Source organism: Pseudomonas sp. Q12-87, assembly GCF_001269755.1.
Lineage (GTDB): Bacteria > Pseudomonadota > Gammaproteobacteria > Pseudomonadales > Pseudomonadaceae > Aquipseudomonas > Aquipseudomonas fluorescens_S.
Genome location: NZ_LHVI01000022.1, coordinates 229,549 through 282,297 on the forward strand (window position 1 = coordinate 229,549; position 52,749 = coordinate 282,297).

Genomic DNA, 52,749 nt, shown 5'->3' on the forward strand with positions numbered 1-52,749 from the left:
ACTCCTCGCAGGCTTGCCGGCAGTTTACGCCAATCATCGCGCCGGACAAAGTCCTAGTATTTTTGTCGGGAAAGCAGCCGACGGCGGCGCAGGGTCGCCGCCGGACTTTCCGATCAGAGGTTCTGATAACGATTCATATCCAGCACACCGGCTTCCAGCGGCTCTGTCTCCCGGATGTACTGGCTCAGATCATGAAAGTACTGCCAGAACTGCGGATGGCTGCGACGAATCCCCCAACGCTCGACAATCCGCTCGAACGCCGGCGCATCCTGAGCGCTCTCCATGGCATCGACGAACGCCGGCACTTGCCCCGCCGCAATATTGAAAATGAAATTGGGGTAGCTGCTGAGCACGCCCGGGTAGACCGTCAGAGTGTCCAGCCCCGGCTGGTAGCGCATTTCCTCGCCCAGCAGGAACGCCACGTTGCTGTGGGCACGGTTGCGCAGCAGGCTATAGATTTCACGGTGGCCGCCGGCAGTCTCGACGCGCAGCAGGGTCGCTTCCGGCAGTTGGTCGATCACCTTGAGCCCCGCCGCCGGACGCGACACCAGGCGACTGAGGGCCTGCTCGGCGTTTTGCAGCATCGGATCGATGTTGGGCCGCGAACAATAAGCACCGTCGCAGCGGTTGATCGGATCCGGGCGCGCATTCAAGTCGCCATAACGGGCCAGCAATTGCTGGGCGAAATCACGCTTGGGGTCGTGTTCGTCAAGCTTGAGCGCGGTCGGCTTGTCATCGTCGATGGCCTCGTAGTCGAGCCACATTTTCACTTTGCCGCCGGCCTGGTACCAGTCGTCGAGGTAGCCTTCCCGGGAGTCGGCGGGCATCAGGCGCAGGAAGTTCTGCTCGGCACCGTTGCGGATCAAATCGAAATACAACCGGGTCTGCGCTTGGTGGGACACGTTGCCGAACACATCGAAGTTCACCGCCAATTGATAATAAGTACGCTCCAACAGTGGAAAATCGAACAACCACATCGTTTGCGGCACCTCTCCGATCAGGCCTTTGGTCACCGAGGCGCTATCGAAATGCCGGAAGATGCTCAGCAGCGCATTGTCGTTACCAGCCCATAGCGTCGACCAACTGGGGGCCGGCGCATCGGCATAGCTGTCGCGGCGCAAGGCTTCGTATGCGTTGCGCTTGTCCCGATAATCGAGCCACAGGCTGACAACGCTGCCCACATCATCGTTCTGCCCCGGCATCGCCAGCAGCGGCGTGGCCTGGCCTCGGTAGTTCGGGTCGGTGATGTACAGATCGTGTTCCGGGGCCTGGAACAGCGCCCAGAAGTTGTCGCGGATCACGTCCGTGGCGATCTGGCCCCGGCACACCGGCCCTCGGATGAAGGTGCGCACGAAATACTCGGCATTGTCGAGCATGAACTGGTAGCGGGCCTGGGCCGGGATCGCTTCGAAGGTGGAGAACGGGTTCGCTCGCCGCTCCGGCCCGTAGCCTGGCAATGCATCGACCTGCCAGTTGCCGCTGTAGAACAGGCTCTTGATCCGCGCCATCTTGGCCGCGCTCAAGCCGTAAGTGATGTGGGTCTTGTGCACAATCACTCCTTGTACCGGCCACAGCCGATAATAGATGCGCGTGCCAGGGTCGTCGTTGGGGCGGCGGGTATTGATCAGGTCGATGGGCTGGCCAGTGGGCGTGCGCGAACGCACCCACTGGAAAAAATGTCCTGGCTCGCCGTCCTTGAAATAGATATGGGCCAGGAACCAATGCTCGAATAACCAGCGGCCCACCAGGCTCTGCCGGGCACCCGGCGCATTAAGCAGGTTTTCCCATTGCACCACTTGCAAGGCTTCGGCGGCGCTCGGGGCCAGGGCTTGCTGATCGATGGGGGCGCCTGCAGCCAGCCAGCGCTGGAGGGTCTGATATTGCTGATCGGTTAGGCCCGTGACAGCCAGGGGCATGCCTTCTTTCGGGTGCACCACAGCGTACTCATCGAATTGCCCTGGCATTGGGCAACTGTTGTCACGGTTGAGCCCAAGCATGATGTCTTCCGGCAACTTGGCGTTGGGCTGCAGCGGCGCACGGTGTCCGAGTTCCAACATCCGCGCCATCAATGCCGCCTGGCTGCCTTGGGCGTCGAGCACCGAATAGAAGCCCTTCTGTTGCCAGGCGCGCTGACCGGTGGCGTCGTAGAACAAGCGGGTCGGAGCGGCCGCCTCGCGCCGCTCGCCGTCATACACCGAGAGCTTGCTCGCGCCCCGCGCCACACCTTCACCGCTGCCCAGGTTCAGTTGGCAGGCAGAGTCGTAGCAGGCATGGCACGCCACGCATTTTTCCGTGAAGATCGGCTGAATGTCGCGGGTATAGGAAATCGCCGGAGTGGAATTCCCGGCGGCTGCGCTAAAAGACAACGACAGCAGGAGACTGCCGAATAAGACGCGGTACGGCATGTCTCGGGTTCCAGAGCGATAATCCGGCGATTCTACCGGGCCAGCATCGCCTTGCAAACATGAGCGATATTCATGCAAAAGGCAGTCATGATCAAATCCCGCACAGGTTTGTTATCATCCCGGCTTTCGTAACAGTCTTTTTTCCAGGTAGTCCTATGTCCGATCGCAGCGCTCGCCTTTATCTCCTGCAGCAAGCCCTCAAGGAACGCATCCTGATTCTCGACGGCGGCATGGGCACGATGATCCAGAGCTACAAGCTGGAGGAACAGGACTATCGCGGCAAGCGTTTTGCCGACTGGCCGAGCGACGTCAAGGGCAACAACGACTTGCTGGTGCTCAGCCGCCCCGACGTGATCGGCGCCATCGAAAAAGCCTACCTGGATGCCGGCGCGGACATCCTGGAAACCAACACTTTCAACGCCACCCAAGTGTCCCAGGCCGACTACGGTATGCAGGGCCTGGCCTACGAGCTGAACCTGGAAGGCGCGCGCCTGGCCCGCAAGGTGGCCGACGCCAAGACCCTGGAAACTCCGGACAAGCCACGTTTCGTCGCCGGCGTGCTCGGCCCGACCAGCCGTACCTGCTCGCTGTCGCCCGACGTGAACAACCCTGGCTACCGCAACGTGACCTTCGATGAACTGGTGGAGAACTACACCGAGGCCACCCAGGGCCTGATCGAAGGGGGCGCCGACCTGATCCTGATCGAAACCATTTTCGACACTTTGAACGCCAAGGCAGCGATCTTCGCCGTGCAAGGTGTCTACGAAGAGCTGGGCGTCGAGCTGCCGATCATGATCTCCGGGACCATCACCGATGCCTCCGGCCGCACCCTCTCCGGCCAGACCACCGAAGCCTTCTGGAACTCCGTGGCCCACGCCAAGCCCATCTCCGTGGGCCTGAACTGTGCCCTCGGCGCCAGCGAGTTGCGCCCGTACCTGGAAGAACTGTCGAACAAGGCCAGCACCCATGTCTCGGCGCACCCGAACGCGGGCCTGCCCAATGAATTCGGCGAATATGACGAATTGCCGGCCGATACCGCGAAAGTCATCGAGGAATTCGCCCAGAGCGGTTTCCTGAACATCGTGGGCGGTTGCTGCGGCACCACCCCGGCGCACATCGAAGCCATCGCCAAGGCCGTGGCCGGCTACGCACCGCGCCAGATCCCGGAAATCCCCCGGGCTTGCCGCCTGTCGGGCCTGGAGCCGTTCACCATCGACCGCAGTTCGTTGTTCGTCAACGTCGGCGAGCGGACCAACATCACCGGCTCCGCCAAATTCGCCCGACTGATCCGCGAAGACAACTACACCGAAGCCCTGGAAGTGGCCCTGCAACAGGTCGAGGCCGGCGCCCAGGTGATCGACATCAACATGGACGAAGGCATGCTCGATTCGAAGAAGGCCATGGTGACCTTCCTCAATCTGATCGCCGGCGAACCGGACATCTCCCGCGTGCCGATCATGATCGACTCCTCGAAATGGGAAGTGATCGAAGCCGGTCTCAAGTGCATCCAGGGCAAGGGCATCGTCAACTCCATCAGCATGAAGGAGGGCGTCGAGCAGTTCATCCATCACGCCAAGTTGTGCAAACGCTACGGCGCCGCCGTGGTGGTGATGGCCTTCGATGAAGCCGGCCAGGCCGACACCGAAGCGCGCAAGAAAGAAATCTGCAAGCGCTCCTACGACATTCTGGTCAACGAAGTCGGCTTCCCGCCGGAAGACATTATCTTCGACCCGAACATCTTCGCCGTCGCCACCGGCATCGAAGAGCACAACAACTACGCGGTGGACTTCATCAACGCCTGCGCCTATATCCGCGACGAGCTGCCCTATGCGTTGACGTCGGGCGGCGTGTCCAACGTGTCCTTCTCGTTCCGTGGCAACAACCCAGTGCGCGAGGCGATTCACTCGGTATTCCTGCTGTATGCGATTCGCGCGGGCCTGACCATGGGCATCGTCAACGCCGGCCAGCTGGAGATCTACGACCAGATCCCGGCGGAACTGCGCGACGCCGTGGAAGACGTGATCCTCAATCGCACCCCCGAAGGCACCGACGCCCTCCTCGCCATCGCCGACAAGTACAAGGGCGATGGCAGCGTCAAGGAAGCGGAAACCGAGGAATGGCGCGGCTGGGAAGTCAACAAGCGCCTGGAACATGCGCTGGTCAAGGGCATCACCACCCACATCGTCGAAGACACCGAGGAGTCGCGCCAGTCCTTCGCTCGCCCGATCGAAGTCATCGAAGGCCCGCTGATGGCCGGCATGAACATCGTTGGCGACCTGTTCGGCGCCGGCAAGATGTTCCTGCCCCAGGTGGTGAAATCCGCGCGGGTGATGAAGCAGGCCGTGGCCCACCTGATCCCGTTCATCGAGGCGGAAAAAGGCGACAAGCCGGAGGCCAAGGGCAAGATCCTGATGGCCACGGTCAAGGGCGATGTCCATGACATCGGCAAGAATATCGTTGGCGTGGTGTTGGGTTGCAACGGCTACGACATCGTCGACCTGGGCGTGATGGTGCCGGCGGAGAAGATCCTGCAGGTGGCCAAGGAGCAGAAGTGCGACATCATCGGCCTGTCCGGCCTGATCACCCCGTCCCTGGATGAGATGGTGCACGTGGCGCGCGAAATGCAGCGTCAGGATTTCCACCTGCCGTTGATGATCGGTGGCGCGACGACCTCCAAGGCCCACACGGCGGTAAAAATCGAACCCAAGTACAGCAATGACGCCGTCATCTATGTCACCGACGCCTCCCGCGCCGTGGGCGTGGCCACGCAATTGCTGTCCAAGGAGCTCAAGCCGGCGTTCGTCGAGAAAACCCGCCTGGACTACATCGACGTGCGCGAGCGCACCTCCAATCGCAGCGCCCGCACCGAACGCCTGAGCTACGCCGCCGCCGTCGCCAAGAAACCGCAGTTCGACTGGAGCAGCTACCAGCCGGTCAAACCAACCTTCACCGGCGCACGGGTGCTGGACGACATCGACCTCAACGTCCTGGCCGAATACATCGACTGGACGCCGTTCTTCATTTCCTGGGACCTGGCCGGCAAATACCCGCGCATCCTCACCGACGAAGTGGTCGGCGAAGCCGCCACCGCGCTGTACGCCGATGCCCGGGCCATGCTGCGCAAGCTGATCGACGAAAAACTCATCAGCGCCCGCGCCGTGTTCGGCTTCTGGCCGGCCAACCAGGTGCATGACGACGACCTGGAAGTCTACGGCGAAGACGGCAAACCGCTGGCGCGCCTGCATCACCTGCGCCAGCAGATCATCAAGACCGACGGCAAGCCGAACTTCTCCCTGGCCGACTTCGTCGCACCCAAGGACAGCGGCGTGACCGACTACGTCGGTGGTTTCATCACCACCGCCGGCATTGGCGCCGAAGAAGTGGCCAAGGCCTACCAGGAAGCCGGCGACGACTACAACTCGATCATGGTCAAGGCCTTGGCCGACCGCCTCGCCGAGGCTTGCGCCGAATGGCTGCACCAGCAGGTGCGCAAGAACTATTGGGGCTACGCCCAGGACGAGAGCCTCGACAACGAAGCGCTGATCAAGGAGCAATACACCGGCATCCGCCCCGCTCCCGGCTACCCGGCCTGCCCGGACCACACCGAGAAAGCCACCCTGTTCCGCCTGCTCGACCCCGAGGCCAGCGAACTGAAGGCCGGACGCAGCGGCGTGTTCCTCACCGAACACTACGCCATGTTCCCGGCGGCAGCGGTCAGCGGCTGGTACTTCGCCCATCCCCAGGCGCAGTACTTCGCCGTGGGCAAGATCGACAAGGATCAGGTCCAGAGCTATACGGCGCGTAAAGGCCAGGAGTTGAGTGTGACGGAGCGTTGGTTGTCGCCGAATTTGGGGTATGACAACTAAGAACTAAGTCGGTGGCGATTGATGATGCTCTTCATATATATAGCGGTGTACATGAAGAGCGTCGTGAAAGCGGCGACAGGGCACAAGCCACCGACATTTGGCTGACTTCGCGAGGGCGTTAGTAATTATCCGCCACGTCTAACACAAAGTTACTTCTTAACAGAAATGGCGATATTGATAGGCACCTTCCAATCGGAGTTGGGCCTTCGAGCTTCAAGCTGGAGAAAGCCATTATAATAGCCCGCCGGCAGCGCCTCATTTCCACCATAGGGATAGTATTCCAGCCGAAGGTTCAAGGGATATATCGTGCATCCCGAAATGGCATTCATTCGCGAGACGCATTTATCCCCCCTCACGCGCCTTGCCCATAATTCGACACTGACATCATCCCCTCTGGCATTGCGCAGTTTCACATTAATTTTAGTGCCAGCATCGCTCCCTGAAGATGGATTAACTCAGTCGGCCCCACCGCTGGGGAGAAGGTTACAAAGGCGCCCTCACGGCCTGATGAACCAGGCACGGCCAATTCAGCGTAGGCTTCAGATTGTTCTCCAGGAGAGCTGACAAGCATCATACGCAGGCCTGGTAGTTCCGGTCTGTAACCCGTCAATCGCGCCGTACTCTCACGCCAGACGCGGGCCATGTCGGCCGTCCTTGCACTTCCTATCGGCAAGCCGTAAGCATCATTGACGGCAGGTGTCGAATAGTAGAGGGATCGACTACCGGTACACATATTGGTTTTGGTTCTACCGTTGTTATAGCCATAGTTGTAGTCCGAACCGTTTGCCTCTTCGCAATGCTCCCCTCCGGCGTTATGCCCTATCTCATGGGCAAAAGTGGTGGTTGCATACCAGGCGCTAACGCTTGTGTATCCACGAAAATATGCTCTTCCCTGCTCTTGGCTGGTGCCCGCCGAAATGGCCGCGTTCACATCAGTTTTGTACCGATCCCGATAGGAGCTGAGAAGATTTTGCCAATTGGTCAATCCCTCGTCACTGGTATTGTGAGGCACATCAAAAACGCTAACGGCACCGAGTCGCAACGAAACTTCCCCGACACGCGAGTTTCGTAAGCTGAGATTGACCATTTCAACTTGCGCAAGCGCATAGGCAATGGGATCAACTCCCAGCTGATTCAGCGCATTGGCAGAATAAGCGAAGAGCATATCAATATAAGAGGGCCCGTCACTGGCCGTCTCCGGACGACCAATGTCTTCCTGTGATTTGACCGTATCGTTTTCCAACAAATCTTCAGCTGGCTCGGCGATGAATGTAAGGCGCCCCTGGGGGTCAACTTTTAACAAACCGTGCTTATCGGGCTCGTTGACGATTCCAACGACCGCCCCATCTGGAGACCGAACCACCACCAGCGAGCCTGCCTCCCCATCACGGGCATACAGATTGCCACTCTCAATCGTATAGCCCTGCTCAACGTGTATCGCCGAACGCTCAAAGCGGGCATCGCCAATCGCATTGGCATATACACTCGCCGACGTCGGTTGAGGTGTGTTCTCTTGGCTTTCGGTTGCCGCATTGCTTACCGGAAAACCCAAGAGAAAAAACAGCGTAGCCGTAGCGCAACGGTAAAAAACCGCGGACGTGGACGAGCTTCGGACGTTCATGGCTGATATCTTCGCAGGTGACAGGAGTCATCAGCGTGATCCAATCCCACCGGAGCGGATACTGACAGAAGTACCAGTAGCGACACGGGTCAGGAAGGCTTAGGTTTACTGATTTTCTGTCCGCGAAGGCGTTGGGGGAAGACCGGGAGCCAGGGATCCATGACCGAGGCCACCGCAGACTGCGATCTTTTGTCTATGCTTGTCCCACACACATGGCAGACGAGGGATTTATGGACGATCCAGTCGACAACAAGCCGCCAACCCTGTGGCAGATGATGCACAGCGTGCTGGCTGCCGCTTTCGGCGTGCAGAGCGGCAAGAACCGCGCCCGTGACTTCACCCACGGCAAGCCCAGTCACTTCGTGATATTGGGCATCGCGTTCACGGTGATATTCGCCCTGACGCTGTTTGGCATCGTCAAGCTGGTGGTGCATCTGGCGGGGTTATAAAACTCGCGGACACTACTTAACCCTGTGGGAGCGGGCTTGCTCGCGAAGGCGGTGTATCAGTCAGAATCATTTTTGACTGATGCACCGCCTTCGCGAGCAAGCCCGCTCCCACATTGGGTATTGAGTGTGATGAAAGACTATTGGTGACTGACCCAGAACACGGCGGTGCCCACCACCAGGATAATCAGGAACAAAATGGCCCAGGCATCAACGGTACTGTCGCTTTTCCTTGCTTTGGTCGGATTGCTCATTGCATCGCCTCTTGTCGGTTTTGTAGGTGATTGCATAGGGACTCGACCACAGTTAAGACGATGATTGCCCGTACGACAAATGTGGGTTAGGCAATAATCAATCTCATTAGTCGATTTGGTTCTTTGCATATACTCAAACATCACTTTTGCGCATAACTCAAAACAGGTATCTTGCATCGGCTCCTTTAGGAGTGCGCGGCCGTGCGCGCAGAATTGCCGAGGCAGAACCCGATTTCAGCGAGCCACCATGCAGCTGTTTCTGATCGGCCCAAGCCTGAGACCGAGACTTATATGTACGTATATGACGAGTACGATCAGCGAATCATCGAGGACCGCGTCAAGCAGTTCCGTGATCAGACCCGACGCTATCTGGCAGGCGAGCTGAGCGAAGAAGAATTCCGCCCCCTGCGCTTGCAGAATGGCCTGTATATCCAGCGTTTCGCTCCGATGCTGCGCGTGGCGGTGCCTTACGGCCAACTGACTTCGCGCCAGGTGCGCAAGCTGGCCCAGATCGCCCGTGACTACGACAAGGGCTACGCCCACATCAGTACCCGGCAGAACGTCCAGTACAACTGGCCGGCCCTGGAAGATGTGCCGCAGATCCTGGCCGAACTGGCTACCGTGCAGATGCACGCGATCCAGACCAGTGGCAACTGCCTGCGCAACGTCACCACCGACCAGTTCGCCGGCGTCGCGGCCGATGAATTGATCGACCCGCGTCCATGGTGCGAAATCGTCCGCCAGTGGACGACGTTCCACCCGGAGTTCGCCTACCTGCCACGCAAGTTCAAGATCGCCATCAATGGCTCGAGCTCGGACCGTGCGGCCATCGAAGTCCATGACATCGGCCTGGAGACGGTCTACAACGCCGCCGGCGAGCTGGGCTTCCGTGTGCTGGTGGGCGGTGGCCTCGGGCGTACGCCGGTGGTCGGCGCGTTCATCAATGAATTCCTGCCGTGGCAGGACCTGCTGAGCTACCTCGACGCCATCCTGCGGGTGTACAACCGCTACGGCCGTCGCGACAACAAATACAAGGCGCGGATCAAGATCCTGGTCAAGGCCTTGACGCCTGAAGTCTTCGCCCAGAAGGTCGAAGACGAAATGGCTCACCTGCGTGGCGGCCAGACCACCCTGACCGAAGCCGAAGTCCATCGCGTGGCCAAGCACTTCGTCGACCCAGACTACAAAGTCTTGAGCAATCAGGACGCCGAGCTGGCTGGCCTCGACAAAGAACATCCGGGCTTTGCCCGTTGGCGTACCCGCAATACCCTGGCCCACAAGAAGCCGGGCTACGTCGCGGTGACCTTGTCCCTGAAGCCGACCGGCGTTGCGCCGGGCGACATCACCGACAAGCAGCTGGACGCCGTTGCCGACCTGGCCGAGCGCTACAGCTTCGGCCAACTGCGCACTTCCCACGAGCAGAACATCATTCTGGCGGATGTTGAACAGAGCCAGTTGTTCACCCTGTGGGGCGAGTTGCGCGAGCAAGGTTTCGCCACCCCGAACATCGGCCTGCTGACCGACATCATCTGCTGCCCTGGCGGTGATTTCTGCTCCCTGGCCAACGCCAAGTCGATTCCCATCGCCGAATCGATCCAGCGTCGTTTCGACGACCTGGATTACCTGTTCGACATCGGTGAGCTGGACCTGAACATTTCCGGTTGCATGAACGCCTGTGGTCACCACCATGTCGGCCATATCGGCATCCTGGGCGTGGACAAGAAAGGCGAAGAGTTCTACCAGGTCTCCCTGGGCGGCAGCGGTAACCGTGACGCCAGCCTGGGCAAGATCCTCGGCCCGTCGTTTGCCCAGGATGACATGCCTGACGTGATCGAAAAGCTGATCGACGTGTACATTGAACAACGTACCGAAGACGAGCGCTTCATCGACACTTACCAACGTATTGGCATCGACCTCTTCAAGGAACGCGTCTATGCAGCGAATCATTAAGAACAACGAGGTCATCGACGAAACCTGGCACTTGTTGCCCAAGGATGCGTCCTTCGATGGTATCTCCAACTGCGATGACCTGATCGTGCCCCTGGCCCTGTGGCGTGATCATGGTCACGCCCTCAAGGCCCGCGATGGTGGCCTGGGCGTGTGGCTGGATGCCGACGAGGAAGCGGAAGAAATTGGTGATGACGCCAGCCAATTCCAGGTCATTGCCCTGAACTTCCCAGCCTTTACCGATGGTCGCAGCTACTCCAACGCCCGCCTGTTGCGTGATCGCTATGGCTTCAAGGGTGAGCTGCGGGCGATTGGCGATGTGCTGCGCGACCAGCTGTTCTATATGCGCCGCTGCGGTTTCGATGCGTTTGCCTTGCGCGCCGATAAAGACCCCTATGAGGCGCTCGAAAGCCTCAAGGACTTCTCGGTGACCTACCAGGCTGCCACTGACGAACCGCTGCCACTGTTTCGCCGCCGCTCAAGCTAAACAGTTCCATGAAAAAGCCCTGGTCCGGGTTTCCGGTCCAGGGCTTTTTTGTGGGCGCTGATTACTGTGGGAGCGGAGCTTGCTCGCGAAGGCGGCGCATCTGAACAGATGATGTTGGATTTGCCGCCGCTTTCGCGAGCAAGCCCGCTCCCACAATGGGATTGTCAGTGACTCAACTCTGGAAACCCAGTTACCAGAAACGCTGCTGGGTAAGACGGCTCCACCAGCTCAGCAAGACCCGATCCACCGAACCGCTGGCCGCCATGCCGACGCGCTCTTGCAGGCTTTTACGCTCGGCGTAGTGCAGGTGATACAGCTCGGCGCCCTTGGCTCGTTCGGCCAGGTATTCATCGCTGGTCTTCAGCTCATCCACCAGGCCCTTGCCCAGCGCCGCGACACCCAGCCAGACTTCACCGGTCGCCACTTCATCGATGGCCAGCTGTGGGCGGTAGTTGGACACGAAGTTCTTGAACAGCTCATGGGTAATGTCCAGGTCTTCCTGGAATTTCTCCCGGCCCTTCTCGGTGTTTTCGCCGAACACGGTCAAGGTGCGCTTGTACTCACCCGCCGTCAGCACTTCGAAGTCGATGTCGTGCTTTTTCAGCAGCCGGTTGACGTTGGGCAGCTGCGCGACGACACCGATGGAGCCCAGGATGGCAAACGGGGCACTGATGATCTTCTCGCCAATGCACGCCATCATGTAGCCGCCGCTGGCTGCGACCTTGTCGATGCAGACCGTCAACGGCACGCCGGCCTGGCGGATACGCACCAGCTGCGACGAGGCCAGGCCGTAGCTGTGGACCATGCCGCCGCCGCTTTCCAGGCGCAGTACCACTTCATCCTTCGGGGTGGCGAGGGTCAGCAGCGCGGTGATTTCATGGCGCAGGCTCTCGGTGGCCGAAGCCTTGATGTCGCCGTCGAAATCCAGGACGAAGACCCGAGGCTTGACGGCCGGTTTGTCCTTGCGTTTCTTTTCGGCTTTTTCAACCTTGCCCTGTGTCTTGCGCAAGGCCTTGAGCTGATCCTTGTCCAGCAACGTCTGCTCCAGGCGCTCACGCAGGCCCTTGTAGAAATCGTTGAGCTTGCTCACCTGCAACTGGCCGGCCGATTTGCGCCGCCCTTTACTGCGCAACGCAGCGAAACTGGCCAGCACCACGAGGATGGCGATCACCAGTGTCACAGTCTTGGCCAGGAAACTGGCGTATTCGATGAAAAACTCCACAATGGCTCCTAATAATTCAATACGCCGCTCAAGCGCGGTGTTGCTGGTGCCCAGCATACCCATGCGCCCGCCTCGCGGCCAGCCATGAAACCTGCGGTAACCTTGCTGCGCGGCAGGCACTACGCCCTCCGCAAACGCCCTGCCCAGGGGCTGTAACAGGCATTTCAAACAAGCGTATGTTTTTTCATTGACAGCTCACCGCCATCCTCATAACCTCGCCAAACCTTCAACGTACCGGGATGACGCGGACGTGGGCAGCATCTATCTGATTCGACATGGCCAGGCCTCATTCGGTGCGGACGACTACGATGTCCTTTCGCCTAACGGTGTACGCCAGGCGCAAGTGCTCGGTAGCCACCTGGCAGAGCTGGGTGTCGTATTCGATCGTTGCCTCTCGGGCGACCTGCGTCGCCAGCAAGACACCGCCACGGGCGCGCTGGGCCAGATGTCCGCCGCCGGGTTGCCGGTTCCTGAGTTGGAAATCGATGCCGCGTTCAACGAGTTCGACGCCGACGCGGTGATTCGCGCCCTGTTGCCGGACATGCTCGCGCAGGAACCGGAGGCCTTGGATATCCTGCGCAATGCCGCGCAGAACCGCGCCGAATTCCAGCGCATCTTCGCGTTGATCGTCGAGCGCTGGCTCAGCGGCCGTTACGATCCGCCCGGGCTGGAAAGCTGGCTCGGATTCGTCGAGCGGGTCCAGGCCGGCCTGCTGCGCATCCTGGCGCAAGCCGACAACAGCCACAAGATCGCCGTGTTCACTTCCGGCGGCACCATTACCGCCCTGCTCCACCTGATCATCCAGATACCGGCCCGACAGGCCTTCGAATTGAATTGGCAAATCGTCAACACCTCGCTCAACCACCTGAAATTCAGGGGCAGCGAGGTGGCCCTGGCTTCCTTCAACAGCCATGCCCATCTGCAACTGTTGAAGACCCCGGACCTCATCACCTTTCGCTGAGTCCGGATTACTGTAGACCCTTGCTGTACCACCCAAATAAGGATTGAACCATGACCTCCGTAGCCGACGCCGTACAAGCCATGAAAGCCAAGTTCAACCCAGCCGCCGCTGCCGGCCTGGACCTGGTCTTCGGTTTCCGCATCGATGACACCAAGAATTTCTCGCTGATCGTCAAGGACAGCACCTGCGAACTGCAGGAAGGTGAAAACCCGGACGCCCAGGTGACCCTGGTGATGGACGGCGAAACCCTGGAAGGCATCGTCAGCGGCGAAACCGACGGCATGCAAGCCTTCATGGGCGGCAAACTGCGCGCCGAAGGCGACATGATGCTGGCGATGAAACTGTCCGAGCTGTTCCCAAGCTGAGACAGCGCCCGCGTGCATCGCGGGCCTTGCGTTGCAGCTGAATCCCGCCCCGTGGCGGGATTTGTGTTTCTAGCGCTCCCCGATTCACATCCCATCCACAACCTTGACCCTGTGATTCCAGGTATCGGTGCGGGGTGGCAGCTCTTACAATGCCGGCTTCCCTTGCATCGGCCTGAACATGGACATCGACCTCGCCCGCACCTTCCTGGAAATCGTTCGCCATGGCAGCCTCGCCGCAGCGGCGCAAAAGCTGCACGTCACCCAGACGGCCATTACCGCCCGGGTACAGAAGCTCGAAAGCCAGCTCGGCTGCGCGCTGTTCGTACGCAACCGTGCCGGTGCTCGCCTGACCGCTGACGGCGAAGCCTTCGTAATCTACGCCAACCAACTGGTGCAAACCTGGGAAGCGGCCCGTCGTGACCTGCCGTTGCCTGAGGGCTATCGCAACGTCTTGCACCTGGGCGGCGAGGTCAGCCTGTGCAATCCGTTGATGCTCGCCTGGGCCGGTGAGCTGCGCCGGCAGATCCCAGGCCATGCCCTGCGCATGGACATCCGCGACGGTGAAAAACTGCTGCAACAGCTGGAGCTGGGCCTGTTGGATGCGGCGGTGGTGTATCAGCCCGAATACTGGCCACGCCTGCAAGTGGAACAACTGCTGGAAGAAAAACTCATCCTGGTGCGCCTGGCCGCCCGCCCCGAACCCTACGTGTACATCGACTGGAGCGCGGACTTCCGGCGCCAGCACGACACCGCGCTACCGGACAAGGCCAAGGCCGCCGTGACCTTCAACCTCGGCCCCCTGGCCTTGCAGTACATTCTGGAAAATGGCGGCAGCGGCTACTTCCGTACCCGCGTTTTGCAAAGTTACCTGGACAGCGGCATCCTGGAACGGGTGCCCAAGGCGCCGGAATTCAATTACCCCACCTACCTGGTGTACTCCCGGGACCGGGATTCGGCGGCATTGCAACAAGCGTTCGAGGTGTTGCGAGAGATCGTCAAGACCGGCAGTGACTGGTCGCAACGCTGGGATCCGCTGACGTGAAGGCCAGCGGTGCCAGGCTTGCCGGGATCAGCAAGCCTGGCGACAGTCAGAACGGCCTCAGGAGGGTCGTTGCAACTTTTCCAGAATCTGGTCTTTGATCGACAGGCGCCTTTCCTTGAGCTTCTTGAGTTCGTCGTCCAGGCTGGCCCCGGCCTCGGCTTCAAGCACTGCCTTGTCGATGTCGGCATATTTATCGAAGAGCGTATTGAGCCTGGGGTCCTTGGCCCGCCGCAGCTGAATGTCTTCTTTGCTCCAGTGCAGGTCCTGGGTCAAGTCATGAGTCACAGGCATGGGATACCTCCATCGATAGGTCAGTGGCAGACGTCTTTACGACGCTCGTCGATTATCAGAATGGCCTCGTCGACCGGGTTCTGTCGACCGCTAATCCGACCAGTGGTGACCGTTCGTCGTACTGGAACGCGTTGCGATCAAACCTTTGCGCACGCAGGTGCCTCCATTGAACAGAGGCGGCAACGACCGCTTTTACAACCTGTGTGGAGACTAACTATGGACGGATTTACCCTGCGTCAACTCGGCCTGGCAGTTGCCTTGAGTACCAGCATGGGCATGGCCTGGGCCGCGACTTCCAATGATTTCGTCGACAACGCGGCGGCCGGTGGCATTGCGGAAATCGAAACCAGCAAACTGGCGTTGCAAAAAAGCGCCTCGGCGGACGTCAAGGCATTCGCCAATACGATGATCACCGACCATACCAAAGCCAACGAAGAGTTACTTTCCCTGGCGAAAAAACACGACATCGAAGTACCAGATGAAACCACTCTGGTGAAGAAGGCCAAGGCCAAGATCCTCGATATGCGTGACGAGTCTTTTGACGCGGCCTACGCCAACAACCAGGTCATGGCCCACGAAGAAACCATCGCCCTGTTCAAGAAGGAAGCCGAGACCGTCACCGACGACAAGAAGCCCGGCAACACCGAACTCAAGGCATTTGCCCAGAAACTGTTGCCCGCTCTGCAACATCACTTGGAAGAAGCCAAGAAGCTTCAAGCCGCTCATCCAAGCAAGTAACGCACAGCCGACAAAAAAGCCCACCCGCACTTCAACTACGGGTGGGCTTTCTTATGGATGCTTCGGTTAATTTCGACGCAATACCAGCCATTGTCCCCAGCGTTGGCGAAACCAGCCGTAGCCACTGACCAGCAAAATCCCGCCCAGAACCAACGCCGCCCCGACGATGAAGTTAGGTTCCAGTGGCTCATCCAATAGCCAGACACCGAAGCCGATGCCATACAGCGGCGTCATGAACGACAGTACGCCCAGTTGCGAAGCAAGATAGCGCCGCAGCAACGAGAACCAGATCAGGAAACTGGCGAACGACACCAGCAGCACCTGGAACGCCAGGCTCGCCAGTAATTGCGGCGTGGGATTGATCGTCGTTTGGCCCACCGCCATCGACATCCCGATCAACAGCACCCCGGCGCCCACCAATTGATACAACAGCGTCTGGCTGGCTGGCAGGTCGGTCAACCGCGAGCAACGGACCGTCACCGTGGTAGCGCCCCACAGCGCACCGGCCAGCAAGCCCATGCCGTCGCCGAGCAGTGAACTGCCGCTGCCCGCGCCCGAGGCGCCACTGAAGGCCACCACGATTCCACTGAATGCCACCGCGATGCCCAGCCATTGCGCCGGCTTGAGGCGTTCGCTGGGCAGTCTCCAGTGCAAGCCAAGGGCGGCGAACATCGGCGCGGTGTACAGGAAGATCACCATGTGCGAAGCCGTCGTATGCCGCAGGCCTTCGCCCACCAGCACGAACTCCAGGGCAAACAGCAAGCCCACCAGCATGCCCGGACGCCAACTGCCATCGGCCATGGACAGGCGCTCACCGCGCACCAACACCAGCAACCAGACCAGCAGCGCAGCGATGGCGGAGCGCACACCCAGCTGAAGCATCGGCGCCATGTCGGCGGCGCTGGCCTTGATGGCGACTTGCTGGAAGCCCCAAATGGCGCAAAGGCCGGTCATCAAGGCGCAGACCTGGCCATCCAGGGCGCGGCGGGTGGTCATGGGAATAATCCTTTGTCTGGAATCGATGAAAGGATTGTCTGCCTGGCATCTTTGCTGGATATAGTGTTTATCCGACAAACCATCCCGGTATTCCGTCAGAGCCACCGCCATGCACATTCCCGCGCAACATTTGCGGATCCCGCCGTTCGAAACGGCGCTGCCCGCACCGATCTATTTTCGCAGCGCCTGCATGCCGGCCCATGCCACTTATCCACGGCACCGGCATGCCTGGGGCGAGTTCGTCTATTCGTACAGTGGGGTGATGGAGATCGAGACCGCGCACCACCATTATCTGGCGCCACCGCAATACGGTATCTGGCTGCCGCCGGATCTGGAGCATGTCGGATTCAATCGGCACGAGGCCTGCCATTGTTCGTTGTACCTGGCGGCTGAACTGTGCGACGCGTTGCCCGCTGCGCCTTGCGCGTTGACCCTAAGCCCGTTGATCCGCGCCCTTCTCGAAGAACTGCGCAGCGACCCGCCGAGCCAGCCGCAGACCGTTCAGCAGCAACGCCTGTTGCAGGTGCTGGTGGACAAGCTGGGCCAGGCGCCGCATGTCGGCAGCTACCTGCCCTCTTCCGATGACCCGCTTCTTGGCCCGGTGCTACGGGCATTGGAGGCCAACCCCGGCGATCTACGTTCGCTGCCGGAACTGGCCCGCGCCGCCAACACCACCGAACGCACCCTGATGCGCAGGGCCCAACGGGACCTGGGCATGTCCTTGGTGGAATGGCGCCAGCGCCTGAAGGTCATCGAAGCCCTCGCCCTGCTTGAACGAGGCCAGACCGTGAAAACCATCGGCCTGGACCTGGGCTATAGCAGCGCCTCGGCGTTTATCAGCATGTTTCGCAAGATGATGGGGACCACGCCGGATGAGTATCGACGCAGGCATTTGACCCAGGCATGACTGGCTGGCGATGGCGCTGCTGAAACCGCCTTCGCGAGCAAGCCCGCTCCCACAGGGCTCCCAGGTGTCGACAAAATCCATGGTTAACGCAATTCCACTGTGGGAGCGGGCTTGCTCGCGAAAGCGTCAGTGGGTTCGACATCCATTTGCGCACTCACCCCAAACCGCCCCGCCATCTCCCGACGGCCACTGGCCGTCAGCCCCAACGCCCGGCTATCCAGATCCTGGATCAACCACTTGCGCTTGATCGCCAGCTGCAACAACGCCGCCCCCAGCGCCCCGCCCAAGTGCGGGCGGCGCATGCTCCAATCCAGGCACGGGCAGGCGAACCGGCGCCGCTGAATGGCCAGGGCTTGCACATCGATGCCCAACCCCGCGAACAGCCCTTCGCCGGCTTCGCTCAGGCGATAGTCGGGGCCTTCCCCTTCCACCAGCCAGCCGGCCTCGATCATGTGATCATGCAACCGCACCGCCAGCGTGCCGGCCATGTGGTCGTAACAGGTGCGGGCAAATTGCAGGCGATCCGGCGTGCGTGGCGTGAAGGTCGGCGCGGCGTTCTGGCCGATCACCATCAGCGCTTCGAGGGCCTGGGCGACGCGCGGGTCCGCCAGGCTGTAATAGCGATGCCGGCCCTGGATATGCAGGCGCACCAAGGCCAAGTCCTTGAGCTTGGCCAGGTGAGCGCTGGCGGTGGAAGCACTGACCTCGGCAATGCTCGCCAATTCGGTGCTGGTGCGGGCGTGGCCGTCCATCAATGCACAGAGCATTCGGGTGCGGGCCGGTTCAGCAATGGCGGCGGCTACCTGGGACACGCCCACATCATGATGTTCTGCGTTCATATTTCGCTCCACGACGAATCAAGCCATGCATCGACTGGAGATAGTAGCAACACTTTCTCCCTGACGAACAAGGCAGCGCTTCATGGACCCGATCATCGCCGCAACCCACCCCGATCCCTACCCTTACTACGCAAGCCTGCGGGCCAAGGGCGGGCTGACCTTCGACCGGCCATCGAACCTGTGGATCGCCAGCAGCGCCGAGGCGTTATGCGCGGTGCTGCGTCACCCCCATTGCCAGGTGCGCCCCGCCGATGAGCCGGTGCCAAAGGCGATTGCCGAGGGGCCTGCCGGCCGGGTGTTCGGGCAGTTGATGCGGATGAACGAAGGAGAACGGCATCGCTGCCCACGCGCGGCGATTGCGCCGGGGTTGCAGGACGTTGATCCACAGCGCATTGAGGATCTGGTCAGGGCACGTTTCCTCAGGGAAGGCGCCGAAGGCCTGCGCCAGGCCCAATTCATCGGGCCGGTCAGCGTGGTAGCGGCGTTGCTGGGTTTCAATCCGGCGGACAGTCGGCTGGTCAGCGAACTGACGGCCGATTTCGTCGCCTGCCTGTCGCCCCTGAGCGATGCAACGCAACTGGCGGCCGCCCACCGGGCCAGCGAGCAACTGGCAAGGTTGTTTAACGAACGGACCGAGGAGCGAGATAACCCATTGTTGATGGGCATTGGCCAGGGCTTCGAGGGCGCCGATCCGGATAATCGGGTCGCCAACCTGATCGGCCTGCTCTCGCAAACCTTTGACGCCACGGCAGGCCTGATCGGCAATGCGCTGCTGGCGCTGATACGCAATCCGGAGTTGCATCAAACACTCAAGGACGATGCCACACAGATCAGCCCGTTGCTGGCCGAAATCCAGCGCTTCGACCCGCCCGTGCAAAACACCCGCCGCTTCGTCGCCGCACCTTGCCAGATTCTCGGCACCGCGCTGGAACCCGCCGCGACGATCCTGGTGCTGCTGGCCTCGGCCAACCGCGATCCCCAGCTCAATCCGCAGCCGGATGCCCTGCTGCTGGAGCGCGCGAACCGCCGCAGTTTCAGCTTCGGTACCGGCCGCCACGAATGCCCGGGGCAAACTCTGGCGCTGGAGATCGCCCGCGCCACGCTGGGTACGATACTTGCGCGAGAACTGTCGCTGGACCGATTGGCCTGGCGCTACCGCCCCTCTCTCAACGGACGCATCCCGCAGTTCAGCGACCGGCCCTGAGCGAAGCGCCCATCAATCGTCTCGGGTCAGTACTTCCAACAGCTCTATTTCGAAGATGAGGTTGGCGTTGGGCTTGATGTGCGCGCCCATGGACCGCTCACCGTAGGCAAGATGGGCCGGCACCAGCAGCTTGCGCTTGCCGCCGACTTTCATGCCCATGAGGCCAAGGTCCCAACCCTTGATAACGCGTCCGGTACCGATGACGCACTGGAAGGGTTTGCCGCGACTGTAGGACGAATCGAATTCGGTGCCGTCCTCCAGCGTGCCGCGATATTGAGTGGTAATCAGCGCACCTTTGACTACGCTTTTACCGTCGCCCTGTTCCAGGTCGATGATTTGCAGTTCTTCGTTCATGGGGCGTTCCCGAGTGATCCAAGGCGCGGGTTTTCGCAGAATTGCGGGCATCTGGCAATCTTTTGTGGCAAGGGAGCTCCTGAGGGAACCGCAGCGGCCACTTCGGTTCACATGGGTATCGTCCCTGCATTTCAGATAAGGATTTTCTGATGATCGACTCTCGCCCCCTCCACAGCTTCATTCCTCCCTACATCCTCAACCGCATCATCGCCCACGGCTCCGAACAGCAACGTTCCAGTGCCCTCGGCACGCTGACCCACGTGCGCAGCCTGCGGCACAATCCCGGCCCACCCGGCAATCTTCCCGCCGCCGCGAAACTGCCCAAGCGCGACAAGGCCGGTCATCCGCAGCGCGCCGTGCATGACGCCCAAAACACCATGGAACTGCCCGGCCAACCGATACGCCTGGAAGGCCAGGCAGCCAGCGGCGACCCGGCCGTGGACGAGGCCTATGATGCCCTCGGAGCCACTTACGACTTTTTCTGGAAAGTGCTGGGCCGCGACTCCATCGACAACAAAGGCTTTGCCCTGGTGGGCAGCGTGCATTACGGCCAGGGCTACGAAAACGCCTTCTGGAATGGCGCGCAGATGGTGTTCGGCGATGGCGACGGTGAAATTTTCCAGCGCTTCACCCGATCCCTGGACGTCGTGGCCCATGAGCTGGCCCATGGGGTCACTGAAAGCGAAGCCGGGTTGATCTACGCCAATCAGTCCGGTGCGTTGAACGAGTCCATCTCCGATGTGTTCGGCTCGCTGGTCAAGCAGTTCGTGCTCGAACAGACCGCCGACCAGGCGGACTGGTTGATCGGCGCCGACCTGCTCACCGACAAGATCAACGGCGATGGCCTGCGCAGCATGTCCAACCCCGGCACCGCCTATGACGACCCGCTGCTGGGCAAAGACCCACAACCGGCGCACATGCGCGAGTTCGTCATCACCCGTGAGGACAACGGCGGCGTGCACATCAATTCGGGGATTCCCAACCGCGCCTTTTATCTGACGGCGACCACGCTGGGCGGATTCGCCTGGGAAAAGGCCGGGCGGATCTGGTATGAAACCTTGTGCGACAGAAGACTGGCCAACGACGCGTCCTTCAGCGCCTTCGCCCGCCTGACCATCGAGCACGCCCGCCAGCGATTCGGTACGCGGGAAGTGCAAGCGGTGCAGAACGGCTGGCTGCAGGTCGGCGTCGACCTGACACAGGAGAGCTGATGAAAAACCTTCCAGACCTCGACGACAACGCTGTGGTACGGCTGTCACGCCAAGGTGGCGTGGCGGCCATCCATGCACTGACCCGCCCACGGGAAATCGAATTCGCCCAATGCGACCTCGACCAGCGCACCCGCATCTGTTCGGTGCTGGAAGGTTGTCTGCCGTTGACCTCGTCCACACCCGGGCGAGGCGACCAGCGCTTCTTCCAGATCGAAGTGCGTTACCGCGCCAACGACCAGGATGACGAAATGGTGATGCAGGTGCCTGAGGACCAGGCACCCGGCGAACTGGTGCACTTGTGGGACAAGGGCGAAGTGCTCTGAGCTAGCGCGTGGCCGGCACGATCTTGACGATTGCGCCGGACACGGTTTCGATCAGCAGATACTTATCATCGATATGCACCCATTGCTGCTCTTCTGTCGGCTGCTCGAGCTTTTTCTGTTTCCAGTCTTTCATGGCTTTGTCCGCACGCTGGTAGTCGGCCGGTACCCGGTCGTTCTCTACCAGCCGGCGGCCATTGCTCGGCGAATGCTCAAGAGCGTCTCCTGTCTTCTCGACCGCTTGCGCAACAGGCCCAAGGGCTCCGAGGCCGGCAATCAGGACCAGGCTGGCGATCAGGGTTGGTTTGCGCATAGAAAAAAACTCCAGTTATACGAAGGACTGAATCTGGGACTTCGCGGGTGGCGAATCATTCCTTTTAATGTAGCGCCTTGAAGCTGGGAGAAGCGCCACCACGGGTTATGCCTGGCATGGCATAGTGGCGAGCCTTTGGACTACAACCTGCGCCGGACGGACCCATCATGAGCACCACCGCATCACCAGCCCTCAAGGAAATCTTCAACAGCGCCCGCCTGGAACACATCGCCAGCGAAATGCGCGCGGTGTATCCGGACTTCGATGCCAAGGGGTTCTTGCACATGGCCAATGACGGACTGGCCGAATTGTCGGTGATGCAGCGCATGGCCCGGGTCAGCGAATGCTTGCATGCGGTGTTGCCTCTCAGCTTTGAGGCATCGCTGGACGTGCTGCGCGGGGTCGCACCGCGCCTGAACAGCGCTTTTGTCAGCATGTTTTTACCCCACTATGTGGCGTCTTACGGTCGGCACGCCTTCGACCCGTCCCTGGACGCGCTCAAGTACTTCACCCGGTTCGGCTCCTCGGAGTTTGCGGTGCGGCATTTCTTGCGCGACGACCTGGAGCGCACCCTCAAAGTCATGCATGAATGGGCCCTGGATGCCAACGAGCACGTGCGCCGACTGGCCAGCGAAGGCAGCCGGCCACGCTTGCCATGGTCGTTTCACCTTGAGCCGATCCAGGCCAACCCCGGACTTGCCGCCGGGATCCTCGACGCACTCAAGGCCGACAGCAGCCTTTACGTGCGCAAGTCAGTGGCCAACCACCTCAATGACGTGACCAAGGCACATCCGGATTGGGTGTTGGACCGGATCGAGGGCTGGCCGCTCGACAATAGCCACACCCGATGGATTGCCCGACACGCGCTGCGCAGCCTGATCAAACAAGGGAATGCCAGGGCGCTGGCTGTCATCGGAGTGGGCGGCAAGGCACACGTCCATATCCTGGATTTGCAAGTGAGCCCTGCAGTGATTCGCCTGGGAGACCAGATCACCCTGTCGTTCAAGGTGCAATCAACCCTCGGACAGGAGCAGCGCTTGGTGATCGATTACGCCATCGACTACGTGAAGGCTTCCGGCGGCACCTCAGCCAAAGTCTTCAAGCTCAAGACCTTCGACCTGCCCGCCCAGGGCTGCATCAGCCTCAGCCGCTCCCAATCCATCCGCGAGTTGACCACCCGCCGGCACTACGCCGGCCGGCACGCGGTGCACCTGCTGGTCAACGGCGAGCGATTGGGCAGCACGGCATTCGACATTCTTTCCTGAGGCGTATCAGGCCATCGCCACGTGTTGCGCCTGGCGTATGTCGTGGATGAAACGTTCGGCAGGCTGCGGATGGCCAAGCAGGTAGCCCTGCAGCGAATCGCAGCCCAACTTCGTCAGGAAGCTCTGCTGCACGTCGGTTTCCACCCCTTCGGCGACGATCCGCAGGCCCAAGGCCTGGCCGAGGGCAACGATGGCCGAAACGATGGCCGCGTCATCGCTGTCGTGTTCCAGGTCACGGACAAAGCCCCGGTCGATTTTCAGCTCGTTGGCCGGCAGGCGCTTGAGGTACATCAGGCTCGAATAGCCAGTGCCGAAGTCGTCGATGGACAGGTCCACGCCCATGTCCGAAAGCTGTTGCAGCACCGTCATGCTGGCGTCCGCATCGCTCATGGCGGTGGTCTCGGTGATTTCCAGGGTCAGGCTGTTGGCTGGCAGATGATGAGTCTGCAGCGCCTTGGCCACGCTCTGCACCAACCCGGTGTGGCAGAACTGCAAGGCCGAGAGGTTCACCGCGATACGCCAATCGGTATAACCGAGCACGTACCATTCGCGCATCTGGCGACAAGCCTCGTTCAGCACCCATTCGCCGATGGGAATGATCAATCCGGTCTTTTCCGCCAAGTCGATAAAGGTGTCGGGCATCAACTGCCCCTGGGTCGGATGGGCCCAGCGCAACAACGCCTCGGCTCCGACCGGGCGGCCATTGGCGGCGTCGAACTTGGGCTGGTAATGCAGGCTGAACTGCCGCTGCTCCACGGCGATGCGCAAGTCCTGCAGCAACTGCAACTGCTTGCGGGCGTTGCTGTTCATTGAGGCGTCGAAAAAACTGTAGCCATTCTTGCCGGCGCCCTTGGCGTGGTACATCGCCGCGTCCGCATTCATCAGCAATTCATCGGCGCTCTGGCCGTTGCCGGGGAAAAGTGCGATGCCGACACTCGCAGAAATCTGCAAGTCATGTTCAGCCACCCGGAACGTGCGGGCGATCAAGCCGACCTGACGCGCCGCCAGTCGCAAGGCGTCGTCGGGCTCGGCCAGTTGCACCAGTAACACGAACTCATCGCCGCCGATCCGCGCCAGCGTGTCCTGGCTGCGCAAGTCTTCTCGCAGGCGCAGGGCCACGTCCCGCAGCAGCAGATCACCCATGTGGTGACCGAAGGCGTCGTTGACCGGCTTGAAGCCATCGAGGTCGATGAACATCAAGGCAAAGCAGCCGCCCTGCTCCTGGACTCGATGCATCGCCTGGCTGATACGATCGGCCAGGAGCACGCGGTTGGGCAATCCGGTCAGCGGGTCGTGCAGGGCCAGTTGGGTCAGTTCTCGATTGGCCTGGGTCAGGGATTGGGCCAGCTCGGCAGTCCGGGCTTCCATGCGCGCGTCAAGAATAGAGGTCAGCAAGGCGATGGCCAGTACCGCCAGCGTGGTGATCAGCACCACATTGTCCAGGCCCTTGCCACTCAAGCCGTCCAGGGAACCGCAAAAGCTGCCATCGCGAAACTGCGCCCCGGCCATGCCGGTGTAGTGCATGCCGACAATGGCGATGCCCATGACCACCGCCGCGCCCGCGCGAGCCAGGCGCACATGGGGCGTGTTGCGGCGCAAGCGAAAGGCAATCCACAGCGCGGCCGCCGAGGCGCCGACGGCAATCATCAGCGAAGCCCCGAACAACGTCGGGTCATAATCGATACCTGGCTGCATCCGCAGCGCGGCCATGCCGGTGTAATGCATGGCGCTGATGCCGGCACCCATGATCAGCGCGCCGAAGGCCAACTGCCATGCTGGCAAACGCGGCTGGCTGACCAGCCACAAGGCAAATCCACAGGAAAGGATGGCGATCAACAGCGACAGCGCGGTGATCGACAGGTCATAGCCAAGCTCCACCGGGAGCGTGAACGCCAGCATGCCGATGAAATGCATGGACCACACGCCCACCCCCATCGCCAACGCGCCACCTACCATCCACGCATGCGCCGCGCGCCCCTGGGTGGTGGCGATACGCCCGGCCAGATCCAGTGCGGTGTAGGAAGCCAGTACGGCAACAAACAGGGAGATTGAAACAAGGGCGGGGGAATAACTGCCGATCAGCATGGTTTTTCTCGTGACTGCAAAGCCGAACTGCTTCCATGCCCGGTTGAAAGGTGGCAATTGTACGCAATCGTATCGCCGACGCACTGTTCAAATGTCAAAAAGCCATCAACGCTCGAATATTTTCGACGAAAGACATTTCGCCTGCCCATTTCGGACGCCTTGGATCCATAATCCCGCCTCAATCCCCTTCCACAGGGTTTGGAGTTGATTCAATCGATGGCAATAACAGGCCCGCCGCGCGCGTGATGGCTCATACTCGGCGCACCTTTCTCGAACAGTGATTGCCATGCCTTTCCTCGCCCGCACTCACCCGCGTCTTTCCAGTGCCACGGTCCTTGGCCTGGCTGTCGGCATCCTGGCGCCTGTGGACGCTATCCTCAGCAAGGTCCTGATCGGCTGGAACGCCGGGGTCTGGACTTACCTGATCCTGATGTTCTGGCTCACCGTCCGGGCCAAGGCGCCCGACGTCAAGCGCATCGCCGAAATCGAAGATGAAAATGCCGGTCTGGTCCTGCTGATGGTCTGCATCGCCGCATTGGCCAGCCTGGCGACCATCACCTTCGAACTGACCGGCAGCCGCGACCTGCAAACCGCCGGCAAACTCCTGCATTACGGTTTTACAGCAATGACGGTGATCGGTTCGTGGCTGCTGATCGGGGTGATCTTCAGCGTTCACTACGCGCGGTTGTATTACACCTGGGAAGGCAAGGAGCCGGCCCTGCGCTTTGCCGAAGGGCTGACCACGCCCAACTATTGGGATTTCCTGTACTTCTCTTTCACCATTGGAGTGGCGGTACAAACATCGGACGTGGGGGTGGCCACGCGGCAGTTGCGCAAGATCGTACTGGCGCAGTCGTTGATCGGCTTTTTGTTCAATACGGCGATTCTTGGATTTTCGGTCAATATTGCGGCGGGGTTGTTTAACTAAAGAGTCAGGACGGCGTTGGCAGCCGCAGCCTGAAACGCGCTCCGCCCAGCGGCGAGGCTTCGGCCGTCAGCGTTCCTCCTTGGGCTTCCAGGGCGCGACGGCTGATGGCCAGGCCGAGGCCGAAGCCGCCCGTGGCGCGGTCACGGCTGCGGTCCAGGCGATAGAACGGCTCGAACACGCGCTCGCGTTCGCTGTCGGGAATTCCGATGCCATCGTCGTCGATCCAGATCTCGCAACCCCGGTCGCTGACCCGCACACCCACCTGGATCCGCTTCTCGCAATAACGCATGGCATTGCGCAGCAGGTTCTGCAAGGCTCGGGCGGTCAGGCGCGGATCCAGCACGAAGCGCTCCAGCGTCCCGTGCAACAGCACATCGATCACCACATCCGGCGCCGCCAGATCCTCGTCGACACTGCCCAGAATGCTGTCGATGAACTCATCCAACGGTACTTCGACCCGTTCGGGCAAACGCGCGGGATTCTGCAAACGGCTGTAGGACAGCAATTCCAACACCAGCTCATCCAACTCACGGATGTGCGCCACCAGCCCTTGCAGACGCTCACGACTGGCCAGTGGCAGGTCATCGGAAAGCGCCAGGGCCAGGCCGAAATCGAGCCGGGTCAAGGGCGTGCGCAGTTCGTGGGACACCGCGTTGAGCAGGTCCCGTTGCTGGTTGAGCAGGTTCTCGATATCGCCGGCCATGGTGTCGAACACATGGGCGAGGCTGCCAATGTTCGACCGAGAGGCGATATGCGTACGCTCGCTGAGGTGACCTTTACCGAAGCGCTCGGCGGTGCGCTTGAGGCGTTCCAGATCACGCCAGTGAGGCCGCAGCCAGAGCAGCAGGCAGGCGAGCATCGTCGCGCCGATCAACACATTGATGCTCCAATACAACCAACTTACGTCCGCCGGATCCGGCGGCACGATCATCTTGACCGCCGTGTGCTCATCCAACGGCGAGACCGCCAGGGTTCGCCACGCCCAGTCGCCCAGGCGTACAACGTGCTCGCCATGCTTGAGGCGCGCCTGCTCCACGGGGCTGAAACCGCCGTCGTCAATGGCGACCAGCTCAATGCGCAGCGGGTCGAACTCCTGATCCATCTGCGCCGCCAGCGCCGGCCATTGCTCGCTGGGTACGGCACGGAACTGCTTGACCAGCAAGGTTTGCAGGCCCCGGGAATAATCGAGGTTGTAAGTCAGGAAGCGCTCATGGAACAGGCGGATCACCAGCTCCGGCATCAGATAGATCGCCGCGCTGTAGGAGACGATGGTGACCAGGTAAAGACGGATCAGCAGTTTCCACATCGGCTCAGCATTCCCACTCGGAACGACTGAACAAATAACCCTTGCCCCACACGGTCTTGATCTTGCGCGCTTCACCGGCGTTATCGTCGAACTTGCGCCGCAGCTTGGAAATCGCCACATCGACCGAACGGTCGGTGCCATTGAATTCGATACCCCGCAGCCGTTGCAGGATCTGATCGCGGCTCAGCACTTCTCCGGAATGACGGGCCAGCACCACCAACAGGTTGTATTCACCACTGGACAGCTCCACCGCCTGCCCACGCCAGGTCACGGTGCGCTCGGACAAATCGATGCAAAGATTGCCCATGAGAATGCGATCGTTGGCCGTCTGCGGTTCGCTGAAGCTGCTGCGACGCAGCAAGGTGCGCACCCTCGCCAGCAACACCCGGGGCTCACACGGTTTGGTGACGTAGTCGTCGGCGCCCATTTCCAGACCCAGTACCTGATCATGGCTATCGTCCCGGGCGGTGAGCATCAGGATCGGCAAGGTTGCCGAATCGGCTCGCAATAAGCGGCAGACCTGCAACCCATCCAATCCCGGCAGCATCAGGTCGAGGATTACCAGATCCGGCGGATCGACCCGCGCCCGCTCGCGGACATGGTCGCCACGGCTGAGCACACTGACCTGATAGCCGTTGCGCTCCAGATAACTGGCGATCAGCTCGGAGAGTGCGGTGTCGTCTTCGACCAGGAGGATGTTGGGCATCGTGTTTCCAGAAAGTGCTTTAGCGCCTGATAGGCCGCCTTCGCGAGCAAGCCCGCTCCCACAATAATCACGCGAACTCCTGTGGGAGCGGGCTTGCTCGCGAAGGCGGCACTGCAGTCACCCGAGAATCAAGCAGCCAAGGATATACGCCCTCGCCCATTCCCGAGCAAACCCCTTACACAATTTCACATACCCCCTACAAAGCTTTACCGCTGCTCGCGATCGTCCCTCGTAGCATGGCAGCGTTCATTATTGGGGAAGCACCATGTCAACGAACACCTTCGCCATCCTGGGCCTGTTGCTCGGGGCGCTGCTGTTGAGCGCCTGCGACAGCGCCTCGCCCCCTGCCGACGAAGCGCCGCTGGCCACCGTAACCATCGAAACCATCCAGGCCCGGCCACTGTCCATCAGCAGCGAACTGAGCGGGCGCATTGCCGCGCCGCGAACCGCCGAGGTACGCGCGCGAGTGCCAGGGGTGGTGTTGCAACGGGTCTATCGCGAAGGCAGCGATGTAAAGAAAGGCGAGGTGTTGTTCCGCATCGATCCAGCCCCGTTCAAGGCCGACCTCGACAGCACCGAGGCCGCGTTGCGCAAAGCCGAGGCCAACGCGTTCCAGGCCCGCCTGCAAGAACAGCGTTACTCGCAGTTGATCACCGACAACGCCATCAGCGGCCAGGACTACGATAATGCCCGCGCCGCCGTTCGCCAGACCGCCGCCGACGTTGCTGCCAACAAAGCTGCCGTGGAGCGGGCCAGGCTGAACCTGGGGTATGCCACGGTCACGGCGCCGATTGCCGGGCGCATCGGCCGGGCACTGGTCACCGAAGGCGCACTGGTGGGCCAGAACGAAACCACGCCCCTGGCGCTCATCCAGCAGTTGAATCCGATCCACGCAGATCTCACGCAATCGACCCGCGAACTCAACGAGCTGCGCCGGGCCTTGCGTTCCGGACAGTTGCAGCAGGTCGGCCAGGACCAGGCCAAGGCCACGTTGATCCAGGACGACGGCAGCCTCTACTCGTTGCCGGGCAAGCTGCTGTTCACCGACATCAGCGTCGACCCGGGCACCGGCCAGATCACCCTGCGCAGCGAGTTTCCCAATCCCGACCTTGACCTGTTGCCGGGCAGCTTTGTGCGCGTACGCCTGGAACAAGCCTTCGACCGCCAGGGTATCAGCGTGCCGCAACGGGCCATCCAGCGCGACAGCGCCGGCATCGCCCACGTGTTGCTGCTCGACGCGCAGCAACAGGTCAGCCTGCAACCGGTGGAATTGGGCACCGTGAAAGACGATCGCTGGATCGTCACCCACGGCCTCAAGCCTGGCGACCGCATCGTGGTGCAAGGGCTGCAACATGCTCGCCCCGGTGAAAAGGTCCGGATCGACGACTCCCCTCTTCCCCTTGTCCAGGTGCCTGGTCAATAAGCAGGACGTTTCCTATGCCGCAGTTCTTTATCGACCGTCCCGTGTTCGCCTGGGTGGTCGCGCTGTTCATCCTGCTGGCCGGTGCGTTGGCCATCCCGAAGCTGCCGGTGGCGCAGTATCCTGACGTCGCGCCACCGCAGATCGAGATCTATGCGGTGTACCCGGGCGCCTCGGCGCAAACCGTGGACGAAAGCGTAGTCAGCCTGATCGAAGAAGAACTCAACGGCGCCGACAACCTGCTGTATTTCGGTTCCCAGAGCAGCCTGGGCAGCGCCACCATCACTGCGACTTTCCAGCCCGGCACCAACCCCGAACTGGCCCAGGTCGACGTACAGAATCGCCTCAAGGCCGTGGAGTCACGCCTGCCCCAATCGGTCACCCAGCAAGGTTTGCAGGTGGACAAGGTCTCGGCGGGTTTCCTGTTGCTCATCACCCTGACCTCCAGTGACGGCAAGCTTGACGACGTGGCCCTCAGCGATTACCTGGCGCGCAATGTGATGAATGAGATCAAGCGTCTGGACGGTGTCGGCAAGGCGCAGTTGTACGGGGCCGAACGGGCGATGCGGATTTGGATCGATCCGCAGAAATTGCTGAGCTTCAACCTGACCCCGGCCGACGTCAACGCGGCCATCGTGGCGCAGAACGCTCAGGTGTCGGCAGGCAGCATCGGCGACTTGCCGACCCGTACGACCCAGGAAATTACCGCGACGGTGCTGGTCAAGGGCCAACTGTCGACGCCCGAAGAATTCGCCGACATCGTGCTCAAGGCCAACCCCGACGGCTCGACCGTGCGCATCGCCGACGTCGCACGGGTAGAGGTCGGCAGCCAGGAATACCAATTTTCCACCCGCTTGAACGGCAAGCCGTCCACCGCCGTCAGCGTGCAATTGTCCCCCGGGGCCAATGCCGTGAGCACGGCAAACCGGGTGCGCCAGAAGATGGACGAACTGGCGCGCTATTTCCCGGCGGGTGTGGCGTACAAGATCCCGTACGACACGTCGCCTTTCGTCAAAGTCTCGATCACCAAGGTGGTCTATACCCTCGCCGAGGCGATGCTGCTGGTGTTCGCCGTGATGTTCCTGTTCCTGCAGAACGTGCGCTACACATTGATCCCGACATTGGTGGTACCGGTGGCGTTGATGGGCACCTTCGCCACGATGTTTGCCCTGGGTTTTTCCATCAACGTGCTGACCATGTTCGGCATGGTATTGGCCATCGGCATCCTGGTGGACGATGCCATCGTCGTGGTGGAAAACGTCGAGCGAATCATGGCCAGCGAAGGGTTGTCACCCAAGGAAGCCACGCGCAAGGCCATGCAGCAGATCACCGGGGCGATCATCGGCATCACCCTGGTACTGGTGGCGGTGTTCATCCCGATGGCGTTCATGCAAGGTTCGGTGGGGGTCATCTATCGGCAGTTCTCGCTGTCCATGGCCACGTCGATCCTGTTCTCGGCGTTCCTGGCATTGACGCTGACCCCGGCACTCTGCGCGACCCTGTTGAAACCGATCGCCCAGGGCGAACACCACGCCAAAGGTGGATTCTTCGGCTGGTTCAATCGGCGCTTCGACCAGTTGGGTGATCGCTATCAGGGCTGGGTGGCCTACGCGCTGAAACGCACCGGGCGCTACCTGCTGATCTACGGCGTGCTGTTGGTGGGCATGGGCCTGCTGTTCAGTCGCCTGCCCTCCTCTTTCCTGCCGGTGGAGGACCAGGGCTACACCATCACCGACATCCAATTGCCACCCGGCGCGAGCAAAAACCGCACGGTGCAAGTGGTTGAGCAGATCGAAGCCCACAACGCCGGTGAGCCCGGGGTGGGCGACAGCACGATAATCCTGGGCTTTAGCTTTTCCGGCAGCGGGCAAAACGCCGCATTGGCGTTCACCACCCTCAAGGACTGGTCGGAGCGCGGCAGCGATGACTCGGCCAGCGCCATTGCCGAGCGGGCCAACCAGGCGTTCGGCTCGATCAAGGACGCCATGGCCTTTGCCGTCCTCCCGCCGCCAGTGGATGGCTTGGGGACGTCCAGCGGTTTCGAGTTCCGCTTGCAGGACCGCGGCGCCCTTGGCCATGCCACGCTGATGCAAGCCCGCAGCGAACTGCTCGCTGCCGCGGAAAAAAGCCCGGTCTTGATGAACGTGCGCGAGAGCGCCCTGGCCGAAGCGCCGCAAGTACAACTGGAAGTGGACCGCAAGCAGGCCAACGCCCTGGGCGTATCCTTTGCCGACGTCGGCAGTGTGCTGGCGACCGCCGTGGGCTCGACCTACATCAATGACTTCCCCAATCAGGGTCGCATGCAGCGGGTGGTGGTCCAGGCTGAAGGCGATCAACGCAGCCAGGTCGCCGACCTGTTGAAGATCCACGTGCGCAACGACGCCGGAAAAATGGTGCCGCTGTCAGCCTTTGTCCAGGCCCGGTGGACCCAGGGTCCGGCTCAACTGACCCGGTACAACGGCTACCCGGCGATCAGTATCTCCGGCGAACCGGCCCCCGGTCACAGCACCGGCGAGGCCATGGCGGAAATCGAACGGCTGGTGGCCCAGGGGCCGGCGGGCCTGGGCCAGGAATGGACCGGGCTGTCCTTGCAGGAACGTCTGTCCGGCAGCCAGGCGCCTGTTTTGCTGGGCCTGTCGCTGCTGGTGGTGTTCCTGTGCCTGGCGGCGCTCTATGAGAGCTGGTCGATCCCCACCTCGGTGCTGCTGGTGGTACCGCTGGGCGTGCTCGGCGCGGTGCTGGCGGTGTCGCTGCGCGGCATGCCCAACGATGTGTTCTTCAAGGTCGGGCTGGTCACCATCATCGGGCTGTCGGCGAAGAATGCGATCCTGATCATCGAGTTTGCCAAGAGCCTGTACGACGAAGGCCACGATCTGATCGACGCCACGCTCCAGGCCGCGCGCCTGCGTTTGCGGCCGATCATCATGACTTCCCTGGCGTTCATTCTCGGCGTGGTGCCTCTGGCGATCGCTACCGGGGCCAGCTCGGCGAGCCAGCAGGCCATCGGTACGGGGGTGATTGGCGGGATGATCACCGCAACGTTGGCGGTGGTGTTTGTGCCGGTGTTTTTCGTGACGGTGATGAGGCTTGTGCGTAGATCCAGCAAGCAGCGTTGAATCTGAGGGAACGAGGCTGATTGTGATTTTATAGTTTGTGTGTATATCCGTTTTTTTGGTAACGGCTGCTTAGGGTTCCGCCCTTACGGCGGGTCACTTTTGGAAGAGCGCCAAAAGTAACCAAAAGCGCTTTGCCCCACCACTCGGTGCCTCGCTAGGGCTCGGCATGCCCGAACGCAGGCATTGCTCCGTGGGCCCGCCGCGAAGGGTCATCCATGACCCAGCGCGGCTATCCCGGCATCCATGCCGGGATGCCCACTACGCAATGCCTGCGTTCGGCCAGCGTGGTTTAACGGGGCGTCCAGATCAAGGTCAAGGTCAAGGTCAAGGTCAAGGTCAAGGTCAAGGTCAAGGTCAAGATCCAGATCCAGATCCAGATCCAGATCCAGATCCAGATCCAGATCTAAAGCAAAGCAAGAGCAGGGCGCCCCCCAGCATCTTTATAGCTGAACCACCGCTATCGCGAGCAAGCTCGGTCCCACAGAAGAAACGCGGTCCCAAAAAAACAGGTCGGCTCTCAGGCCGCCTCGCGGTGGACGTTGATCTCGGCGCCCCGTTAACCACGCTGGCCGAACGTAGATATTGCGTAGTGGGCACCTCGGCATGGATGCCGAGGTAGCCGCGCTGGGCCATGGATGGCCCTTCGCGGCGGCCCACGGAGCAATGCCGGAGTGAGGGCATGCCGAGCATTAGCGAGGCACCGAGTGGTGGGGCAAAAGCGTTTTGGTTACTTTTGCGCTTCTCAAAAGTGACCCGCTGTAAGAGCGGAACCGCCAGCAGCCGTTACCAAAAAAACGGATATACACACAAACCATAACTCCGCGATCCCTCAAGCCCGCCGCTCCCGCAGCAACCCCTCCGTACACAGGACAATCCGTCGGCACGCATCCGCCAGTTTCGCCTGATCGACCACCAACCCAATCCGTATATGCCCCGCCGCACTGGGCCCGAACGCCTCGCCGGCCAGCACCGACACGCCATAGCCGTCCAGCAGCCGCTCGGCGAAGCCCTGGGCGCCGAGGCCAGTCTGGCGCACGTCGACCATTACAAACATGCCGCCATCGGGTCGCACCGGCTTGAGGCCAGGGCAGTCGGCCAACGCGGCGCAGACCAGATCCCGGCGTTGGCGATACTCCTCGCGCATCAGCGTCACCTCCGGCAGATCCTGTTCCAGTGCGACCTGGGCAGCCCGCTGCACAAAATCCGGCAAGCCAAACAGCATGCACAGCGACAGGTTCGCCAAGTGCCCGGCCAACGACTGCGGACCGATCACCCAACCGATACGCCATCCGGTCATGGCGTGAGACTTGGACAGGCTGTTGATGGTGGCGGTGCGCTCGGCCATGCCCGGCAGGCTCGCCGGACTGATGTGTTCGCCTTCGTACAACAAGTCGCTGTAGACCTCATCGCTGATCAGCCACAAATCATGCTCGATGCACAACTTCGCCAGGGCTTGCCAGATAGGCAATCGCAGGCTCGCGCCAGACGGGTTATTGGGACTGTTGAGCAACATCGCCCGGGTGCGTGGCGTGACCAGGCGAGCGACATCGGCCGGCTCGACCCGGAAACCGTTCTCCGGACGCACCGCCACCGGCACCACTTTCGCCCCGCAGGCACCAAACACCGCTTCATAAGTGACGTACATCGGCTCGGCGACGATCACTTCATCCCCAGGGTCGAGCAGGCATTGCGCGACCGCATACACCGCGCATTGCGCACCCGGCAGCACGGTGACATGGCTTGCATCCACGCCCTGGCCGCAACGCTGGCGATGGCGCCGGGCAATGCTGGTACGCAAGGAATGCAGGCCACGAATATCCGAATAATGCGTGTCGCCGGCCCGCAGACTGCCCACCGCCGCATCGACAATGGCCCGCGGCGTATCGAAGTCTGGATCGCCCACCGACAACAGCAACACATCCATGCCCCGCTCACGCATGGCCAGCGCCCGATCATGAATATCCCAGGCAGCGGCACCCTCGCCGATGATGCGTTGGGTCAAGGCTGAAAAGCGCATGTACGTCTCCTGATTGCGCGAGGTCCAGCCTCAACCCTATCTCAAATTACAAACCGCGCCACCATCGCATTCAAACCCACCGCCAGGCGCGACAGTTCGTGGGTGGCGTCGCTGGTCTGTTTCGCGCCGCTGGCCGACTGGGTGGCGAGGTCGCGGATGTTGACCAGGTTGCGGTCCACTTCACGGGAGACCTGGGCCTGTTCTTCCGACGCGCTGGCGATGACCAGGTTGCGTTCGTTGATCTGGTGGATCGATTGAGTGATCTGCTCCAGGGCTACGCCCGCGGCCCGGGCCATTTCCAGGGTGCTCTGGGTGCGCTGGTTGCTCTGTTGCATCGATTGCACGGCCTGGCCGGTGCCGTTCTGGATGCCCGCGACCATTTTTTCGATTTCCTGGGTCGACTGCGCGGTGCGATGGGCCAGGGCCCGGACTTCGTCGGCCACCACTGCGAAACCGCGTCCGGCCTCCCCGGCGCGGGCGGCTTCGATGGCGGCGTTGAGGGCCAGCAGGTTGGTCTGTTCGGCGATGGCGCGAATCACATCCAGTACTTTACCGATGTCACGGCCCTGCACCGCCAGGCCTTCGATCATCGACGCGGTGTTTTGCACATCATGGGTCATGGTCTGGATCGCATCGACGGTTTCCACCACCCGGGTGCGGCCTTCTTGGGCGGCCTGGGTCGACTGGTTCGAGGCTTCGGAGGTAGACACCGCATTACGGGCCACTTCCTCAACGGCAGCGGTCATTTCGTTGACAGCCGTGGCGGCCTGTTCGATTTCGTTGTGCTGTTGTTGCAAGCCACGAGAAGACTCCTGGGTCACCGCGCTCAATTCTTCGGCCGCAGCGCCCAATTGGGTGGCTGAACCGGCGATCTGCTCGATGGTCTGGCGCAGGCTGCCCTGCATGGCGGCCAAGGCTTGGAGCAAGCGGCCGGGCTCGTCCTTGCCATCGTCGGTTATAACCTGGACCAGGTTCCCGCCGGCAATCGTGCGTGCGGCTTCCAAGGCCCGGTTGAGCGGCGCGACGATGCTGCGGGTCAGCAGCAGCGCCAGCACCACAGTGGCCAGCGCGGCAATGATCGAGACGATGATAATGCCGGTGAGGGCGCTGTTGTAGTTTTCACCTGCCTTGGCTGATGCGTCGCCGGCGCTGGCCACGCTCATCGCGATCAGCTTGTTGAGCTGCTCGCCCATCAAGTCGGTGCCTTCCTTGATCCGCGTATTAATATGAGTGCGCAACTGCTCGATCTTGTCCTGGCGCGACAGCTCCAACATTTCTTTCTGAGCTTGCAGGTATTTATCAAGCGTCGCGGAAAAAGCCTTGTACAGCTCCGCCTCTTCAGGAGAAGTCGTCAGGGCCCCATAGCTTTTGTTGGCCTTGAGCAGTTTTTCCACCAGCACGCCGATGCGGCTGTCCGCTTCCGTCAGGCTGGCCGGGTCCCGGTTGACCAGGATGCGGAACGAGAGGATGCGCATACGCAGCACGTTTTCCATCACGTTGGCGAGGTAGCCGACGCTGGGTACCTGAATCTGCTCCATGTCCAGTGACGCCTGGCGGATGACCGACATGCGATTGGCGGCGAAGACGCCCAGGATAATCACCAACAACGCAATGACGGTGAAACCGAGAAAGGCTCGGGGCGCGATGTTCAGGCTGCGTAGGGACATGGGAAGACCTCGGGGGTGGTGGAGCGTCCATGCCAAAAGCGCATCGATTGGGATAATTGTTGTACGCCTGACTGGTTATCGGCTGGGCTTTAGAGTTTTTGCAGGGGGATGTAAAAAAATATTTCCCGAGGGGTGCGTGGCAAGGAAGCTTGCTTCATTGCCACGTGTGCGGTTCCCAGCCGTTTTATCGGTGCGCCACCCGCCAGAGCCGTGCAATGTCCTCGGCGCGCTCGCTCAACAAGCGCGCGGCATCGGCACAGGCCTCTTGCAGGGTCATCGGGCCATTGGCCAAGGCAAAAGCTGCGTCGATACCATGCTCGTACAACGCCTGGTAACCCTCCCCCAGCGTGCCGGCGATGACCAACACCGGGACGCCGCGCTGGCGGGCGATGCGGGCCACGCCAAAAGGGGTTTTGCCGCGCAGGGTCTGGGCGTCGAAACGGCCTTCGCCCGTGATGACCAGGTCGGCGCCGTCGATGGCAGCGGCCAACCCAGTCAGCTGGGCGACGACATCCACGCCGGTACGAAATTGAGCGCCCAGGAACGCCTTGGCTGCGAAGCCCAGGCCGCCGGCGGCGCCGCTGCCCGGTTCGTCGCGCACATCCTTGTCCAAGGCTTGGGCGCAGTGTTCGGCGAAGTGCCCCAAGGCCCGATCAAGTTCCTGCACCTGCTCGGCCGAGGCGCCTTTCTGCGGGCCGAAAACCGCCGATGCCCCGTGGGGACCGCACAACGGGTTATCGACATCGGCAGCGATTTCGAAGCGCACTCGGGCCAGGCGTGGGTCCAGGCCACTCAGGTCGATACGCGACAGCTTCGCCAGGGCCAGGCCGCCGGGAGAGAGGGGTTGGTCGTGTTCATCCAGCAAGGCCAGGCCCAAGGCCTGCATCGCGCCGGCACCGGCATCGTTGGTGGCGCTGCCGCCGATCGCCAGGATGACGTGCCCGGCGCCTTCATCCAGGGCGGCACGAATCAACTCGCCAGTGCCATAGGTGCTGCTGGCACAGGCGTCCCGCTGGCCTGGCGGCACCAACTGCAAGCCACTGGCCTCGGCCATCTCGATGATCGCCGTGCGGCTGCTGGCCAACCAGCCCCAGCGCGCCTCGACGGGAGCCCCCAGCGGGCCTCGAACTCGGGTGCTGCGCCATTCTCCGTTGCAGGCGGCGAGCACCGATTCCACCGTCCCTTCCCCACCATCGGCCATCGGGCACTTGATCAACTGCGCATCCGGCCATACCCGGGCCAATCCCAGGGCAATGGCATCGGCGACACCCTGGGCGCTGAGGCTGTCCTTGAACGAGTCGGGGGCGATGATTATTTTCATATTATTCTCCGGTTCCGATGCACAGCATGCTGCCAGCTGAGCGCAGCCGTGACGCCGGTCTGGCGCACAAAAGACACCGGGCATTATTGTTCAATTTCACAAACACCGGTTTGGTTGGGATGCTGCAGGGGCTGGTGGCCTCATCGCGAGCAAGCCCGCTCCCACAGGGCTATTTGGCTACCTCTGGGTTTTGTGGCAACAGCTGCACTCCCAAGTACAACGCCAGCATCCCATCCAGCCGCAACGGATCGACCCCGCTGAGTTCGGCAATGCGCTCCATGCGGTAGCGCAGGCTGTTGCGGTGGATGCCCAGGGCTTCGGCGCAGGCCTGGCTCTGGCCATCGTGTTCACACCAACTGCGCAAGGTCGCGAGCAACTGGCCGTTGCTGTCCTTGGCGATGACCCTGCGCAGCGGTGCCAGCAATTCGTCCAGGGCGTCGTCGCTGCGATGGCGCCAGAGCATCACCGGCAGGCGATAACGGCTGAGGGCCAGTAACCGTGACTGGGGCAACACATCGCGTCCGTAAGCCAGCAAGTCCCCGACCCTTCGGTAGCAACGGCGCAGGCCCGCCAGCCCTTCGGCCTGACCGCCCACCGCCACGCGCGAGATATTCCAGCCCAACCCGTCGAGCTTGGCCAGCAACCGCTCATTTTCCACCGAAGCGGTCACCGGGCGGCACCAAAGCAGCGAGGATTTCGACGAGGTCAGGCACCAACTGTCGGGGTAACGCGACATCAGCCAGGCGCTCAGCGTCTCCACAGTCTGCCCAGGCCCATGCTCCAGCCCCAGTTCGAACAGATAAGGCACTCGTGATAACTGTGGCTTGAGTCCCATCTGCCGCGCTTCGTCCAGCAGGCGCGGCGAGTCCCCGGCGTCTCCCAGCAATAACGCCAGCAGATCGTCACAACGCTGGCGCCGCCATTGCTGCTCGGCCTGCTGGTTACGCTGGCCCACCAGCATTTCGGCGGTCATGCGCACCAGTTCGGCATAGGTACGCAACTGCGCAGGCTCACCCGTGATACCGAGGACGCCGATCAATCGTTGGTCAAACATCAGCGGAAGATTGATCCCCGGCTGCACGCCCTTGAGGTGAGCCGCGGTGTGCTCGTCGATTTCTACCACCCGCCCATTGGCCAGGACCAGTTGCGCACCTTCGTGCCTCGTATTGACGCGCTCGCGCTCACCGCTGCCGAGGATCAGGCCCTGGTTGTCCATGACGTTGACGTTATACGGCAGGATCGCCATCGCCCGGTCGACGATGTCCTGCGCCAGGTCGTGATCGAGTTCGAACATGGGCGGTGTTCCTTGCAAGCGGCATTATTGTTTTGAGTAGGATGCGCCACGCGATTGGTCAGGCGCACAGGGTCTGCATTCAAACCCTGTGCCCAGGCACAAAGACACGGGACCTTGGGCTGGCCGAGACTCAAGGGGCGGTCAACGTTACCCCTTGGCTCGCAAAAATCATAATAAAGAGAGACCCGCCATGTCCCAGAGCGCAGCTGCATTCCTGGCTACCCCCGACGAAAAGAATACGGTCTACAAACGCATCACCCTGCGTTTGATCCCGTTCATCTTCATCTGCTACCTGTTCAACTACCTCGACCGCGTCAACGTTGGCTTCGCCAAGTTGCAGATGCTCGACGCGTTGAAATTCAGCGAAACCGTGTACGGCCTCGGCGCCGGAATTTTCTTCATCGGCTACGTGCTGTGTGGCGTACCGAGCAACCTGGCCCTGACCAAATTCGGCCCGCGGCGCTGGATCGCCTTGATGATGGTCACTTGGGGCACGCTGTCGACCTGCCTGCTGTTCGTCACCACCCCCACCGAGTTCTATACCTTGCGGCTGTTCACCGGCGCAGCCGAAGCCGGGTTCTTCCCGGGCGTGGTGCTGTACCTCTCGCAATGGTTCCCGACGTTCCGACGGGGCCGGATCATGGCGTTGTTCATGTCCGCCATTCCGGTGTCCGGCTTGTTGGGCAGTCCGTTTTCCGGCTGGATCCTCAACCATTTCGGCGCAGGCCAGGGCGGTCTGGCCGGCTGGCAGTGGATGTTCCTGCTCCAGGGCATCCCGACGGTGATTCTTGGCGCCCTGGCGTTTTTCCTGCTCAGCGACACCTTCGCCAACGCCAAGTGGCTGACCGATCAGGAACGCGCCGTGCTCACCGCCGACCATGCCGAAGACCTGGCCAACAAGCCGAAAACCACCACCGACTCGCTGCTGGCAGTGTTCAAGAACCCGGCGATCTGGGCCTTTGGCCTGGTGTATTTCTGCATTCAGAGCGGCGTCTACGCGATCAACTTCTGGCTGCCGTCGATCATCAAGAGCCTGGGCTTCAGCGATAACCTGGTGATCGGCTGGCTGAGCGCGATTCCGTACCTGCTGGCGGCGGTGTTCATGTTGTTGGTGGGCCGCTCGGCGGATCTGCGCAAGGAACGTCGCTGGCACCTGGTGGTGCCGATGCTGATGGGCGCGGCCGGACTGCTCATCGCTGTCAATTTCGCCACCACGCCGGCCATCGCCATCATCGGCTTGTCCATCGCCACCATGGGCGCCCTCACCGGCCTGCCGATGTTCTGGCCGGTGCCCACCGCCCTGCTCAGCGCCGGCGCGGCCGCCGGTGGGCTGGCGCTGATCAATTCCATGGGCCAGATGGCCGGTTTCCTCAGCCCGTACCTGGTGGGCTGGGTCAAGGACGCCACCGGCTCGACCGACGCCGCGTTGTACGTGCTGGCGGGCGTGATTGTCTGCGGCAGCCTGCTGGCGTTGCGCATGACCCGCACCCTGCGAGCCTGACACTCTTTTTCCCTATGGGAGCGCGCTTGCTCGCGATTGCGTCAGGTCAGCCAACATCTTTATAGGCTGGTTCATCGCCTTCGCGAGCAAGCCCGCTCCCACAAGTGATTTGGGGTGTTCGAGAAATCTGTTTGATCCGTGCGCCTGTTCTGGGGTTTGATTGGGCCTTTCCCATGGATGAAAGGATCTTGTCATGAGTTACCGCACGCTAGGCCAATCCGGGTTGCAAGTCTCGACGCTGACCCTGGGCACCATGATGTTCGGCGAGCAGACCAGCACCGAGGACTCGCTGCGGATCATCGGCAAGGCCTGGGACCAGGGCATCAATTTCATCGACACGGCCGACGTGTACAGCAACGGTCGCTCCGAAGAGATTGTCGGCGAGGCGATCGCCAGCCATCGCCAGGAATGGGTGCTGGCCACCAAGGTCGGCTTCGGCCCGGCGGACGGCGTGCCCAACCGCAGCGGCCTGAGCCGCAAGCACTTGTTCAACGGCATCGAGGCCAGCCTCACGCGCCTGGGCACCGACTACCTGGACATCTACTACCTGCACCGCGAAGACCACAACACGCCGTTGCACGTCACCGTATCGGCCATTGGCGATTTGATTCGCCAGGGCAAGATCCGCTACTGGGGCCTGTCGAACTACCGTGGCTGGCGCATCGCCGAGGTGATTCGGATCGCCGACAGCCTGGGCATCGACCGGCCGGTGATCAGTCAGCCGCTGTACAACATCGTCAACCGCCAGGCGGAAACCGAGCAAATCACCGCCGCGCAGAATTACGGCCTCGGCGTGGTGCCCTTCAGCCCCCTGGCCCGAGGCGTGCTCAGCGGCAAGTACGCGCCAGACGTGGCACCGGACGCCAACAGCCGCGCCGGCCGCCAGGACAAGCGCATCCTGGAAACCGAATGGCGGGTCGAGTCCCTGCGCATTGCCCAGCAAATTCTCCAATACACCCAGGGCCGGGGCGTGGGCATCGTCGAATTCGCCATTGCCTGGGTGTTGAACAACCGGGCCGTGACCTCAGCCATCGTCGGACCGCGCACCGAGCAGCAGTGGGATTCGTACACCAAGGCGCAGGCCGTGCAGATCACGGCGGAAGATGAAGCCTTCATCGATTCGCTGGTGACGCCGGGGCATGCTTCGACGCCAGGGTTCAACGACGTTAGCCATTTCGTGCCGGGGCGAGTGCCGCGCACGTCATAATCATTCATCGAAACAACCAACGTGGCGAGGGAGCTTGCTCCCGCTGGGCCGCGAAGCGGACCCTTAAGTTGCGGCCGCTTCGCAGCCGAGCGGGAGCAAGCTCCCTCGCCACACATCAACTCGCACTTTACGGTGCTCCAACCCCATCAATAATAAGAGGCATCCGTGTCCAAAGGCATCGCTCTATCGGTCTCGGCCTCTGCCCTGTTCGCCGTCATGTATTACTACACCTCGCTGCTCTCGCCCCTGACCGGCGTGGAGATTTTCGGCTGGCGCATGCTGCTGACGATGCCGTGCATGACCGCATTCATGCTGGTTGCGCGGGAGTGGGGACTTGTCACGGCGCTGGTCCGGCGACTGATCGCCACGCCGCGGCTGCTGATCGGCGCAATGGCCTCTTCGGCGCTGATGGGCGCCCAGTTGTGGCTATTCATGTGGGCACCGCTCAACGGCTACAGCCTGGACGTATCGCTGGGGTATTTCCTGTTGCCACTGTCGATGGTCCTGACCGGCCGCATCGTCTACGGCGAACGGCTTTCCTATTTGCAAAAAGTCGCCGTGTTCTTTGCCATCCTCGGGGTGTTCAACGAGTTGTACCAAGTGGGCGGGTTCTCCTGGGCGACCTTGCTGGTGGTGATCGGCTACCCGATCTATTTCATCCTGCGCAAACGTCTCAAGACCGATAACCTCGGCGGGCTCTGGCTGGACATGACGCTGATGCTGCCCGTGGCACTCTGGTTCGTGCAAAGCGGTGAACAAGGATTCGCCGTGTTCGACCAGTACCCGTGGCTGTCGCTGCTCATCCCGTTGCTCGGGGTCATCAGCGCTTCTGCCCTGGTCTCGTACATCGTCGCCAGTCGGCTGCTGCCGTTCAGCCTGTTCGGCTTGTTGAGTTATGTCGAACCGGTGCTGCTGCTGGGCGTGGCGCTGCTGTTGGGCGAAAGCATCAAGACCGGTGAATGGCTGACCTACATCCCGATCTGGATGGCGGTGGCGGTGCTGGTATTCGAAGGGTTCAAGCATCTGGTGCGGCAGCGGCGCAGGGCTTGAGGCCTCCACCGAACCTGTGGGAGCGGGCTTGCTCGCGAAATCGGAGTGTCAGGCACCATGGTATCGACTGATACTCCGCTTTCGCGAGCAAGCCCGCTCCCACCCTGGGCCTTGTCGTTCAACAAAAAGCCCGCCCGGCATCACTGCCGGGCGGGCTTTTTTTGGGCTCAGGTATTACTCGGTCGCCAGCACGCCACGACGCACCTGGTCCCGCTCGATGGATTCGAACAGTGCTTTGAAGTTGCCTTCGCCGAAGCCATCGTCGCCCTTGCGCTGGATGAATTCGAAGAACACCGGCCCCATCAGGGTTTCCGAGAAGATTTGCAGCAACAGGCGCTTGTCGCCCTGCTCCGAAGCACCGTCCAGCAAGATGCCCCGCGCTTGCAGTTCGTCCACCGGTTCGCCATGGTTCGGCAGGCGGCCTTCGAGCATTTCGTAGTAGGTGTCCGGCGGCGCGGTCATGAAGCGCATGCCGATGCCCTTGAGCTGGTCCCAGGTCTTGATCAGGTCGTCGGTCAGGAAAGCCACGTGCTGGATGCCCTCGCCGTTGAACTGCATCAGGAACTCTTCGATCTGCCCGGCGCCCTTGGACGATTCTTCGTTCAGCGGGATGCGGATCATGCCATCCGGGGCGGTCATGGCCTTGGAGGTCAGGCCGGTGTATTCGCCCTTGATGTCGAAGTAACGGATCTCGCGGAAGTTGAACAGTTTCTCGTAGAAGCCGGCCCAGTAGGCCATGCGCCCGCGATAGACGTTGTGGGTCAGGTGGTCGATGATTTTCAGGCCTGCGCCCACCGGGTTGCGGTCGACGCCTTCAAGAAACACGAAGTCGATGTCATAGATCGAGCTGCCATCGCCGAAACGGTCGATCAGGTACAGCGGCGCGCCGCCGATGCCCTTGATCGCCGGAAGGTTCAGCTCCATCGGGCCGGTCTCGATGTGGATCGGCTGGGCACCGAGTTCCAAGGCACGCTTGAAGGCTTTTTGCGAATCCTTGACCCGGAACGCCATGCCGCATACCGACGGGCCGTGCTCGGCCGCAAAGTAAGACGCCACGCTGTGGGGTTCGTTGTTGAGGATCAGGTTGATCGCGCCCTGGCGATACAGGTGCACGTCCTTGGAGCGGTGGGTGGCCACCTTGGTGAAGCCCATGATCTCGAAGATCGGCTCCAGGGTGTTGGGAGTCGGCGATGCGAACTCGATGAATTCAAAGCCCATCAGGCCCATTGGGTTTTCGTATAGATCGGCCATGTCGGCGCCTCATTATTCTTATCAATTAACAGAAAAACGTTAGTTGCTAGTCATGTCGAGGGCATGCGGTGGCGCGCAGGAGATACCGCGAACGCTGCGGGCGAGGAAATCGCCGTAGATCAGTTGAAACCCAAGTATCTTCATTGTCGACCCAAGGCTCTCGCGGGCGAGGCTTCTGCTGCCAGAAGACGTTATTCTTATATGCGTAAATCGATTCTACACAGCGTAACCGGATTTGTCCGCCTCCTGTATCAAATCGCCTTTTCCGCCGACCGCGCAAGGGGTTTGTTGCACAGGAAAATGCCTGCCAGGATCAACCCGCCACCCAGGCACATCAGCGACGTGAACCGTTCGTCCAACAGCAGCGCTCCCAACAGCACCGCCGTCAATGGGTTGAGCGCAATGAACACACCCGAACGGGTTGCGCCGATGCGGCGAATGCCGTCGTACCAGGCGATGTACGCCAGGGCCGACCCCAACACGCCGAGATAGAGCAGGCTCAGCCATTGGCGAATGTCCAACCCGCGCAAGGGTTCGAGGCCAATCTCGCCGGTAGCCCCGCAGGCCAGCCACAACATCAGCGTACCCAGCAGAATCGACCACGTCACGGTCTGCAACGGACCCAGGCTGTCGTTCAGGCTTCTGGAAAACAGTGAGTAGACGCCCCAGCCCAGCACGCAGCCGAAAATCAACAGATCGCCGATCCAGCCCTGCGCTGCGTCCTGCAACAAGGACGGATCACGGCTGACGATCACCAATCCCGCCCCGCCGATGCACAATACGATACCCGCCACTTTCAAACGGCCCAGCCGTTCCTTGAACAACCACCAGGACGCCAGCCCGATCACGGCCGGGTTCAGGGCCACGATCAGCGAGGCCCGCGACGCGTTGATGTATCGCAAGCCATAGAAAAAGCACAGGTTATAAAAAAAGATGCCGAAGAACCCCAGCGTGGCCAATTGCAGCAACTGCCTGGCGCTGGGCCTGACCAGCGGGACCCGCGCCAGCGCAAGGAATAACAGCAGCGCGAGGCTGGCGAGCAGAAAGCGCAGGCTGGCGGCGAGCAGCGGTGCCAAGGCGTCGGACAGAATCCTGCCGGCCACGAAAGTCCCGCCCCAGATCATGGTGACCATGGCGAGCTTCAGGTAGACCGGCAGGTCTGAAGATATGGGAAGAGCTTGTTCGACCGTTTTCATGATTCACCACAGTGACGCGCATTGTGCAGATACCGTATTGTCCGACTCATGTTTAATCATCGTAAAATGAGTAATCACTCATGACCCTCACCCAACTCGAAATCTTCTCCCTGGTCGCCGAGCTGCGTGGCTTTACCGCTGCGGCCACACGACTGGGTATCGGCCAATCAGCGGTGTCCCATGCCATCAAGTCACTGGAGCAAGAGCTGGGAGTGGATTTGCTCAGGCGCCATCAATCCCACGTGGAACTCAGCGACATCGGCGAGCAATTGCTGTTGCGGGCCCGGGCCATGCTCGGCCTGGCCAACACCTTGCGCCAGGAAGCCGCCGACGCCCGTGGCATGCGCCGTGGCACCTTGCGCATCGGCTCGTTCGGGCCAACGTCTTCGATGAAGCTGTTGCCGGCCATCCTGCGACGCTACCGCGCCATGCATCCGGGTATCGAAGTGCACATCGACGAGGGGCCGGATCGGCAAGTCATCCAATGGCTGGACGAGCGGCGAATCGACGTTGGCTTCGTGGTGCTGCCCGAGGACCGTTTCGATACATTCCCGTTGTTGGAAGACCAGATGGTTGCCCTGCTGCCCACCGCCCATCCCCTCGCCGCCCAGGCCAGCCTGAGTCTCAAGGACCTGTGCAGCGATCCCTTCGTGCTCACCGAGGCCGGATCGTCGGAGCTGGTTTCGCGGCTGTTCAATGCCGCCCGGCTGACACCGAACGTGCGCTTTCGCTGCGCACAGCTGCTTAGCACCTTGGATGTGGTCCGGCGTGGCGAGGCGGTGAGCGTGGTTTCCGAAGGCTCGCTGCCGGAGGGCGACAACCCGGGTTTCGTCGCACGGCCATTGTCGCCACGAGTACCGCGGCAGATCGGCCTCGCCGTATTGGACAGCCGCCAGGCCTCCCCTGCCACGCTGGCGTTCATCGAGCTGGCCCGACAGTAATTCCGATACAACATCGAACCTGGGGGCGAGCTTGCTCGCGAAAGCGTCGGGTCAGCCAAACATGGGCCAACGGGTCCACCCAGCGGGCTCGATTGCATGGGTGCTGGAGTTGACCGAGCGCGAGCTGATCGAACCTACGCCGCTTACTCAGCAGTTGTTCAGTCAGCTCGAAACCGCCGAACAAAGTGACTACCTGGCCGCCCCATGGGGTGAACTTTCTGCAGGGTTATCAATTTGACCGCCCTATTAGCGCAGAGGATTTCATTGAGGCGGTAGCCCGACTAAATGGCATTAAGCCGCCGCCGATCTATTGACGAGCACAGGCCAACTGATAAAAAGCTCGCTCTTTGTTACATAACGAAAAAGTTACGATTTACACTTATCGGTTTAACTACTACAATTTTTTTACCTGTGATCAATAGCAGGAGATTCATTATCACCGAGTCGCTTCAAGGCGCTTGGCTTATAGCTTTGTTTGCGGTTGGTATCAGCCAAATATTCTGATTGGAGTAACGATTTTGTCCAGACTCGCTGAATTTCGTGCAGCCGAAAAGGCCCTTCAAGAACAGCTCAAGCAGCTGGAATCACTGAAGAACGATGCAGGGCTCAAGAAGGAAATCGAATTTGAAGAGAAGCTCCAGGGCTTGATGAAGACCTACGGCAAGAGCCTGCGCGACATCGTCGCGATCCTTGACCCGAACCCGTCCAAGACCAACCTGCAGTCGAACAAGCCCGTCAAGACCCGCCGTGCCCGCGTGGTAAAGGTCTACCAGAACCCGCACACCGGCGAGTTGATCGAGACCAAGGGCGGCAACCACCGCGGCCTGAAAGCCTGGAAGGAACAATACGGCGCCGCCACCGTCGATTCATGGTTGCGTGGTTGAAAGCTGCGGCGATGCAAAAAAGCCCCGAGTACATTCGGGGCTTTTTCATGGGGCTGAACTTTGGGATTAATCCCAAGGTATAACGCTGCAAGCCTTAGAGTTTCAGGCTGTTGCGTACTGACTGTATTTCATCCTGGCTTTCAACAAAGACCTGCGCCTGTCCTGCATAGGACAGCACATACGCCTTGCCCTCATTTAGTGCCGCAACGAGTGCCTGGGACAATACATGTCGTCCGTTCTGCGTGATTGTGCAAGTGGTTTCCAATGCAGTTACGCCGCCTAACATGGAAGGGTGGATTTTAGTGCACACACTTTGGTAACCGCCCTGGAAAAAATCCTTCTGGATCGACTTGCGCATTTCCAGCAACACGCCTTCCAAGTTGACCTGATGATCGGGCTCGACGGGAGTCGTGGTCAGTTCCATGACCATCACGGCGTTACCTGCCGGATCACTCTTGGTCGCCCGTTGTCGCTGGGCCGCCGGCATGCCCTGCGGAGCAGTGGCGTCGGAAGACAACGGTTCGACGATCCACCCCTGCGGCCATGTGACCTGCGGTTCGGTCGCCGGGGCACCACTGGCGACAGCGGCAGACAGCAGGACAAACAGCGAAAGGAACAGTCGAATCATTGCATGGGTACTCAGGGACGAATCGTGAAGTCTGAAGCCCGAGGCAGAACCAGGCAATAGCCACATGCGGTTTGGCGATGCCACGCCCCTTGCGTATCATGGTCGCACCTGCAAGGAAGCCGCCCAGCGCAAGCCAAGGAACCGTCGCAGCCAGGTTGCGGCGCCGTTTGCCCCACTTCATTTCCGGAGGGCCCATGAGCCTGCACGAACTCAATACTTTTCCCGGCGTCACCGCCCAACCCGACGTCGCCACGGCCAAATTCGTTTTCAACCACACCATGTTGCGGGTCAAGGACATTACCAAGTCCCTGGATTTCTACACCCGGGTACTGGGTTTCTCCCTGGTGGAAAAACGCGACTTCCCGGAAGCCGAATTCAGCCTGTATTTCCTCGCCCTGGTGGACAAGAACCAGATTCCAGCGGATGCCGCGGCCCGTACCGAATGGATGAAATCGATTCCCGGCATCCTGGAACTGACCCACAACCACGGCACCGAAACCGACCCGGCGTTCGCCTACCACAACGGCAACACTGACCCGCGCGGGTTCGGCCACATCTGCATCTCGGTCCCGGACATCGTCGCCGCCTGCGAGCGCTTCGAAGCACTGGGCTGCGACTTCCAAAAGCGCCTGACCGACGGCCGCATGAAAAGCCTGGCCTTCATCAAGGACCCGGATGGCTACTGGGTCGAAATCATCCAGCCAGCACCGCTGTAACGGGACTGATGCCCATTGGGAGCGAACTTGCTCGCGATGAAGGCAGCACATTCAGTATTGATGCAAGCTGGCCCACCGTCCTCGCGAGTAAGCTCGCTCCTACAGAATAATGGGTGATAAAAAACCCCATGAGCCAAGGCCCATGGGGTTTTGTTTTTTCCGCTGTCGGCTGCTTAGGCCGGCGCAGAGGTGCGGATCAAGTGATCGAAGGCGCTCAGCGAAGCCTTGGCCCCTTCACCGACGGCGATCACGATCTGCTTGTACGGCACGGTGGTCACGTCACCGGCGGCGAACACGCCAGGGATCGATGTTTCACCCCGGGCGTCGACGATGATCTCGCCACGGGGCGAGAGCTCGACGGTGCCTTTGAGCCAATCGGTGTTGGGCAGCAGGCCGATCTGCACAAAGATCCCTTCCAGTGCTACGTCGCGCACCTCACCGCTTGGACGGTCCTTGTAGCGCAAGCCGGTAACCTTCTGGCCATCCCCCGTCACTTCGGTGGTCTGGGCGTTGGTAATCACCGTCACGTTCGGCAGGCTGTGCAGCTTGCGTTGCAATACCGCGTCGGCGCGCAATTGCACATCGAACTCCAGCAAGGTGACATGGGCCACGATACCCGCGAGGTCGATGGCCGCTTCGACGCCGGAGTTACCACCGCCAATCACCGCCACGCGCTTGCCCTTGAACAACGGACCATCGCAGTGCGGGCAGTAGGCCACGCCCTTGTTGCGGTACTGCTGCTCGCCCGGCACGTTCATTTCACGCCAGCGGGCGCCGGTCGCCAGGATCACGGTCCGGGCCTTCAGGCTCGCACCACTGGCGAACTTGACTTCGTGCAGTGCGCCTTCCTTGCCGGGTAGCAATGCATCGGCGCGTTGCAGGTTCATGATGTCCACGTCGTACTGCTTGACGTGTTCTTCCAGGGCAACGGCCAGTTTCGGCCCTTCGGTTTCCTGGACTGAGATGAAGTTCTCGATGGCCATGGTGTCCAGCACCTGGCCGCCGAAACGCTCGGCTGCCACACCGGTGCGAATGCCTTTACGGGCCGCGTAGATCGCCGCCGAAGCCCCCGCTGGGCCACCGCCGACCACCAGCACATCAAAGGCATCCTTGGCGCTGATTTTCTCGGCCTGGCGTTCGATGCCGCTGGTGTCGATCTTGGCAAGGATCTCTTCCAGGCCCATGCGGCCCTGGCCGAAGTTCACGCCGTTCAGGTAAACGCTTGGCACGGCCATGATCTGGCGCTCATCGACTTCGGCCTGGAACAGCGCACCGTCGATTGCAACGTGGTGAACGTTCGGGTTCAACACGGCCATCAAGTTCAGCGCCTGGACCACGTCCGGGCAGTTCTGGCAGGACAGCGAGAAATAAGTCTCGAAGTGGAACTCGCCTTTGAGGGCGCGGATCTGTTCGATCACTTCGACACTGGCCTTCGAGGGGTGGCCACCAACTTGCAGCAAGGCCAGCACCAACGAAGTGAATTCGTGGCCCATGGGAATGCCGGCAAAACGCAGGCTGATATCGGCTCCCGGGCGATTCAACGAAAACGATGGCGTGCGCGCATCGGTGCCGTTGTCGAGCAAGGTAATCTGGCTGGAAAGACTGGCAACGTCTTTAAGTAACGCAAGCATTTCCTGGGATTTCGCACCGTCGTCGAGGGATGCAACGATCTCGATCGGCTGGGTGACCCGTTCCAGGTAAGACTTCAACTGAGCTTTAAGATTGGCGTCCAACATACGGGCGATTTCCATGTTTGAATTTCAGAAAAAACAACGCCCGAGCAAATCTCGCCCGGGCGTTTTTTGGGGGCGGTGCGGCTTGTTTAAGTGCGGGTGACCGCCCTCAAAGGACTCACGGTCTTAGATCTTGCCAACCAGGTCCAGGGACGGAGCCAGGGTGGCCTCGCCTTCTTTCCACTTGGCTGGGCAGACTTCGCCCGGGTGAGCGGCAACGTACTGAGCGGCCTTGACCTTGCGCAGCAGCTCGGAGGCGTCACGGCCTACGCCGCCGTCGTTGATTTCAACGATCTTGATCTGGCCTTCAGGGTTGATCACGAAGGTACCGCGGTCAGCCAGGCCGACTTCTTCGATCAGCACGTCGAAGTTGCGGGAGATCACGTGGGTCGGGTCGCCAATCATGGTGTACTGGATCTTGCCGATGGCTGGCGAGGTGTTGTGCCAGGCTGCGTGGGCAAAATGGGTATCGGTCGAAACGCTGTAGACCTCGACGCCCAGTTTCTGGAATTCGGCGTAGTTGTCGGCCAGGTCTTCCAGCTCGGTTGGGCAAACGAAGGTGAAGTCAGCTGGGTAGAAGAACACGACGGACCACTTGCCTTTCAGGTCGGCGTCCGATACTTCGACGAATGCGCCGTTTTTGAAGGCGGTAGCGTTGAACGGTTTAACTTGGCTGTTGATGATAGGCATCGATGTTTCTCCATCAGGGTTTGAAAAGTTGATGGAGGAATCTTACTCATTCATTCCCGGGCTGGCTCATTGGCAAACCTCATGTAAATGATTGGTTTTGGCTATCAGGAATCTATATAGATAGAAGAAATCTGTAGGCGCGAGAAAAGTCTCCAGCGCCTACAGATAGGGTCAGGCGGTGGGCGTACGCATGGTCACGAATTCCTCGGCGGCGGTCGGATGCACGCCGATGGTTTCGTCGAAATCACGCTTGGTGGCGCCCGCTTTCAACGCGATGGCCAAGCCTTGGACAATTTCCCCGGCATCCGGCCCGACCATGTGGCAACCCAGCACCTTATCGGTTTGGGCATCCACCACGACCTTCATCAAGGTGCGTTCCTGGCATTCGGTCAGGGTGAGCTTCATCGGCCGGAAGCGGCTTTCGAACACCTGCACCTCATGCCCCTCCTCCCGCGCCTGCTCTTCGGTCAACCCAACCGTACCGATATTCGGCAGGCTGAACACGGCCGTGGGAATCATGCGGTAATCCACCAGGCGATACTGCTCGGGCTTGAACAAACGCCGCGCAACCGCCATGCCCTCGGCCAGGGCCACGGGCGTGAGCTGGACACGACCGATCACATCGCCGATGGCCAGGATCGATGGCTCAGTGGTCTCGTATTTTTCGTTGACCTGGACAAAGCCCTTTTCATCCAGCGTGACAGCGGTGTTTTCCAGGCCGAGATTGTCGAGCATCGGCCGCCGACCGGTGGCGTAGAACACACAGTCGGTGAGCAATATGCGACCGTCCTTGAGTGTCACCTTAAGGCTGCCATCGTCCTGTTTGTCGATGCGCTCGATGTCAGCATTGAATTGCAGGTCCAGGCCCCGGCGGGTCAGTTCCTCCGCCAGATGCTTGCGCACCGCACCGTCAAAGCCGCGCAGGAACAGCTCACCGCGATACAGCAAGGACGCCTGCGCGCCCATGCCGTGGAAGATCCCTGCGAACTCCACCGCGATGTAGCCGCCACCGACGACAATCACACGCTTGGGCAGGTCCTTGAGGAAAAACGCCTCGTTGGAACTGATGGCATGCTCGCGCCCCGGAATGTCCGGGATCACCGGCCAGCCGCCCGTGGCGATCAGGATGTGCCGGGCGGTGTGGCGCTGGCCGTTGATCTCGACCTCGTTGGGCCCGGTCAGCCTGGCATGCCCCTCGTGTAGCACCACGCCGCTGTTGACCAGCAGGTTGCGATAAATCCCGTTGAGGCGATTGATCTCGCGGTCCTTGTTGGCGATCAACGTGGCCCAGTCGAAACTCGCCTTTCCCGCCGTCCAGCCATAGGCCGACGCCTGCTCGAAATCCTCAGCGTAATGCGCGCCGTAGACCAGCAGCTTTTTCGGCACACAACCCACGTTCACGCAGGTGCCGCCCAGGTAGCGACTTTCCGCCACGGCCACTTTCGCCCCGAAACCGGCGGCGAACCGTGCAGCCCGTACACCACCGGAACCGGCGCCAATCACATACAAGTCAAAATCGTAGGCCATTTCTATCTCCTTCGGCAGGCCACCAGCATACCCGCTGTTTTCACCTGAGGCAGCGATGCTGTTGGTTATGGGGGCGGAAAATGAAAAAGCCAGCTGGACTTCGCAACTGGCCTCTTGCCTGGACAGGACAGCCCCTGTGGCGAGGGAGCTTGCTCCCGCTCGGCTGCGCAGCAGTCGTCGCTTTTGGGGTCGCTTCGCGCCCAACGGGAGCAAGCTCCCTCGCCACGGGTGACTCGCTACCTAAGATTTTCCAATCGGCATAGGGGGCGGCCTTCATAGGCCGCTCCCCTGCCACACCACCCGGCATGCGGGTCCGCACCGGGCGGTTCGAGAGATTGAGGTTATGAGAGTCGCACCAGACCCAGCCTGTCGAACCATGCCACATCCAGCACTCGGTTAAGCTCAAAGCGGCTATTACGCCACCAACTACGTGAGTTAGCCGCCACTTTCCGTGCGGTTTGGGCGCTGGCCCCCAAGGCCCGCAGTTCGCGATAGATCGTCGGTCCACGCC

General features: G+C 61.1%; 43 protein-coding genes and 3 pseudogenes. 23 read left to right on the forward strand and 23 right to left on the reverse strand.

Going from position 1 to position 52,749, the window contains the following annotated elements; all coding sequences use genetic code 11:
- Nucleotides 1-113: 113 nt before the first annotated feature.
- The gene (locus AD663_RS16440; protein ID WP_003182851.1) at nucleotides 114-2,405 is read right to left on the reverse strand and encodes a fatty acid cis/trans isomerase; all 2,292 of its coding nucleotides are present in this window, start codon (nucleotides 2,403-2,405) and stop codon (nucleotides 114-116) included.
- A 155-nt stretch (nucleotides 2,406-2,560) separates the two neighbouring features.
- Here AD663_RS16440 and metH point away from each other — a divergent pair, with 155 nt between their 5' ends.
- Nucleotides 2,561-6,271, forward strand: a complete 3,711-nt coding sequence (metH, locus tag AD663_RS16445) for a methionine synthase (RefSeq protein ID WP_003182853.1) — start codon at nucleotides 2,561-2,563, stop codon at nucleotides 6,269-6,271.
- A 409-nt stretch (nucleotides 6,272-6,680) separates the two neighbouring features.
- On the opposite strand, the gene AD663_RS16450 is transcribed toward metH, so the two are convergent.
- Entirely contained in the window at nucleotides 6,681-7,892 is a 1,212-nt protein-coding gene (locus AD663_RS16450; RefSeq protein ID WP_053214158.1) for a reprolysin-like metallopeptidase, read from the reverse strand.
- Between the two features lie 230 nt (nucleotides 7,893-8,122).
- Between AD663_RS16450 and AD663_RS16455 the strand changes: the two genes are divergently transcribed.
- The 3 genes from AD663_RS16455 to AD663_RS16465 all read left to right on the forward strand — a co-directional run bounded on the left by AD663_RS16455 (nucleotide 8,123) and on the right by AD663_RS16465 (nucleotide 11,026).
- Nucleotides 8,123-8,341 carry a DUF2970 domain-containing protein gene (locus AD663_RS16455; RefSeq protein ID WP_003182858.1) on the forward strand — a complete coding sequence of 73 codons (219 nt, stop codon included), beginning with the start codon at nucleotides 8,123-8,125 and terminating at the stop codon, nucleotides 8,339-8,341.
- 542 nt (nucleotides 8,342-8,883) lie between these two features.
- Nucleotides 8,884-10,542 carry a nitrite/sulfite reductase gene (locus AD663_RS16460; protein WP_053214159.1) on the forward strand — a complete coding sequence of 553 codons (1,659 nt, stop codon included), beginning with the start codon at nucleotides 8,884-8,886 and terminating at the stop codon, nucleotides 10,540-10,542.
- A complete protein-coding gene (locus tag AD663_RS16465) occupies nucleotides 10,526-11,026 on the forward strand; it encodes a DUF934 domain-containing protein (protein WP_053214160.1) in 501 nt (166 codons plus the stop codon). The genes AD663_RS16460 and AD663_RS16465 overlap by 17 nt, the downstream gene beginning before the upstream one ends.
- Nucleotides 11,027-11,216: 190 nt before the next feature.
- Here AD663_RS16465 and sohB read toward each other — a convergent pair whose 3' ends face one another.
- Complete coding sequence (gene sohB / locus AD663_RS16470; RefSeq protein WP_003182869.1) at nucleotides 11,217-12,248, reverse strand: protease SohB; 1,032 nt, start codon at nucleotides 12,246-12,248, stop codon at nucleotides 11,217-11,219.
- A gap of 250 nt (nucleotides 12,249-12,498) precedes the next feature.
- Between sohB and AD663_RS16475 the strand changes: the two genes are divergently transcribed.
- From AD663_RS16475 to AD663_RS16485, 3 genes are all read left to right on the forward strand, one after another.
- Nucleotides 12,499-13,209 (forward strand): histidine phosphatase family protein, encoded by a 711-nt coding sequence (locus AD663_RS16475; protein ID WP_053214161.1) that lies wholly within the window; start codon nucleotides 12,499-12,501, stop codon nucleotides 13,207-13,209.
- Nucleotides 13,210-13,259: 50 nt separating this feature from the next.
- The gene (locus AD663_RS16480) at nucleotides 13,260-13,574 is read left to right on the forward strand and encodes an SCP2 sterol-binding domain-containing protein (RefSeq protein WP_003182883.1); all 315 of its coding nucleotides are present in this window, start codon (nucleotides 13,260-13,262) and stop codon (nucleotides 13,572-13,574) included.
- A 178-nt stretch (nucleotides 13,575-13,752) separates the two neighbouring features.
- Nucleotides 13,753-14,616: a LysR family transcriptional regulator gene (locus AD663_RS16485; protein ID WP_053214179.1), complete on the forward strand. Its 864-nt coding sequence runs from the start codon at nucleotides 13,753-13,755 to the stop codon at nucleotides 14,614-14,616.
- Between the two features lie 57 nt (nucleotides 14,617-14,673).
- Here the strand turns inward: AD663_RS16485 and AD663_RS16490 are convergent, their stop codons facing one another.
- Nucleotides 14,674-14,907, reverse strand: coding sequence for a YdcH family protein (locus AD663_RS16490; protein WP_003182886.1), 234 nt, complete (start codon nucleotides 14,905-14,907; stop codon nucleotides 14,674-14,676).
- Between the two features lie 216 nt (nucleotides 14,908-15,123).
- On the opposite strand from AD663_RS16490, the gene AD663_RS16495 reads away from it, so the two are divergent.
- Nucleotides 15,124-15,645, forward strand: a complete 522-nt coding sequence (locus AD663_RS16495) for a DUF4142 domain-containing protein (RefSeq protein ID WP_053214162.1) — start codon at nucleotides 15,124-15,126, stop codon at nucleotides 15,643-15,645.
- Between the two features lie 66 nt (nucleotides 15,646-15,711).
- Here the strand turns inward: AD663_RS16495 and AD663_RS16500 are convergent, their stop codons facing one another.
- A complete protein-coding gene (locus tag AD663_RS16500) occupies nucleotides 15,712-16,641 on the reverse strand; it encodes a DMT family transporter (RefSeq protein WP_003182889.1) in 930 nt (309 codons plus the stop codon).
- Between the two features lie 109 nt (nucleotides 16,642-16,750).
- Here AD663_RS16500 and AD663_RS16505 point away from each other — a divergent pair, with 109 nt between their 5' ends.
- Nucleotides 16,751-17,548, forward strand: coding sequence for a helix-turn-helix transcriptional regulator (locus AD663_RS16505; protein ID WP_053214163.1), 798 nt, complete (start codon nucleotides 16,751-16,753; stop codon nucleotides 17,546-17,548).
- 83 nt (nucleotides 17,549-17,631) lie between these two features.
- On the opposite strand, the gene AD663_RS16510 is transcribed toward AD663_RS16505, so the two are convergent.
- Nucleotides 17,632-18,387, reverse strand: a complete 756-nt coding sequence (locus tag AD663_RS16510; RefSeq protein WP_003182893.1) for a helix-turn-helix transcriptional regulator — start codon at nucleotides 18,385-18,387, stop codon at nucleotides 17,632-17,634.
- Nucleotides 18,388-18,469: 82 nt separating this feature from the next.
- Here AD663_RS16510 and AD663_RS16515 point away from each other — a divergent pair, with 82 nt between their 5' ends.
- Nucleotides 18,470-19,591, forward strand: coding sequence for a cytochrome P450 (locus AD663_RS16515; RefSeq protein WP_053214164.1), 1,122 nt, complete (start codon nucleotides 18,470-18,472; stop codon nucleotides 19,589-19,591).
- Nucleotides 19,592-19,603: 12 nt separating this feature from the next.
- Here the strand turns inward: AD663_RS16515 and AD663_RS16520 are convergent, their stop codons facing one another.
- The gene (locus AD663_RS16520) at nucleotides 19,604-19,945 is read right to left on the reverse strand and encodes an FKBP-type peptidyl-prolyl cis-trans isomerase (RefSeq protein WP_003182897.1); all 342 of its coding nucleotides are present in this window, start codon (nucleotides 19,943-19,945) and stop codon (nucleotides 19,604-19,606) included.
- 149 nt (nucleotides 19,946-20,094) lie between these two features.
- On the opposite strand from AD663_RS16520, the gene AD663_RS16525 reads away from it, so the two are divergent.
- The gene (locus AD663_RS16525; RefSeq protein WP_053214165.1) at nucleotides 20,095-21,156 is read left to right on the forward strand and encodes a M4 family metallopeptidase; all 1,062 of its coding nucleotides are present in this window, start codon (nucleotides 20,095-20,097) and stop codon (nucleotides 21,154-21,156) included.
- Nucleotides 21,156-21,479: a protealysin inhibitor emfourin gene (locus AD663_RS16530; RefSeq protein ID WP_003182900.1), complete on the forward strand. Its 324-nt coding sequence runs from the start codon at nucleotides 21,156-21,158 to the stop codon at nucleotides 21,477-21,479. The genes AD663_RS16525 and AD663_RS16530 overlap by 1 nt, the downstream gene beginning before the upstream one ends.
- Before the next feature lies 1 nt (nucleotide 21,480).
- Here AD663_RS16530 and AD663_RS16535 read toward each other — a convergent pair whose 3' ends face one another.
- The gene (locus AD663_RS16535) at nucleotides 21,481-21,789 is read right to left on the reverse strand and encodes an RcnB family protein (RefSeq protein WP_003182902.1); all 309 of its coding nucleotides are present in this window, start codon (nucleotides 21,787-21,789) and stop codon (nucleotides 21,481-21,483) included.
- Between the two features lie 167 nt (nucleotides 21,790-21,956).
- On the opposite strand from AD663_RS16535, the gene AD663_RS16540 reads away from it, so the two are divergent.
- Nucleotides 21,957-23,054: a DNA alkylation repair protein gene (locus AD663_RS16540; RefSeq protein WP_053214166.1), complete on the forward strand. Its 1,098-nt coding sequence runs from the start codon at nucleotides 21,957-21,959 to the stop codon at nucleotides 23,052-23,054.
- Between the two features lie 6 nt (nucleotides 23,055-23,060).
- Here the strand turns inward: AD663_RS16540 and AD663_RS16545 are convergent, their stop codons facing one another.
- Nucleotides 23,061-25,139 carry a bifunctional diguanylate cyclase/phosphodiesterase gene (locus AD663_RS16545; protein WP_053214167.1) on the reverse strand — a complete coding sequence of 693 codons (2,079 nt, stop codon included), beginning with the start codon at nucleotides 25,137-25,139 and terminating at the stop codon, nucleotides 23,061-23,063.
- Nucleotides 25,140-25,425: 286 nt separating this feature from the next.
- On the opposite strand from AD663_RS16545, the gene AD663_RS16550 reads away from it, so the two are divergent.
- Nucleotides 25,426-26,067: a DUF1345 domain-containing protein gene (locus tag AD663_RS16550; protein ID WP_003182908.1), complete on the forward strand. Its 642-nt coding sequence runs from the start codon at nucleotides 25,426-25,428 to the stop codon at nucleotides 26,065-26,067.
- A gap of 4 nt (nucleotides 26,068-26,071) precedes the next feature.
- Here AD663_RS16550 and AD663_RS16555 read toward each other — a convergent pair whose 3' ends face one another.
- Nucleotides 26,072-27,373 carry an ATP-binding protein gene (locus tag AD663_RS16555; RefSeq protein WP_053214168.1) on the reverse strand — a complete coding sequence of 434 codons (1,302 nt, stop codon included), beginning with the start codon at nucleotides 27,371-27,373 and terminating at the stop codon, nucleotides 26,072-26,074.
- Nucleotides 27,374-27,377: 4 nt separating this feature from the next.
- Nucleotides 27,378-28,079: a response regulator transcription factor gene (locus tag AD663_RS16560; protein ID WP_003182912.1), complete on the reverse strand. Its 702-nt coding sequence runs from the start codon at nucleotides 28,077-28,079 to the stop codon at nucleotides 27,378-27,380.
- A gap of 265 nt (nucleotides 28,080-28,344) precedes the next feature.
- On the opposite strand from AD663_RS16560, the gene AD663_RS16565 reads away from it, so the two are divergent.
- Both AD663_RS16565 and AD663_RS16570 read left to right on the forward strand, forming a co-directional pair.
- A complete protein-coding gene (locus AD663_RS16565) occupies nucleotides 28,345-29,502 on the forward strand; it encodes an efflux RND transporter periplasmic adaptor subunit (protein ID WP_053214169.1) in 1,158 nt (385 codons plus the stop codon).
- Nucleotides 29,503-29,516: 14 nt separating this feature from the next.
- The gene (locus AD663_RS16570) at nucleotides 29,517-32,615 is read left to right on the forward strand and encodes an efflux RND transporter permease subunit (protein WP_053214170.1); all 3,099 of its coding nucleotides are present in this window, start codon (nucleotides 29,517-29,519) and stop codon (nucleotides 32,613-32,615) included.
- Nucleotides 32,616-33,444: 829 nt separating this feature from the next.
- Here AD663_RS16570 and AD663_RS16575 read toward each other — a convergent pair.
- The 5 genes and pseudogenes from AD663_RS16575 to AD663_RS16590 form a co-directional block, all read right to left on the reverse strand.
- Entirely contained in the window at nucleotides 33,445-34,632 is a 1,188-nt protein-coding gene (locus AD663_RS16575; RefSeq protein ID WP_053214171.1) for a pyridoxal phosphate-dependent aminotransferase, read from the reverse strand.
- Between the two features lie 41 nt (nucleotides 34,633-34,673).
- A complete protein-coding gene (locus tag AD663_RS29640) occupies nucleotides 34,674-35,537 on the reverse strand; it encodes a methyl-accepting chemotaxis protein (RefSeq protein WP_371261197.1) in 864 nt (287 codons plus the stop codon).
- Nucleotides 35,529-36,299, reverse strand: a pseudogene (locus tag AD663_RS29645) (MCP four helix bundle domain-containing protein); the annotation flags it as partial. The pseudogene AD663_RS29645 and the gene AD663_RS29640, both read right to left, overlap by 9 nt.
- Nucleotides 36,300-36,483: 184 nt before the next feature.
- A complete protein-coding gene (locus AD663_RS16585) occupies nucleotides 36,484-37,620 on the reverse strand; it encodes a glycerate kinase (RefSeq protein WP_053214172.1) in 1,137 nt (378 codons plus the stop codon).
- A gap of 169 nt (nucleotides 37,621-37,789) precedes the next feature.
- Nucleotides 37,790-38,914 carry a sugar diacid recognition domain-containing protein gene (locus AD663_RS16590; protein WP_003182924.1) on the reverse strand — a complete coding sequence of 375 codons (1,125 nt, stop codon included), beginning with the start codon at nucleotides 38,912-38,914 and terminating at the stop codon, nucleotides 37,790-37,792.
- Between the two features lie 190 nt (nucleotides 38,915-39,104).
- Here AD663_RS16590 and AD663_RS16595 point away from each other — a divergent pair, with 190 nt between their 5' ends.
- From AD663_RS16595 to rarD, 3 genes are all read left to right on the forward strand, one after another.
- A complete protein-coding gene (locus AD663_RS16595; protein ID WP_003182926.1) occupies nucleotides 39,105-40,415 on the forward strand; it encodes an MFS transporter in 1,311 nt (436 codons plus the stop codon).
- 193 nt (nucleotides 40,416-40,608) lie between these two features.
- Nucleotides 40,609-41,622 (forward strand): aldo/keto reductase, encoded by a 1,014-nt coding sequence (locus AD663_RS16600; RefSeq protein WP_003182928.1) that lies wholly within the window; start codon nucleotides 40,609-40,611, stop codon nucleotides 41,620-41,622.
- 165 nt (nucleotides 41,623-41,787) lie between these two features.
- Nucleotides 41,788-42,672 (forward strand): EamA family transporter RarD, encoded by an 885-nt coding sequence (gene rarD, locus AD663_RS16605; protein WP_003182930.1) that lies wholly within the window; start codon nucleotides 41,788-41,790, stop codon nucleotides 42,670-42,672.
- Between the two features lie 174 nt (nucleotides 42,673-42,846).
- Here the strand turns inward: rarD and hppD are convergent, their stop codons facing one another.
- Nucleotides 42,847-43,923: a 4-hydroxyphenylpyruvate dioxygenase gene (gene hppD, locus AD663_RS16610; protein WP_003182932.1), complete on the reverse strand. Its 1,077-nt coding sequence runs from the start codon at nucleotides 43,921-43,923 to the stop codon at nucleotides 42,847-42,849.
- A gap of 251 nt (nucleotides 43,924-44,174) precedes the next feature.
- Entirely contained in the window at nucleotides 44,175-45,119 is a 945-nt protein-coding gene (locus AD663_RS16615) for a DMT family transporter (RefSeq protein ID WP_053214173.1), read from the reverse strand.
- A gap of 80 nt (nucleotides 45,120-45,199) precedes the next feature.
- Between AD663_RS16615 and AD663_RS16620 the strand changes: the two genes are divergently transcribed.
- From AD663_RS16620 to AD663_RS16625, 3 genes and pseudogenes are all read left to right on the forward strand, one after another.
- Nucleotides 45,200-46,060, forward strand: a complete 861-nt coding sequence (locus tag AD663_RS16620; protein ID WP_053214174.1) for a LysR family transcriptional regulator — start codon at nucleotides 45,200-45,202, stop codon at nucleotides 46,058-46,060.
- An 85-nt stretch (nucleotides 46,061-46,145) separates the two neighbouring features.
- Nucleotides 46,146-46,374: pseudogene (locus tag AD663_RS29355) on the forward strand (hypothetical protein); the annotation flags it as partial.
- A gap of 204 nt (nucleotides 46,375-46,578) precedes the next feature.
- Complete coding sequence (locus AD663_RS16625; protein WP_003182938.1) at nucleotides 46,579-46,944, forward strand: histone-like nucleoid-structuring protein, MvaT/MvaU family; 366 nt, start codon at nucleotides 46,579-46,581, stop codon at nucleotides 46,942-46,944.
- Nucleotides 46,945-47,038: 94 nt separating this feature from the next.
- On the opposite strand, the gene AD663_RS16630 is transcribed toward AD663_RS16625, so the two are convergent.
- Nucleotides 47,039-47,572: a DUF4946 domain-containing protein gene (locus AD663_RS16630; RefSeq protein WP_003182940.1), complete on the reverse strand. Its 534-nt coding sequence runs from the start codon at nucleotides 47,570-47,572 to the stop codon at nucleotides 47,039-47,041.
- 194 nt (nucleotides 47,573-47,766) lie between these two features.
- Between AD663_RS16630 and gloA the strand changes: the two genes are divergently transcribed.
- Entirely contained in the window at nucleotides 47,767-48,288 is a 522-nt protein-coding gene (gene gloA, locus AD663_RS16635; protein ID WP_003182942.1) for a lactoylglutathione lyase, read from the forward strand.
- 173 nt (nucleotides 48,289-48,461) lie between these two features.
- Here the strand turns inward: gloA and ahpF are convergent, their stop codons facing one another.
- The 4 genes and pseudogenes from ahpF to AD663_RS29360 all read right to left on the reverse strand — a co-directional run.
- Nucleotides 48,462-50,024 carry an alkyl hydroperoxide reductase subunit F gene (gene ahpF / locus AD663_RS16640; RefSeq protein WP_003182944.1) on the reverse strand — a complete coding sequence of 521 codons (1,563 nt, stop codon included), beginning with the start codon at nucleotides 50,022-50,024 and terminating at the stop codon, nucleotides 48,462-48,464.
- A 123-nt stretch (nucleotides 50,025-50,147) separates the two neighbouring features.
- The gene (gene ahpC / locus AD663_RS16645; RefSeq protein WP_003182946.1) at nucleotides 50,148-50,711 is read right to left on the reverse strand and encodes an alkyl hydroperoxide reductase subunit C; all 564 of its coding nucleotides are present in this window, start codon (nucleotides 50,709-50,711) and stop codon (nucleotides 50,148-50,150) included.
- A 171-nt stretch (nucleotides 50,712-50,882) separates the two neighbouring features.
- The gene (gene gorA, locus AD663_RS16650) at nucleotides 50,883-52,238 is read right to left on the reverse strand and encodes a glutathione-disulfide reductase (protein WP_003182948.1); all 1,356 of its coding nucleotides are present in this window, start codon (nucleotides 52,236-52,238) and stop codon (nucleotides 50,883-50,885) included.
- 341 nt (nucleotides 52,239-52,579) lie between these two features.
- Nucleotides 52,580-52,749 (reverse strand): annotated as a pseudogene (locus AD663_RS29360) (group II intron reverse transcriptase/maturase); the annotation flags it as partial.

What these genes read in the sequence shown, in the direction of transcription:
- AD663_RS16455 (WP_003182858.1), top strand. Translation starts at nt 8,123, where the DNA reads ATGGACGATCCAGTCGACAACAAGCCGCCAACCCTGTGGCAGATGATG.
- AD663_RS16530 (WP_003182900.1), top strand. Translation starts at nt 21,156, where the DNA reads ATGAAAAACCTTCCAGACCTCGACGACAACGCTGTGGTACGGCTGTCA.
- AD663_RS16620 (WP_053214174.1), top strand. Translation starts at nt 45,200, where the DNA reads ATGACCCTCACCCAACTCGAAATCTTCTCCCTGGTCGCCGAGCTGCGT.
- AD663_RS29640 (WP_371261197.1), bottom strand. Translation starts at nt 35,537, where the DNA reads ATGCAGGGCAGCCTGCGCCAGACCATCGAGCAGATCGCCGGTTCAGCC.
- AD663_RS16615 (WP_053214173.1), bottom strand. Translation starts at nt 45,119, where the DNA reads ATGAAAACGGTCGAACAAGCTCTTCCCATATCTTCAGACCTGCCGGTC.
- AD663_RS16515 (WP_053214164.1), top strand. Translation starts at nt 18,470, where the DNA reads ATGGACCCGATCATCGCCGCAACCCACCCCGATCCCTACCCTTACTAC.
- AD663_RS16630 (WP_003182940.1), bottom strand. Translation starts at nt 47,572, where the DNA reads ATGATTCGACTGTTCCTTTCGCTGTTTGTCCTGCTGTCTGCCGCTGTC.
- AD663_RS16560 (WP_003182912.1), bottom strand. Translation starts at nt 28,079, where the DNA reads ATGCCCAACATCCTCCTGGTCGAAGACGACACCGCACTCTCCGAGCTG.
- ahpC (WP_003182946.1), bottom strand. Translation starts at nt 50,711, where the DNA reads ATGCCTATCATCAACAGCCAAGTTAAACCGTTCAACGCTACCGCCTTC.
- AD663_RS16550 (WP_003182908.1), top strand. Translation starts at nt 25,426, where the DNA reads ATGCCTTTCCTCGCCCGCACTCACCCGCGTCTTTCCAGTGCCACGGTC.
- ahpF (WP_003182944.1), bottom strand. Translation starts at nt 50,024, where the DNA reads ATGTTGGACGCCAATCTTAAAGCTCAGTTGAAGTCTTACCTGGAACGG.
- AD663_RS16490 (WP_003182886.1), bottom strand. Translation starts at nt 14,907, where the DNA reads ATGCCTGTGACTCATGACTTGACCCAGGACCTGCACTGGAGCAAAGAA.
- AD663_RS16485 (WP_053214179.1), top strand. Translation starts at nt 13,753, where the DNA reads ATGGACATCGACCTCGCCCGCACCTTCCTGGAAATCGTTCGCCATGGC.
- AD663_RS16555 (WP_053214168.1), bottom strand. Translation starts at nt 27,373, where the DNA reads ATGTGGAAACTGCTGATCCGTCTTTACCTGGTCACCATCGTCTCCTAC.
- AD663_RS16540 (WP_053214166.1), top strand. Translation starts at nt 21,957, where the DNA reads ATGAGCACCACCGCATCACCAGCCCTCAAGGAAATCTTCAACAGCGCC.
- gorA (WP_003182948.1), bottom strand. Translation starts at nt 52,238, where the DNA reads ATGGCCTACGATTTTGACTTGTATGTGATTGGCGCCGGTTCCGGTGGT.
- hppD (WP_003182932.1), bottom strand. Translation starts at nt 43,923, where the DNA reads ATGGCCGATCTATACGAAAACCCAATGGGCCTGATGGGCTTTGAATTC.
- AD663_RS16505 (WP_053214163.1), top strand. Translation starts at nt 16,751, where the DNA reads ATGCACATTCCCGCGCAACATTTGCGGATCCCGCCGTTCGAAACGGCG.
- AD663_RS16500 (WP_003182889.1), bottom strand. Translation starts at nt 16,641, where the DNA reads ATGACCACCCGCCGCGCCCTGGATGGCCAGGTCTGCGCCTTGATGACC.
- AD663_RS16545 (WP_053214167.1), bottom strand. Translation starts at nt 25,139, where the DNA reads ATGCTGATCGGCAGTTATTCCCCCGCCCTTGTTTCAATCTCCCTGTTT.
- AD663_RS16520 (WP_003182897.1), bottom strand. Translation starts at nt 19,945, where the DNA reads ATGAACGAAGAACTGCAAATCATCGACCTGGAACAGGGCGACGGTAAA.
- AD663_RS16595 (WP_003182926.1), top strand. Translation starts at nt 39,105, where the DNA reads ATGTCCCAGAGCGCAGCTGCATTCCTGGCTACCCCCGACGAAAAGAAT.
- AD663_RS16565 (WP_053214169.1), top strand. Translation starts at nt 28,345, where the DNA reads ATGTCAACGAACACCTTCGCCATCCTGGGCCTGTTGCTCGGGGCGCTG.
- AD663_RS16535 (WP_003182902.1), bottom strand. Translation starts at nt 21,789, where the DNA reads ATGCGCAAACCAACCCTGATCGCCAGCCTGGTCCTGATTGCCGGCCTC.
- AD663_RS16465 (WP_053214160.1), top strand. Translation starts at nt 10,526, where the DNA reads ATGCAGCGAATCATTAAGAACAACGAGGTCATCGACGAAACCTGGCAC.
- AD663_RS16510 (WP_003182893.1), bottom strand. Translation starts at nt 18,387, where the DNA reads ATGAACGCAGAACATCATGATGTGGGCGTGTCCCAGGTAGCCGCCGCC.
- metH (WP_003182853.1), top strand. Translation starts at nt 2,561, where the DNA reads ATGTCCGATCGCAGCGCTCGCCTTTATCTCCTGCAGCAAGCCCTCAAG.
- AD663_RS16480 (WP_003182883.1), top strand. Translation starts at nt 13,260, where the DNA reads ATGACCTCCGTAGCCGACGCCGTACAAGCCATGAAAGCCAAGTTCAAC.
- AD663_RS16495 (WP_053214162.1), top strand. Translation starts at nt 15,124, where the DNA reads ATGGACGGATTTACCCTGCGTCAACTCGGCCTGGCAGTTGCCTTGAGT.
- AD663_RS16600 (WP_003182928.1), top strand. Translation starts at nt 40,609, where the DNA reads ATGAGTTACCGCACGCTAGGCCAATCCGGGTTGCAAGTCTCGACGCTG.
- AD663_RS16585 (WP_053214172.1), bottom strand. Translation starts at nt 37,620, where the DNA reads ATGAAAATAATCATCGCCCCCGACTCGTTCAAGGACAGCCTCAGCGCC.
- AD663_RS16570 (WP_053214170.1), top strand. Translation starts at nt 29,517, where the DNA reads ATGCCGCAGTTCTTTATCGACCGTCCCGTGTTCGCCTGGGTGGTCGCG.
- AD663_RS16450 (WP_053214158.1), bottom strand. Translation starts at nt 7,892, where the DNA reads ATGAACGTCCGAAGCTCGTCCACGTCCGCGGTTTTTTACCGTTGCGCT.
- AD663_RS16440 (WP_003182851.1), bottom strand. Translation starts at nt 2,405, where the DNA reads ATGCCGTACCGCGTCTTATTCGGCAGTCTCCTGCTGTCGTTGTCTTTT.
- gloA (WP_003182942.1), top strand. Translation starts at nt 47,767, where the DNA reads ATGAGCCTGCACGAACTCAATACTTTTCCCGGCGTCACCGCCCAACCC.
- AD663_RS16525 (WP_053214165.1), top strand. Translation starts at nt 20,095, where the DNA reads ATGATCGACTCTCGCCCCCTCCACAGCTTCATTCCTCCCTACATCCTC.
- AD663_RS16575 (WP_053214171.1), bottom strand. Translation starts at nt 34,632, where the DNA reads ATGCGCTTTTCAGCCTTGACCCAACGCATCATCGGCGAGGGTGCCGCT.
- AD663_RS16590 (WP_003182924.1), bottom strand. Translation starts at nt 38,914, where the DNA reads ATGTTCGAACTCGATCACGACCTGGCGCAGGACATCGTCGACCGGGCG.
- AD663_RS16460 (WP_053214159.1), top strand. Translation starts at nt 8,884, where the DNA reads ATGTACGTATATGACGAGTACGATCAGCGAATCATCGAGGACCGCGTC.